Here is a 57,671-nt window from a genome sequence, read left to right on the forward strand (position 1 = left end):
GCGGCGCCACGCACGACGTCCGCGAGCGGCAGCGGCTCGTGCCACTGCTGACCGGGCCATTCGCCACAGAGAGCGGCGAGGGTCTGGGCGTTGCGGGCCTGCTGGGCGGCCGCGTGGTCGATGCGCATGCTGGTGTGGAGGACGTCCGGGTCGGTGGGGTGCGCCTGCACCATCCGGGCCGCTTCCTCCTGGATGCGGTGCGCGGAGGCCTGGACCTTCCGTCCCAGCGCGACGACGGCCGCGGCCACGGCGTCCTGCCTGGCCAGCTGGTCGTCCCGGAGGCGGCCGAAGTGGACGGCCGCCGCGGCGAGCATGTGCGCGGAGACGTCGTCCGCCGTCAGGTCGGGCAACGGCGGCGCGTTCATCCCGTTCACCACGGACGGGAGCTGGTGCTCGACGAGGGTCTCGAGCGCGATGTAACGCGTCTCGGCGAGTGCGGCGAGGTTGTGGTTCTCGTCGTCGAGCCGGTGCAGCTCGTCGATGTGCTCCCGCCCGGCCCGCGCCGTACGAGCGGCCCCGGCGGCCACGACCCCGATCGCGATCGCCCCCACGGCGAGCCACACGACAACCCAGATCGGCGACTCGAGCTCGCGAAAGATCAGCGGCGATACGGCGACGTAACCGGCGACACCGGCGATGCAGGTCCACGGGCCCGCGTATCGCGGCGATGACGACACGGGCGATGAGACTGTCATGATCACCTTATGGTCGAGATTCGGGGGGACCGTGCTGCCCGTTGTCGGCGCTCACCCACAGCACCGCACCGTAAGCAGCGAGACACGAGGCTATCTCAAGGGTCAAGGTCGGACATTCACTGGATAGGCTGAATTCGTTGTGTTAACGGGAAATTATGGTTTCCCTGGTAGAGGTTGTGACCTGCGGTTATCTCTATCGGATGAGGCGGCGTCCGTGTGGGTGACTACGCATTCGGGTGGCGTTGTTCACGTCCCGACCTCGCTGTGTGACGGCGCCTGCGGCCGCTTCCGGCCGTGCCGCATTCGTCTTCTCGTGGTCGTTGTCGTCGCCGGAGGTTCTGCTCGGTGTGGTTTGTCCTCGCCGGACGGGCCTCCTCGCCGGAGGGGCAGCCTCGGGTGGGGTGTGGGGCTGGCGCCCCCGCGCGCCTTCCGCGCCTTTCACGGCCAATCCGGAGCGGGGTGGCTGTCAGGCGCACACCGGCTCGTAGGGCACGCCCGGCAGGTATCGCTCCCACACGTCCTCGGTGATCCGGGGCTGTGCCACCGCGCACACGCGCCGTTCGACCAGGTCCACGCTCACGTCCCACACGTGCAGGGCCCCGTCGGTGCCGGTCACCGCGAACGCGCCGCCGTCCGGGCTGAACGCGACCGCCGCGACCGTCCGGCTGTGCGCGCTGTGCAGGGTCGCGATCTCCTCGGGTTGTCGCGGGTCGGACACGTCCCACAGCTTGGGTGTGGACCCGGTCGCCGTCACCAGGGTCCTGCCGTCGGGGGAGAACGCCGCCGCCTTCGTCAGGCCCGCCGGGAACTTGCCGAGTACCTTCGGTTCCCCCAGGTCGGACACGTCCCACAGCCAGCCGACGCCGTCGCGGGCCAGCGCCGCCAGGACCGTGCCGTCGGGGCTCAGGGCCATCCCCGTCCACATCCGCGACAGCAGCTTCGTCGGTTCCGGGCGGGTGGAGTCGGTGAGGTCCCACAGTGTGAGGTCGTGGCCGAGTGTCGCCAGGACACCGCCGCCGAAGGCCGCCGCCCGGCTGCCGGCCGCCGGTAGTTCTGACAGGGGCGCATCGAGGTCGGTCATCGACCACAGCTTCGGGTAGCCGTTCTCATACAGGGTGACCAGGAACCGCCCGTCGCCGCTCAGTGCCGAACCGGCGGCGACGCCGACGTTCCCGCTCTGACGCGGCTGCCCCGGGTCGCTGACGTCCCACACCGAACCACCCGTCGCGAGGAGGCCGGGGGCCAGCGCCGGTGCCGGCCCGGTGACCGTGCCCGCCGCCCGGGGCGCGTGCCGGTTCCGCATGTCGAACAGCCGGACGGTCCCGTCGCCGCCGGTCGCCAGTACCGGGCCCTGCCACGCGAGCGCACCGCCGCCGTCCCGGCCCGCGGCCACCTCGGCGATGTCGACGAGCCGCACGGTCCCGTCGCGGCTCGACGTGATCAGCGTCCGGCCGTCGGGCGTGAACCGGACGCCGGTGCCCGCGTCGGTGTGCCCGGTCAGCGCCACCACCTGCCGCCGCTCCGACACGTCCCACACCGTCGTCGACTGGTCGTCGCCCGTCGCCGCCAGCAACGCGCTGTCCGGGCTGAACGCGACGTCCCGCACCGCGCCGCGCACCGCCATGCTCGCGACCGGCAGCCGGTCCGCGACCCGCCACACGGTGACCGTCCCGTCCTCGCCCGCCGTCGCGACGAACACGCCGTCGGGGCTGAACGTCGCCGCGAGCACGGGCGTGCGGTCCCCGTCCAGCACCACGGGCGCGTCGTCCGGGGCACCGACCGCCCACAGCCGGACCCGGTGGCCGCCGTTGGTGGTCACCACCGTCGCGCCGTCCGGGCTGAACGCGACCGAGGTCACCGGCTCGGTGCCGCCGCGCAGCGTGCCGAGCCTGCGCGGCGCGGCGCGGTCCGAGATGTCGTACAGGCGCACGTCGTTCTCCTTCGACAGGGCGAGCGTCCTGCCGTCCTGGCTGAGCGCGACGAGCGCCGGTGCGAGCGTGGGGAGGTTGTCCTTGCCGACGGGCGCGATCCGCTTCGGCCGCGGTCGCGCCGTGAGATCCCACAGGTACGCACCGGCCGGGGTGCCGGTCACCGCGACCCTGCCGTCGGCGGACAGCACCGTGGACGTGGCGCTTTCCTGCAGGACGGCCAGGTCACGCGGGTGGGTCGGGTCGCTGATGTCCCACACGCGGGTCGCGTCGTCGCCCGCCGTGGCCAGCACGTCGCCGTTGACCGCGACCGCGTGCACCGCGCCCGTGTGCGCGGTCAGCCTCGCCGCGTACGGCTCCGCGAACAGCTCCAGCACCGCGTTCCTGCTGGCCGCGGTCGGGTCGAGGCGGTGCGCGGCGATCGTGAGCTGCATGGCCAGCGCCGGGTCGGTCGCCAGCAGCCCGGCCGCCTCCCGCAACGCGCTCTGCGCCGCCGCCGCGTCGCGCTGCCGGTCCGCCGTCAGGTCCGACCGCACCGCGTACGCCAGTGCGCCGGTCGCCAGGACCACCAGCACGGACAACAGCGCGAACCCGGCCCGCAGCCGCCGGACCCGGCGCAGCTCACCGGTGCGCGCGGCGACGCTGGCCCGCAAGAAGTCCCGCTCGCCCGCCGTGGTCACGGGGGTGTCGGCGGCCAGTGCCGTGTCGAGCCGGACCCCTCGGTAGAGCGCGCCGGGGTCGCGGCCGAGCGACTCCCACGTGGTCGTGGCCTCGGCCAGCTCCCGGTGCACCCGCAGGCGGTCGCCGTCCTCGGCGAGCCACGCGCAGAGCCTCGGCCAGCGCTCCCGCAGCGACTGGCCCGCGAGCCGCAGGTGGTCCCGGTCGGCGACCACGACCCTGGCCCGCACCAGTGCGTCGAGCACCGCGGCGGCGTCGGCGTCGAGATCGTCGCGGCGCAGCCCCCTGGTCGTCGCCAGCCTCGGCAGCAGGTGCCTGGCGATCCGCTGCCCTTCGGTGTCGAGCGCGGTGAACACGGCTTCCGCCGCCTCCGCGATCAGCCGGGGGATGTCGCCCGCCGCCTCGTAGCTCGCGACGGTGAGCGTGGTGCCCCGGCGCCGTCGCCACGCCTCGAGCAGCGCCTGCTGCAGGAACGGGAGCGTGCCGGGGCCGCCGGTGTCGGCGATCAGCCGGACCAGCAGCGTGGTCTCGACCCGGCAGCCCGCCTCCGCGGCGGGTTCGGTGATCGCCTCCCGCAGCCCGTCCGCGGTCATCGGTCCGACGTGCAGCTGCTCGTCCTGTATCGCCGGGGGGAGACGGTCGGCGAAGTCGGCGCGGACGGCGAGCACGACCCGCACCCGGCTCGTCGCCGTGGTCGCGGCGTGGACGAGCGCCGCGACGAAGTGCTCGGCGCCGTCAGTGATGTCGCCGGCCAGGGCCTCCTCGAACCGGTCGACCACCAGGACCAGGTCGCCGGGCCGGTCGGCAAACGCTTGCCGCACCCGCAGGTGGAGGTTCTCCGGTGCCTCGGTCAGCTCGCGGTACAGCTCGCCGGGCGGCACGCCGACGACGTCCGCGAGCCGGATCGCGCACTCCTCCATCGGCCGCGGTCCTGGCGTCATCACCACGTGGTCGGACAGCGCGGGCAGCAGCCCGGCCCGCAGCAGCGACGACTTGCCGCTGCCCGAGGCGCCCACGACCGCGGTCAGCCGCCGTTCCCGCACCCGCGCGGTCAGCTCGGCGACCAGGTCCGCGCGCCCGGCGAACAGCGCCGGGTCGTCGATCGCGGCGAACCCGGAGTACGGGGCGTCCTCGTCCGGCAGGGCCACCGGCTTCGCCGGGTCCTTGGCCTGCGCGGCGGACACGGCACGCCAGCGCTGCTCCCACACCGCGGTGTCGCCGTCGCACGCGCGGACGTAGGCGAGCGCGACGGGCAGGCTCGGCAGCTTGCGCCCGCTCGCCGCCTCCGACAACGCGGCCGCCGAGTAGTGCGCCCGCGCGCTCAACTGCCGATATGTCGGAGTTCCCGCGTCCTCGCGCAACGTCCGCAGGTCTGCTGCGAAGCGGGTGAGCGCGTCTTCGGCAGGCCCCAACGGGTTCTCACGTCGCGGCACCGCACCACCCCCAAGCGCACCCATTGTTCAGAGTGCGTTGTTCAAAGTCCAACGTCAGGACACTGAACAACCCGGATGCTCTACAAATCCGGGCCAGGGCGTGAATGCCCACCACCGGGGGAAGGGGGAGCGGCGTCCTGCCCGGCTTGGGGGCGGGCAGGACGCCGTCATCCTCGGCGCAGCCGGGCCGACCACCTCGTATAACACTGCGGAAACGCATGCTGGCCGTTCGTGATCATCGGATCTATCGTATGCCGCACTGTCGTCGGTCACGCCAAACAACGAGGTAGGGCCCCTATGTCGTCCGACAAGCCGGGAGGACGGACCACCGGGCTGGTGTTCAGCCCGTGGAACCTGCTGCTCCTGATCCCCTTCATCGTCCTGTTCACCCCGATCTACAACCGCAGGTCGCCCGAGTTGTTCGGGATGCCGTTCTTCTACTGGTTCCAGTTCGCGGTGATCATCGTCGGCGTGCTGTCCACGATCACCGTGTACCGGATGACGAGGAACAAGCCCGTGCGCCCGGCCGCCGGTGCGGCCCCGGACGTCGACCGGCTCGACGAGGGGAGCGCCGAGTAATGCAGTGGACAGAGCTGATCATCTTCGTCCTGTTGTTCGGGCTCGTGACCGTCATGGGCTTCGTCGCCGCCCGCTGGCGCGCGGCCGAGTCGCTCGACCACCTCGACGAGTGGGGCCTCGGCGGCCGCAAGTTCGGGTCGTGGATCACCTGGTTCCTCGTCGGCGGTGACCTCTACACGGCGTACACGTTCGTCGCCGTGCCCGCACTGCTGTTCGGCGCGGGCGCGATGGGCTTCTTCGCCCTGCCGTACACGATCATCGCCTACCCGCTGGTGTTCCTGCCGGTGCTGCGGCTGTGGTCGGTGTCGCGGGCCCGCGGCTACGTGACGCCGGCGGACTTCGTGCGCGGCCGCTACGGCTCGCCGATCCTCGCGCTGCTGGTCGCGATCACCGGCATCGTCGCGACGATGCCCTACATCGCGCTGCAGCTCGTCGGGCTCGAGGCGGTGCTGCGGTCGATGGGCTTCAACGCGGCGGGCTTCCTCGGCCACCTGCCGCTGCTGATCGCGTTCATCATCCTGGCGCTCTACACCTACCAGTCCGGGCTGCGCGCACCCGCGCTGATCGCGTTCGTCAAGGACATCCTGATCTACATCGTGATCCTGGTGGCGGTGATCTACCTGCCGGCCAAGCTGGGCGGCTGGGACGCGATCTTCGGTGCCGCCGAGGACAAGCTGACCGCGGAGAACCCGAAGACGGGCGCGCCGTTCGGCGACATCCTGCTGAACTCCAACAACCAGCTGCAGTACGCGACGCTGGCGCTGGGCTCGGCGATGGCGCTGTTCCTGTACCCGCACTCGGTGACCGGCGTCCTGGCCTCGCGGGGCCGGGACGTGCTGAAGCGCAACATGTCCGCGCTGCCGGCGTACTCGCTGCTGCTCGGTCTGCTCGCGCTGCTGGGCTTCGCCGCGATCGCCGCGGGCGTCACGCCGCTCACGAACAACGCGACCGGCCGCCCGGACACGAACACGATCATCCCGGAGCTGTTCAACACGCAGTTCCCGTCGTGGTTCGCCGGCATCGCGTTCGCCGCGATCGGCATCGGCGCGCTCGTGCCCGCCGCGATCATGTCGATCGCCGCGGCGAACCTGTGGACCCGCAACATCTACAAGGAGTACATCCGCAAGAACGCCACGCCGAAGGACGAGGCCAAGCAGGCCAAGGTCGCGTCCCTGGTGGTCAAGTTCGGCGCCGTCCTGTTCATCGTGGTGATCGACCCGCAGTACGCGATCGACCTCCAGCTGATCGGCGGCGTGATCATCCTGCAGACACTGCCCGCGGTCGCGATCGCCTTGTACACCAAGTGGTTGCACCGCTGGGCGCTCATCGCGGGCTGGGCGGTCGGCATGGGCTGGGGAATGGTGCTGCTGTACCAGATCCCGAACCCGGCGAGCGGCCGCATGCACTTCGGCGGTTCCGCGCTGGCGCTGGACAAGCTGAACATCTTCGGCTGGGTGCCGTTCGACGGCTCGAAGGTCCAGATCTACGTCGGTTTCGTCGCGCTGATCGCGAACCTGCTGGTCGCGGTCATCGTCACGCTGATCATCCGCCGGATGAAGAACGTCTCCAACGGCGACGACGACACCATGGGCGACGACTACCACGTGGACGAGCACGACGAGAACCTCAGGCCGATCGCCGTGCACTGATCCACTGAGCGGTGCATTGATCGACTGAATGGAAAGGCGCTTTCTGAACAGAACTCTGTTCAGAAAGCGCCTTTCCGCTTTTCGTGTTGTTCTCGCAATCTGTGCGCCTTGTGCAGATGCACGTGCAGATGCAGAATCAGAACCCTTCTGGAGTGAAGAAGCCATCTGCGGAAGGGGAGCCCTGCGATGGCAGTTGGGGAGATAGCCGCACCCGCGGTGCGGACGAGAGTCGAACCGGACGGCCCGGCGTGGCTGGAGCTGGGCCCGGACGACCGCGCGGCGAGGTTCATGCGGCTGGTGAGCGACCTGAACCGCGGCTTCGACGACGAGGCCAACGGCAAACGGATCACGACCGGCCACGCGTACTCCGGGGCCGAAACGGCCGTGGCGTGGACGTCTGTCTGCCGGGACCCGTTCTGCGGCGCCCCTCGGCAGAGTGTCGAGTCGTTCGCCCGCCGCTGGCAGGGGCTGCGTGCCAGCATGCCCGACGAGCCGTGCCACTACGTGAGCCTGGGGCCGGGCGACGGCCGCAAGGACGGCGTTCTCCTCGAGGACCTGTCACGTGCGAACGCCGACCTGTGCTACCTGCCGGTGGATGCGAGCGAGGAGCTGCTGCACCTGGCCGTGCGCGGCCTGATCCGCGGGTTGTCGCTGCCGACCGACCGCGTGCTGTCCCTCCCGTGGGACTTCGCGATCACGGAGAACGTGGCATGTCTGCGCCGTCTGCTCGACGAGCTGTTCGGCCCGACCCCGGTGCTGTTCTCCCTGCTGGGCAACACACTGGCCCACTTCGACGACGACGTGGCCGTGCTCCGCCGGTTCGCTCGTGAGCTGCTCCGCCCCGGCGACCGCCTGTTGCTGGAGGCGGAGGTGACCATGGCCCTGGACGACGACCTGGTCGTGAACGCGGTGGCGGAGTACGAACACAGCACGGCGTTCGGCGAGTACGTGGCGGCGGTGCTGCGGACCCACACCGACCTGATGGTGGACCACGACGCGGTGGAGCTGCTGGGTGCCGTGGACGCCGGCCGCGCGCTGGTGGTGAAGACCGCCTACCGCAACCGGACGGGCTCGGACGTGCGGATCGCGCTGCCCAACAACACGGCTGTCTGTTTCGCCCCGGACGACACGATCCGGTTGGCGCTGACACGGAAGTACTCACCGGAAGGTCTGAGTTCCCTGCTCCACGAGGCGGGCCTGACGGTGACGGCGGATTCGTGCACGGGAACAGGCGGCCCGTTCGGGCTCGCGCTGATGATGCTCGCCGTGGCGGACTGCTAGACGCACGACGAGCGGGGGCCGAGGGGGCCCTGCTCCGCGAACCGGGACGCTGCGCGCCCAGCGGTCCGGTGTCATGAAAGGCGCTTTCTGGACGTGGGAGGTCCTGGAAGGCGCCTTTCATGGCGCCTGGCGCCGTCCGCCTCAGTCCAGCGCCAGCCCCTTCAGCAGGGGCAGGTACACGTCGTCCACCATCGACTCGACCATCTCGTCCGGTACCGGTGGGCCGTAGAACACCGCCACCGCGCGCACCAGGTCCAGGGGTAGCCGGAGCACCATCCTGGGCAGCTCGACCGGTCGCAGTTCCCCCCGTGCGACGGCGTTGTCCACGACGTGCCGGATGACGCCCGTCAGCGGCGCCGAGTCGAGGCGGTCCCGGAGCAGCGTCTGCACCTCGGGATGCTTGAAGGCGTCCGCCATGACGCCGGCGATGGTCTCGCTCATCATGCCCGCCATCCGGTCGGCGACGCGGGTGAAGAGCCACACCAGATCAGCCCGTAGCGAACCCAGATCCGGCGTACCGGACTCCTGGGGCTGTTGGCGTACCCACGCGGACACGACGAGGTGCGCTCGGCTCTGCCATCTGCGGTAAATGACGGGTTTGCTCGTCCCCGCCCGTTTTGCCACCGCCTCTATGGTGAGAGCTGTGTAGCCGACCTCGGCCAGCTCGGCCCACGTCGCGTCGAGGATCGCCTGCTCGAGTCGTTCGCCTCGCCTGCGTGTCTTGGTCTCGGTCACCCGACCCCTTTAAGATACGTTGCGTTTCCTATCGAACTGGTCTACTTTCCGCCATGTTAGACACGACCCGTTTCTTCCCAGGGGGGAAGCCTTGCTGAGCCGATTGTTGGTGACCTACCTGCGGCCCTACCGCCGCGAGCTCACCGCGGTACTCGTACTGCAGCTGGTGGGCACGGTCGCCTCGCTCTACCTGCCCAGCCTCAACGCCGACATCATCGACTTCGGTGTCGCCCGGGGGGACACCGGCTACATCGTCGAGACCGGCGGGTGGATGCTCGCCGTCACGCTGGTGCAGATCGTCTGCTCGATCGGCGCGGTCTGGTTCGGTGCGCGCGTCGCGATGGCGTTCGGCCGTGACGTGCGGTCCGGGATCTTCCACCGCGTCGGCGCGTTCTCCGCGCGCGAGGTCGCGACCTTCGGCGCGCCGTCGCTGATCACCCGGACCACCAACGACGTGCAGCAGGTCCAGTTGCTGGTCGTCATGTTCTGCACGATGTTCGTCGCGGCGCCGATCATGTGTGTCGCCGGCGTGATCATGGCGCTCCAGGAGGACGTCGGGCTCTCCTGGCTGCTGCTCGTGTGCGTGCCAGCGCTCGCGATCTCCATCGGGCTGATCGTGGCCAGGATGGTGCCGCAGTTCCGGTTGATGCAGGACCGGATCGACCAGGTGAACCGCGTCCTGCGCGAGCAGCTGTCCGGCATCCGGGTGGTCCGCGCGTTCGTTCGCGAGAAGGCCGAGACCGAGCGCTTCGGCGACGCCAACCGCCACCTCACCGACACCGCGCTCCGGGTCGGGCGGCTGCAGGCGCTGATCTTCCCGACCGTCATGCTGATCCTGAACGTCTCGAGCGTCGCCGTCCTCTGGTTCGGCGCGCACCGCGTGGACACCGGCGAGATGCAGGTCGGCGCGCTGACCGCGTTCCTGTCCTACCTGCTGATGATCCTGATGTCGGTCATGATGGCGACCTTCATCTCGATGATGATCCCGCGCGCGGCGGTCTGCGCGGAACGCATCCAGGAGGTGCTCGAGACCGAGTCGTCGGTGACGGACCCCGACGAACCCGTGACCGAGCTGCCGACCCGCGCCGAGGTCGAGTTCCTGGGCGTCGAGTTCCGGTACCCGGGGGCGGCCGACCCGGTCCTGCGGGACATCTCGTTCCGCGCCGAGGCGGGCAGGACCACCGCGATCATCGGCAGCACCGGCGCCGGCAAGACCACGCTGCTGTCGCTCGTCCCCCGGCTGATCGACGTCACCGGGGGTGTGCTGCGCGTCAACGGCACCGACGTCCGCGACCTGGAACCGGACGTGCTGCGCGGCCGCATCGGGCTGGTGCCCCAGCAGGCCTACCTGTTCACCGGCACCGTCGCGTCCAACCTCCGCTACGGCAACCCGGACGCCACCGACGAGGACCTCTGGCAGGCGCTGGAGATCGCACAGGCCAAGGACTTCGTCGAGGAGATGGGTGGCCTCGAGTCCGCGATCGCGCAGGGCGGCACCAACGTGTCCGGCGGCCAGCGGCAGCGGCTGTCGATCGCGCGTGCGCTCGTGCGGCAGCCGGAGATCTACCTGTTCGACGACGCGTTCTCCGCACTGGACCTCGCGACCGACGCGGCACTGCGCGCCGCGCTGCGGCCGCACACCCAGCGGTCCGCGATCCTCGTGGTCGCGCAGCGCGTCTCCACGATCCTCGACGCCGACCAGATCATCGTGCTCGAGAACGGGGAGATCGTCGGCACCGGCACGCACCGCGAGCTGATGGCCGACTGCCCGACCTACCAGGAAATCGTCGAGTCCCAGCTGACCCCGGAGCAGGCCGCATGAGCACCCCCACCGCAACCCGCAGGCCGATGGCAGGTGGCCCGGTAGGCAGAGGGTTCCCCGGCATGCAGGGGCCCGTCAGCAAGGCCGACGATTTCAAGACCTCCGCCAAACGGCTCGTCTCCCGGATGCGGCCGGAACGCGTGAGCCTCGTGCTGGTGGTCGTGCTCGGCGTGATCAGCGTCGGGTTCTCGGTGGCAGGCCCGAAGATCCTGGGCCACGCCACGGACATCATCTTCGACGGCATCATCGCCCGGTACCGCGGACTGCCCGGTGCCGGCATCGACTTCGCCGCGCTCGGGTCCGTGCTGCGCTGGGTGCTCGCGCTGTACCTGATCTCGTCGATCTTCGGGTGGCTGCAGGGCAGGCTGCTCAACACGGTGGTGCAGCGCGTCGTGTTCGAGCTGCGCGAGGACGTCGAGGCGAAGCTGCACCGGCTGCCGCTGCGGTACTTCGACGGCCAGCCGCGCGGTGAGCTGCTCTCCCGCGTCACCAACGACATCGACAACATCTCGACCACGCTCCAGCAGACGCTGAGCCAGCTCCTCATCTCCGGGCTGACCGTGATCGGCGTGCTGGCCATGATGTTCTCGATCTCGCCGCTGCTGGCGCTGATCGCGCTCGCGGTCATCCCGATCTCGGTGGTGATCACCGGGCAGATCGGCAAGCGGTCGCAGAAGCTGTTCGTCGCGCAGTGGAAGCACACCGGCGCGCTCAACGCGCACATCGAGGAGTCGTTCACCGGCCACCAGCTGGTGAAGGTCTTCGGGCGGCAGAAGGAGTCCGAGGCGGAGTTCCGCAGCCGCAACGAGGAGCTGTACACCGCGTCGTCCGGCGCGCAGTTCGTGTCCGGGCTGATCATGCCCGCGATGATGTTCCTGTCGAACCTGTCCTACGTGATCATCGCGGTGGTCGGCGGACTGCGGATCACCGGCGGCTCGATGACGCTCGGCGAGGTCACGGCGTTCATCCAGTACTCGCGCCAGTTCACGCAGCCGCTGACCCAGGTCGCGTCGATGGCGAACCTCATGCAGTCCGGGGTCGCGTCGGCGGAGCGGGTGTTCGAGCTGCTCGACGCCGAGGAGCAGGAACCGGACCCGGCCGACGCGACACTGCCCGCGACCCGGCGCGGCCGCGTCGAGTTCGAGGGTGTGTCGTTCTCGTACCGCGCCGAGCAGCCGTTGATCGAGGACCTGTCGCTGGTGGCGGAGCCGGGTCAGACGGTGGCGATCGTGGGGCCGACCGGGGCTGGCAAGACCACGCTGGTGAACCTGATCCTGCGGTTCTACGAGCTGGACGCGGGCCGGATCACCCTGGACGGTGTCGACATCACCGCGTTGAAGCGGGAGGACCTGCGCTCGCAGGTCGGCATGGTCCTGCAGGACACGTGGCTGTTCGGCGGCACGATCCGCGACAACATCGCCTACGGCAAGCCGGGCGCGACGGAGGAGGAGATCGTCGCCGCCGCGCAGGCCACGTACGTGGACCGGTTCGTGCGCACGTTGCCGGACGGCTACGACACGGTGATCGACGAGGAGGCGTCGAACGTGTCGGCGGGTGAGAAGCAGCTGCTGACGATCGCGCGGGCGTTCCTGGCGAGCCCGTCGCTGCTGATCCTCGACGAGGCCACGAGCTCGGTGGACACGCGGACGGAGTCGTTGGTGCAGCACGCGATGGCGGCGCTGCGGTCGTCGCGGACGAGTTTCGTGATCGCCCACCGGTTGTCGACGATCCGGGACGCGGACCTGATCCTCGTGATGGAGTCCGGCCGCATCGTCGAGCAGGGAAACCACGAACACCTGCTGGAACAGCGCGGCGCCTACCACCGCCTGTACTCGGCGCAGTTCGCGGCGCCGGTGGAATGACCCGGTGACCGGTACCGCTCTGGTCATGAAGGGGTCCTTCATCACATCGAGCGTTGCGAAGGGGTCCTTCATCACGTTCAGCGCAACGAAGGGGTCCTTCATCACGCCGGTTGTTACGAAGGGCCCCTTCGTGGCATCGCAGCTGTCTCGAAAGCCTCTTTCGGGGCAGGGGCAGCGTTCCGGCCGCAACTTGGCGCAGGACGTGGTGGCGGCCATACGATGGACTGAGGTGAGTGGCGCCGCGTGAGTTCTGGGGAGGCGGCATGGCGGTCACGCAGACAGTGCCCTGCGTTCAGGCGCTTGCCGCGTCGTGGACGGCGGGGAGTTTCACGCTCGAACCGGTCACCGCGGAGATCCGCCCGGGCCGGCTCGTCGCGATCATCGGGGCGAGCGGGGCGGGCAAGACCACGCTGCTCGAACTCCTCGCCGGGGTGCGGGAACCGACGTCCGGGCAGGTCACGCACCCGCCGGACATCGGGTTCGTGCCGCAGGACGACATCGTCCACACCCACCTCCCGCTGGACCGCACCCTGTCCTACGCGGCCCGGCTGCGTGGCGAACCACCCGCTGTCGACGAGGTCCTGGCGACGCTCGGGCTCACCGACCGCGCCCGCGCGACCGTCGCCACGCTCAGCGGCGGCGAGCGCAAACGGGCGAGCATCGCGGTCGAGCTGCTCGGGCAGCCGGACGTGCTGTTCCTCGACGAGCCGACCAGCGGGCTCGACCCGGGCACCGGCAAGGACCTGGTCCGCAACCTCCGGCTGCTGGCCGACGCGGGCCGCACGGTCGTGTACACCACCCACAACCCGCCCGACATCGCGCTGACCGACCAGGTCATCGTGCTCGTCGACGGCCGGCTCACCTACTCCGGACCACCCGATGGCGAGGGCACCGCGGAGGAGATCTACCACCGGCTGGTGGCGGGTGAGGTCGAGTGGTCGCCGTCGCCGGTCGTCTTCGAGCCGCCGGCGGCACCGCCCGCGCCGCGCCGCCGCGTCCCGGCGGTCCGGCAGTGGGCGCTGCTGACCGCGCGGGCGGTGGAACTGCTGGCCCGCAACCGGATCACGCTCGCCATCCTCGTCGGCTCGCCGATCATGATCGCGCTGATGTTCCTGATGCTGTTCCGGCCGGGCGCGTTCGACCCCGGGTCGCCGTCCCCGAACACGACCGTGATGATCCTGTTCTGGATCGCGTTCGGCGGCTTCTTCTTCGGCCTCACCTACGGGCTGTCCCAGATCTGCGACGAGTTCGCCATCCTCCGCCGCGAACGCCGCGCCGGCCTCGGCCTCGGCGCCTACCTGTTGTCCAAAGTGGCCGCTCTGCTCCCGTTGCTGTGCCTGGTGGACGCGCTGCTGCTCGCGTTGCTGTCGGTCACCGACCGGCTGCCGGACCTGGCGTTCGGGGAGAACCTCGCCCTGTTCGTCACGGTCGCGCTGGCGTCGGTGGCCGCGCTGACGCTCGGACTGCTGGCCGCGTCGGCGGTGCACAACCCGTCGCAGGCGGCGCTCACGTTGCCGATGCTGTGCTTCCCGCAGGTGCTGTTCGTCGGCGCGTTCCTGCCGGTCCCGGTGATGGCGGACGTCGGCCGCTGGTTCAGCTACGCGATGAGCAACCGCTGGGCGTTCGAGGCACTGGGCCACACGGCGGGCCTGCCCGCCCTGTGGCGCGACGGCGGTTCCCCGCTCGGCCCGCCGCTGCTGGCGTCCTACGAGGACAGCTTCGACCATCCACTGTGGACTCACTGGTCGCTGCTGGCGGGCTTCACGGTGCTGTTCGCGGCCCTGACGCTGGTGGTGCTGCGCCGCAAGGCGGGACCAGCGCGATGACCGGGGCCACGGCACCGTTCCTCGCGGAGTACCCGGAGTACGCCACGACGTCCCGCCTCGACGAACTGCGCGGCACCGAGTACAGCTACCTCGACGAGCAGGGCCACCTGTACCTGGACTACACGGGCGCGGGCCTGGCGGCCCACGCGCAACACCGCGCACACGCGGACCGCCTGGCGGCGACACTGTTCGGCAACCCGCACTCGGTGAACCCGACGAGCGAGGCGGCCACCGCTCTCGTGGAGGCGGCGCGGCGGCGTGTGCTGGAGCACTTCAACGCCTCCCCGGCCGAGTACACAGCGGTGTTCACCCCGAACGCGACGGGCGCCGCGCGGCTGGTGGGGGAGGCGTACCCGTTCGGCAGGCGCACGAGACTCGTGCTGACGTTCGACAACCACAACTCGGTCAACGGCCTCCGCGAGTTCGCCCGCCGAGCCCACGCCACAACGGTGTACGTGCCGACGAAGGCGCCGGAACTGCGGGTGTCCGCCGACGCGCTGACCTCCGCGCTGAGCCGGGGACGGGGTCTGTTCGCTTATCCGGCGCAGAGCAACTTCAGCGGCGTGCGCCACCCGCTCGACTGGGTCGGCCACGCGCAGGAGCGCGGCTACGAGGTGCTGCTGGACGCGGCCGCGTACCTGCCGACGAGCATGCTGGACCTGAGTGCAGTGCGCCCGGAGTTCGTGCTGGTGAGCTGGTACAAACTGTTCGGCTACCCGACGGGAGTCGGCTGCCTGGTCGCCAGGCGTGACGCGCTGGCACGGCTGCGTCGGCCGTGGTTCTCCGGCGGCACGATCCAGGCGGTCAGCGTGGGCATGCCCTGGCACACGATGGCCCCGGACGAGTCCGCCTTCGAGGACGGCACGCTGAACTTCCTGTCCATTCCGGACGTCCACTTCGGACTGGACTGGCTGTCGGGCATAGGTGTGCCACTGGTGGGAACGCGGGTGGCGTGCCTGACAGGCTGGTTGCTGCGATGCCTGAACGGCCTGAAACACACCGACGGTACCCCGATGGCCCGCGTCTACGGCCCGACGACGGTCGAGGCCAGGGGCGGCACGGTGGCGTTCAACTTCCTGGACGCGACCGGCAAGGTGGTGGACGAACGCCTGGTGGCGGCGGAGACGTCGGCGGCGGGCATCTCGCTGCGCACCGGCTGCTTCTGCAACCCGGGAGTCGGCGAGGACGCGTTCGGCCTGGACCTGGGCGCACTGAAATCCCTGCGCCACGCGAAGACGGACTCACTGGACGAGTACCTGAGGCTGATCGGCCTCCCGTCAGCCGGCGCGATCCGCGTGTCGTTCGGCCTGGTGTCCACGGTGGCGGACGTGGGCCGGTTCGTCGAGTTCGCGGAACGCACGTACCGGGACCGCGTCACCGGCACGGCAGGTCTCCCGCCCCGCGACCGCTGCTGACCGACCTCCCTCACTCCTCCAGCAGATCCGCGGGATCGGCCCGTTGCCCGCCGCCGAACAACGCCCCGGAAGCGGTATCGGCACCAGCGTGCCGCCACCACTCCGCCTCCCGCCTGCTGCGTACGTCGTCCACGGCGACCACCGCCCCGGACTCGTGCACCATCGCGGCGAGGTTGGTCAACGCCTTGCCCACCAACGACTTCCGCGACGCGCCCCGCGCCTGCGACACCAGCCGCGCGGTCAGTGCCACCGCCCGCAACGGGAACCCGCCCAACCGCACCACCTCCGACGGGTCACCGCCGAAGTCGTGCACCGCCATGCCCACCCCGGCCGCCGCGAGCGACGACAGGTTGTCCGCCGACCGGGCCCGGCCCTCGAACACCTCCGATGCGGGCATCGCGAGCTGCAGGCGTGAAGCGGACAGCTCCGTCTCGTCCAGCACAGCCAGCACCGTGTCGACGAGGTCCGGCGCGGCCGACTGGTTCGGCGACAGGCGCACCGACAGCGGCAGGCTCGTCACCCGCCCGCACGCGTCCCGCAGCAGCCACCGCCCGATCCTCGGGCTCTGCCCGGTCTGCTCCAGCACGTCGGCCAGCCCTGGCTCCTCCCACCGGACGAACGCGTCCACGCCAACCGGCTGCTCGTCGGTGAGCCCGACCCGCAGGCGATAGCCGGTCGTGAGCCGCGCACTGTCCAGCGTCGCCGCCGCGCGGAGCAGTCTGCGGTCGTGGGCGTCCTCGTCCGGCATCAGCAACCGCCAGCGGCCGGGCCCTTCCCGCCGTGCGTGCCGCAGCGCGATGTCGCCCGCCTGCAGGAACTCGACCGGGTCGGCCCGGTGCGGTGGGCTCTGCACCACGCCGACGCTCGCGGACGTCCGCAGGCCGAGGTCCGCGATGCGCGTGGTCGCCGAGATCGCGTCGTGGATCGTGGCGACCACGTCGGCCGGGGACGTGGTGCTCTCCTGCAGGACCGTGAACCCGGCCCGGTCGAAGCGCGCCACCATCATGTCCGGCATCGCCGACCGCAGCCGGACGGCGATCGCGGTCATCAGCGTGTCCGTGCGCGGGCCGCCGAGGCCCTCGTTGAACACCGAGAACCCGTTCAGCTCGATCCGGTACAGCGTGGTCGGGCTGCCGGAGTTGAGCACCTCCTCCAACCGGGTGCTGAAGAACTGCCGGTTCGGCAGCCCGGTCAGCGGGTCGTGCAGCAGCTGGTGGCTGAGCTGCCGCCGCAGCAGCGTCAGCTCGGTCGACGTGTCACCGAAGTCGGACTGCCTGTTCTCGGCCGCGTGCATCGCCTTCTTCGCGACCTCCAGCAGCGCGCGGCACATCGCCTCCTGCTGGTCGGTGGTCCGCCGCCGGATGGCCTCGGCGAACCCGGCCGCCAGCGCGCCGAGCAACCGGACCACGTGCTCGGGCGGCCGGCCACGCACGTCGTCGTCGGTCAGCAGTGGCCCGGCCAGCACGTCGATCGTGGTCTGCAGGCTCGACTTGTCGACGCAGTTCAGGGACACGAGCCGCGCACCGGCCCGCTCCGCCGCCTCGAGTCCGAGCGGCTCGGCGGTCAGCGCCGCGAACAGGGCGTGGACCATCTCCAGCAGCGGCTGCTCGAGATCGGTGTGCTCCAACGGCACGTACGCGGTCGAGCTGATCAGGTACGCCCACTTGCGGGCGACCTTGACGCGTGCCTTCTCTCGATCCTTCGCCGATCTCGCCGCGGGGGCGCGTGGCCCGCCGTTTCTCAGGGGCTCGGTCATCGGCGGATCATCCGATCTGCCCATCGCACCACCACATCGTGCAGGTCAGGAGCGTTCGGGGCGTAGTTGAGCGCGTGGCCGTAGCCCGGTAGGACATAGGCCTGCAGTCGCGCGGCGGGGCCGTAGAACGGGGCCTCCGCCCGCAGCAGCGCCGCCGACGACGAGCAGTCGGTGGCGAGCAGCCCGCAGAAGGTCGGGTCCGCGCCCGCCATCACGGTGAGGACCGGGACGCCGACCTTCCTGGTGTACGGGGTGACGGTGCCGAGAAGTGCCGCGTCGACGAGTTCGGTCGGCGCGACGACGTCCTTGGCCGCCTCGTCGAGCGCGTCGATCGCCGCGTCGTACGGACCCGGCGCGTGCAGGGACCGCCAGCGCGTGCCGGACATGGTGGTCAGGTAGCCGAGGTCGAGCGGCCTGCCCGAGAACGCCGGGTCCAGTACGGCGGGCACGAACGTGGCGGCGATCGGCGCGAGACCGAGCACGTTGAGGTGGTGGCCCATGCCGGTGACCAGCACGCCGTCCACGTCGCGGTACCTGGCCGCCTCGATGATCGAGATGGCGGAGCCGAGCGAGTGGCCGCCGAGGAAGACCTTGTCGAAGCGCTGCCGCAGCACCTGCACGACCTGGTGCACCGCGTCCGCCTGCGTGATCGCGGTGAGCAGGACGCTCGGCGGGACCGAGCTCGCGCCGGTGCCGAGGCGGTCGACGGTCAGCGTCGCGTACCCGCCCTCGTTCATGGCGCGGCGGAACGAGTGCGTGGCCGGGTCGACGGGGATGTCCCAGTAGCCGCGGTTGTAGAAACCGCCGGGCACCAGCACCTGCACGGCGGACGTGCCACCGGCCGGCACGCACAGCGTCGCGGCCATCGTCTGCGCGAGGCCCGCGATGGTGACCGGGTACCGCGCGGGTGTGCACGTCGGCTCGGCGGCGTTCGCCGGGGGTGCGGACAGCAGGAACGCGAGTGCGGTTGCGGCGAGCGCCATGGCGAGCCGCCGCGAGGGTCGGGGGAGCAACGGGAACCTTTCAGCGGGGAACGGCCGTCATCGACAGCCGTGCGGGATAGGCGGTTGAGGTGAACGTGACCTTCAGCGGCCGTTCCGGGACGGGCACGAGCCGCCAGCGGCTCGCGATCGTCGCCACCGTCACGACCATCTCGGTCAGGGCGAACGCGTTCCCGACGCACATCCGGTTGCCCGCGCCGAACGGGATGAACGCACCGCGTGGCACCTCCTTGGCGCGGTCCGGCGTCCACCGGTCCGGGTCGAAGCGCCGCGGGTCGGGGAAGCAGCGCGGGTCGTGGTGCAGTGCGTGCGGGCTGATGGTGACCTCAGTGCCCGCAGGCAGGGCGACGCCGCCGAGCCGGACGGGGCGCAGCGTGCGGCGCATCAGGATCCAGACGGGGTACATCCGCAGGGTTTCGTTGACGACCTGCTGGAGGTAGGTCAGCTTCGGCACGTCATCGGCGGTGACGCGGCGGCCCGAGAGGACCTGGTCGATCTCCTCGTGCACCCGGCGCTCCACCTCGGGGTGCCGCGCGATCTCGTGGAACAGCCAGGCCAGCGCGAGCGCGCTGGTCTCGATGCCTGCCGACAGCAGCGTGACGACCTCGTCGTAGGCCTGCTGGTCGGTCATCGGCTCGCCGTCCTCGTCGCGCGCCATGAGCAGCATGGACAGCAGGTCGCCTCGGTCGGCGCCGGTGGCGCGCCAGTCGGTGATGACCTTGCCGACCACCGCGCGCATCCGGCGCACCGCGCGGTCGAACTGGCGGTTGCCGCGCACGAGCAGCGGGCCGACGAACGCCGGGGACAGCGCACGGACCATGCCGTGCCGGATGACGATCGGGATCGAGTAGCGGGCTTCCCCGATGGCCGTGCGGCCGAACTCGGTGCCGAACAGCGCCTCGCCGACGATGGTCACGGCGAGTGCCTGCATGTCCTCGTTGATCTCCCGTTGTTCGCCCGGCCGCCACGATTCGCTCAAACGGGAAACAGCGATTTCCATTTTTTCGGCATAACGCGCGATGCGTTCGTGGTGGAACGCGGGCTGAACCAATCTGCGTTGTCGCAGGTGAAAGGGACCGCCGGAATTCACGAGACCATTGCCGACGAATGGCCGGAACTTGTCGAACATGGCACCTTTTCCGAAACTCGCCGAGTCCGCGACGAGCACGCGGTGTGTCAGCTCCGGCGTGGTCACGAAGTACATCGGCAGCATGCCGAGGTACACGCGCACGACGTCGCCATGCGCGCGAAGACCTTCCGTGAAGCCGAATCTGCGCTTCAGCAGCGCGGGGGTGTGGCCGAGTACCAGCCATCGGCCGGGTGCCACCGGAACGGACATCCGCAACTCCTCGCCTCGCGAGACGGATTACAGTAAGGGCCCTGCGGTGGTCTCCGACAGCGCCCGATCGGGTGCTATCCCGAGATTTGCCCCGACTTCTCCGCGAAATAGAGGTGTGCTGTGACACAGCAGGACTGGGTTCCGGGAATGATCGACACGTCCGCGCCCAGCGGTGCGCGCACATATGACTATCTGCTCGGCGGCGGCCACAACTTCGAGGCCGACCGCACCATGGCTGACCAGGTCGAACGAGCGGTGCCCGGGATCAGGGCCGCGGCGCGGCTCAACCGCGCGTTCCTCGCCCGCGCGGTCCGGTTCATGGTCGGCGAGGGGATCCGTCAGTTCCTCGACATCGGCTCCGGCATCCCGACGGTCGGCAACGTGCACGAGATCGCGCAGAAGGAGGACCCGGAGTGCCGGATCGTGTACGTCGACCGCGACCCGATCGCGGTGGCGCACAGCGAGCTGATGCTGTCCGGCAACGACCGCGCGGGGATGGTCGAGGCCGACATGCGCGACCCGGAGGCGATCCTCACGCACCCGACGACCCGGACCCTGATCGACTTCGACGAGCCCGTCGGCCTGCTGTTCCTGCTGGTGCTGCACTGGATCCCGGACGAGTCCGCCCCGGCGGCGCTGGTGGCGCGGTACCGGAACGCGCTGGTGCCCGGCAGCCAGCTCGCGATCACGCACATGACCGACGACATCCAGGAGGACAAGATCTCCGCGGTGGCGGACGTCGTGCGCGGGAACCGGGGCGCGGGCCAGGTGTTCCCCCGTACCCGCGAGGAGATCTCCGCGCTGTTCGGTGACTTCTCGCTGGTCTCACCGGGTCTGGTGCCCACGGGCACGTGGCGCCCCGGCGGGGCCGGTGACATCGCGGACGACCCGGAGATGAACGAGCTGTCGTTCGCGGGGGTCGCCAGGAAGGGGTAGTCCGGGTGGTTGGGAGTACGCCGGATGGGGTAGGACTGGTACGACTGAATCGGACATAACGTCGATCGAAGGGATCCACCCCGTGGCACACGACCCCACTCGCCGCTCGCTCCGCATGCTCGCCGTGATCGGCGCGCTGGCGGCGCTGCCGCTGCTCGCCGCGTGCAACGACAGCGAGGAGGACGATGACGACGACAACGACGACGACAGCATGGGCCGTCCCGCCGCCGTGCTGGTCGTGACCCAGTAGCCGACCGGGTCAGTGCTGCATGGTGGGGTCTCCCTCGAGGAGACTGCCCCCCAGCTCGCTGTGTAGCCGCTCCATGTCGGCGACCTCGAGGCTGGTGAGCGCCCACCGATCGCCGACGAGGTAGGTGGCGCCGTAGAGACGGGCCGTGTCGAGCCAGGCCTGTTTCTTCTCGTCGGTGGTGAAGTCGAGAAGCATGTATCGGGTGGCGTCGGTGGCACAGGCGGCCTGGCGGAAGTCGCTGGTCTTGCCCTGGAACTCTGGCGTACACCCGACCTTCTCGGCCAGTTCCTCTACGGTGTACGCCCGGTCGGGCGGCGGTGGTGGCGCTTCCCGCGCACACGCCGCGAGCCCCCAGCAGAGGGCGACCAGAACCACGCTCAGAACCCGGGCCATACCCTTATGAACGGTCGGCGGCCTGCCCCGGTTCAAAAAGCTCAGCGGCGGGTCAGGCCGCGCAGGAAGTCGGTGTTCGTCTCGGACTTGCGCAGGCCTTCCAGCAGGATGTCGATGGCCTGGTGGTTGTCGCGGGTGTCGAGGGCGTGCCGGAGCGCGCGGGTCGCGGCCAGCTCACCGGCGGTGAGCAGCAGTTCTTCCTTGCGGGTGCCGGACTGGCGCACGTCGACGGCGGGGAACACGCGCCGCTCGGCGATCCGCCGGTCGAGGCGCAGCTCCGCGTTGCTGGTGCCCTTGAACTCCTCGAAGATCAGCGAGTCACCGGCGGAGCCGGTCTCGACGAGCGCCGTCGCGAAGATCGTCAGCGAGCCGCCGCCGTCGACGTTGCGGGCCGCGCCGAGGAAGCGCTTCGGCGGGGTGAGCGCGCCGACGTCGACACCACCGGACAGGGTGCGGCCGGAGCTGGGGGCGGAGAGGTTGTAGGCGCGGCCGAGCCGGGTGAGCGAGTCGAGCAGCACGACGACGTCGCGCCCCTGCTCGACGAGCCGCTTGGCCCGCTCGATGGCGAGCTCCGCGAGCGCCGTGTGGTCCTTCGGCGGCTGGTCGAACGTCGCCGCCACCACCTCGGCGGGCACACCGCGGGCGAGGTCGGTGACTTCTTCCGGCCGCTCGCCGACGAGCACCAGCATCAGGTGGCACTCGGGGTGGTTCTTGGCGATGCCGTGCGCGATCGCCTGCAGCACAGTGGTCTTACCGGCTTTCGGCGGTGCGACGATCAACGCGCGCTGTCCTTTGCCCACGGGCATGACGAGGTCGCTCACCCGCGCGGTGAGCGCGTGCGACTCGGTTTCGAGGCGGAGTCTTTCGTTGGGGTAAAGGGGAGTCAGGTCGGTGAACGCGGGACGCGCGTACTTCGGCCGCTGCCCGTTCACACTGTCGACGGTCGCGAGCTTGCCGGACCGGGTGTCCCCGGTGACGGTGTCACCGCGCCGCAAGTCGTTGGCACGCACCAGTCCCATAGGGACGGACGTGTCGTCGGGGGTGGGCAGGTATCCGTCGGCGCGCACGAACGCGCGATCACCGACGACGTCGAGTATTCCGTTGACAGACATGGGAAATCCTTAGAAGAAGCAGTCGCATGAGGACTGAGAGGAGAAAGAAGAAGGCTCAGTGGGGGAGAGATCCGCATCCACGAGCGGTGACCCGAGGCTACCTCCCCGACCGCACGGTGCGCAACCGTCTATGGTTCGACCGTCAGTCCCCACCGTTGAAGGAGAGCACCAAAGTGGCCGTTTCCGCTGACCTGGCGAAGCAGCTCGACAAGGCGTACGAGGACCGGAGCGTCACCGAGATCCTGGACGCGCCGGTGGCCGCCATCTCGGGCGTGAGCGAGGGCGACGCCGAGAAGCTGGCCGCCGCGTTCAACATCAAGACCGTGCGCGACCTCGGCACCAGCAAGTACTTCCGCCTGGCCGCCGCACTGGCCGAGCTGGAGACCCTCTCCAAGTGACACAACGCGGCGGGTGACCGGGTTGTTCCCGCCTGTCGTGGCCGGTCACCCGCCGCGGGCCCTTTCTGGGCCCGGTCGCCTTGGGCCGGTACGCGACCCTGTCCGGCTGCCTCGGCAAAGTCGTGCGGTTCTCGGCGGCCGGTGTTGCCCTCCGGGGCTGCCCTCCGGGGGCTCCTCGCCGGAGGGGCAGGTCTCTGGGATGGCTCCTCGGTTTCGTTGTTTGGCTGCGGTTGGGTGCGGGTCTGCCTGCCATCCCGTCGACCTCCCTACGGGCTATCACACCGGCTCAAGGGGGCGGTTTTTCGACTTTGCTGCCGGTTCCGTTGGTGGTGCCCCCTTGAGCCGGTGTGATCGGGCTTCGCCAGGTCGACGGGATGGCAGGGAGCCCCTGTGTGGCGGGCTTCCGCCTTTGCTCGGTTGGCCTTCGTGCCGTGAAAGGCGCTTTCAGGGCGTGGCCCGATGTCATGAAGGGGCCCTTCATCACACCGGGCGCAATGAGGGGGCCCTTCATCACGGTGAGCGCAACGAAGGGGTCCTTCATCACGCCGGAAGTTATGAAGGGGTCCTTCATCGCATCGAGCGTTGGGAAGGGTCCTTTCGAGGCATCGGTGATGCCGTCAACGCGCCTTTCGCGGCAATCGCACACAGCCCGGTCCCGCGCAGTCGCCGGTGCCCAACCCCCACCCTGTCCCGGGGGCGTCCCGCCTTGCCAGCTTACCGGTTGGCGCGGCAGAAATCAGGCGAAAGGGCCCACCTGTGGACAACTCGCCCTGCTGTGGACAACCGGGGTTGCCGATCCCGCGCAGGCGGAGAACCATGAGGCGCGAGGACGACGTGGGAGCGGGCCATGACCGCGCTGAAACCAGTCCCGATACGCGTACATGCCGGCGCCGCCGTGCGGGGCCCGAAAGGCGCTGTCCTCCTGGGGCTCCTGCGGACCACGGACCCGAAGCAGATCGGCGTCCTCTACCTCGTCACCTCGTTCGGTTTCTTCATGACCGGCGGTGTGATGGCGCTGCTGATGCGCGCCGAGCTGGGCTCGCCGGGCCTGCAGTTCCTGTCACAGGAGCAGTACAACCAGCTGTTCACCATGCACGGCACGATCATGCTGCTCCTCTACGCGACCCCCATCCTGTTCGGTTTCGCGAACTTCGTCCTGCCGCTGCAGATCGGGTCGCCCGACGTGGCGTTCCCCCGGCTGAACGCGCTCTCCTACTGGCTGTTCCTCTTCGGCGGGCTGATCGTGCTCGGCTCGTTCCTCACCCCGGCGGGCGCGCCCGACTTCGGGTGGACCGCCTACACGCCGCTGTCCGACGTCACGCGCAGCCCCGGCGTCGGCGGCAACCTGTGGATCGTCGGGCTCGTGCTGTCCGGGCTGGGGACGATCCTCGGCGGCGTCAACATGCTGACCACCGTCATCTGCCTGCGTGCGCCCGGGATGACGATGTTCCGGCTGCCGATCTTCACGTGGAACATCCTGATCACCACGATCCTGATCCTCATCGCGTTCCCGATCCTCACCGCCGCGCTCATGGGGCTGCTCGCCGACCGGCTCATCGGTGCGCACGTGTTCGACCCCGCGAACGGCGGCGCGATCATGTGGCAGCACCTGTTCTGGTTCTTCGGCCACCCCGAGGTGTACATCGTCGCGTTGCCGTTCTTCGGGATCATCACCGAGGTCATCCCCGTCTTCAGCCGCAAACCGCTGTTCGGCTACCGCGGCATGGTGTACGCGACGATCGCCATCGCCGGGCTTTCCGTTGTGGTGTGGGCACACCACATGTTCGCGACCGGCGCGGTGCTGCTGCCGTTCTTCTCGATGGCGACGTTCCTGATCGCCGTGCCGACCGGCATCAAGTTCTTCAACTGGGTCGGCACGATGTGGAAGGGGCAGCTGACGTTCGAGTCGCCGATGCTCTTCGCGATCGGTTTCCTCGTCACGTTCCTGCTCGGCGGCCTCACCGGCGTGCTGCTGGCGTCACCGCCGATCGACTTCCACGTCACCGACACGTACTTCGTCGTGGCGCACTTCCACTACGTGCTGTTCGGCACGATCGTGTTCGCCACCTACGCGGGCATCTACTTCTGGTTCCCCAAGATCACCGGCCGGTACCTCGACGAACCGCTCGGCAAACTGCACTTCTGGACCACGTTCCTCGGCTTCCACGCGACGTTCCTCGTGCAGCACTGGCTCGGCGACGAGGGCATGCCGCGCCGCTACGCCGACTACCTCGCCTCCGACGGGTTCACCGTGCTCAACACGATCTCCACGATCGGCGCGTTCGTGCTCGGCGCCTCGGTACTCCCGTTCGTGTGGAACGTCTTCCGCAGCTACCGCTACGGCGAACCGGCCACGATGGACGATCCGTGGGGCTACGGCAACTCCCTCGAATGGGCCACGTCGTCACCGCCGCCGCGGCACAACTTCACCGAGCTGCCCAGGATCCGCACCGAGCGCCCGGCGTTCGACCTGCGCTACCCACATGCGATCGACGACGCCCGGCGACACAAGTACGTCGGCCCGTGGGGCGGGCACGCCGACGAGCAACCGCGGGCACCATCGGAGAAACTGGGCGACGCGATGCAGTCGGAATGACCGCTCAGCGCTTTGTGGTGACCAGTTCGAACGCGTGCCGCCGGTGTGCGGCGAAGAGCCGGAGCGCGGTTTCGGTGTCCCGGGACCGCAGCGCCGCGACCAGGTCACGGTGTTCCCCGGGGATGTGCGACAGGTAGTCCTCGGTGCTGACCCCGACCCGGGTGAGCAGGAACAGGTGGACCTGCGAGCGGATCGCCTGCCAGGCCTCGAACAGGCGCCGATGCCCGGCGGCGGCGTACACGGCGTCGTGGAACTCGATGTCGGCGCGGACCATGGCGTGCGCGTCCTCGGCGCGCGACATGCGCGCCGCGGCCTGCTCGATGGCATCGAGGCCGCTGGCGTCGGCGGTGCCTTCGGTGTCCGAGGCCTGCGCGACGACCAGTTCGACCGCGAGTCGCTCCAGCGCGCCACGCAGGCTGTCCAGCTCGGCGATGTCCTCGGGCGAGAGGGTCATGACGGTGGCGCCGCGGTGCCAGGCGCTGCGGACCAGGCCCTCGCGTTCCAGCCGCAACAGCGCCTCCCGGACCGGCCCCCGGCTCACCTCGAGCGCGGCGGCCAGCTCGACCTCGCGAAGCTGTGCGCCCAGCTCGTAGGCACCGCTGAAGATCGCGTCGCGGATGCTGTCCGCGACCTCGTCGGCCAGGCCCCGGCGTCGCGCGGGAGCCACCCGTGTCGTCATGTCTGAATGTTAACATTACGACATGACCGATATTCCACGCTTCCACCTGGCCATGCCCGTCGACGACCTGACCGCCGCGCGCCGCTTCTACGGCGAGGTCCTCGGGCTGGCGCAGGGCCGGAGCTCGGACACGTGGGTGGACTGGAACCTGCACGGCCACCAGTTCGTCACGCACCTCGCCCCGGCCCGCCCCCAGCGCGTCCACAACCCGGTCGACGGGCACGACGTCCCGGTGCCGCACTTCGGCCTGATCCTGACGGTCCCGGACTTCCAGGAACTGGCGGACCGCCTCCGCGCGGCGGGGACGGAGTTCGTCATCGAGCCGTACGTCCGCTTCAAGGGCGAGACCGGCGAACAGTGGACGATGTTCCTCCTGGACCCGGCCGGGAACGCCCTGGAGTTCAAAGCCTTCGCCGACGACTCGCAGGTCTTCGCGGCCTAACGCTGTGTCACCACGTGTGCCGGGCTCCCGGCACCACCAGACCCCCGAAAGTCCAGCGAGGAGGCCCGTCCGGCGAGGACAAGACCCCCGCTCGTCGACCCGGCCCCTGGACGACGTTCGGTTGTCCTACGAGCACAGCGCCGTGTCGAGGGCGGCTTCGATGGACCGCCCGGCGGGCAGGGTCGTCGGGTTCGCGGTGACCGCGACCGTCGCCACGCGGCCGTCGTCGGTCACCGCGTTGCGGGTGACGTAGCCAGGGGCGTCGCCGCCGTGGGTCCACGCCCGGCCGCCGCAACTGAGGCGGAACGTCCCCAGCCCGAGGCCGTACGTCGCGTCGCCCGTCAGGTCGAAGTCCGGTGCGGGCACCGTCTTCTTCATCTCCGCCAGCTGCGCCGGGTCGAGCAGTTCGCCGTCCAGCAGCGCGGTCATGAACCTGTTGAGGTCGCGTGGCGTCCCGATGAGCTGCCCCGCGGCCCACCCCATCGACGGGTCCATCTCCGTCACGTCGAAACGCGAGCCGTCGGCGGCCGGGAAGTACCCGTGCGGGTGGCGCCCCCGGATCGTCTGGTCGCCCAGCTCCGGCCAGTACGTGTCCCGCAGCCCGAGCCGCTTGATGACCCGCTTCGTGATCTCCTCGCCGACGGGCCTGCCGGTGACCTTCTGCACGATCAACCCGGCCAGCACGTAGTTGGCGTTGCTGTAGCTGAACCGAGTGCCGGGCGGGAACAGCAGGTCCTCGGTGAGCACCACGTCCACCAGCTCACGCGGCTCGAAGTGCACGTGCCGCACGGCCGCGTAGTCGTCGATCAGCTTGTCGTCGTAGTCGACCAGACCGCTCGTGTGCTGCAGGACGTGCCGCACGGTGATGCCGTCCGGAACCAGGTTCGGCAGGTACTTCGCGACCGGCGCGTCGAGGTCGATCCTGCCCTCGCCGACGAGCTGCAGCACGACCGTGGCCGTGAACGTCTTGGTGTTGCTGGCAATCCGGACCCGTCCGTTGACCGGCATCCGCGCACCGGTCCGCGTGTCGGCGACACCCGCCGTGTAGTCGCGCGTCCTGCCCTCGCTGCCGCGCACCGCCGCGAGCGCACCTGGGAAGTCGTCGGTCAACGCGTTCAGGCTCTGCTGCACGGGATCGGCGCGCGGTGCGGCCGCCGCCTCGTCGAACGGTGCGCAGGCAACGGCGAGGCAGGCGACCGCGGTGAGTGCGATGCCGCGAAAAGTGTTGGTCATGCCGGAAATGCTGGTCTGCCGGCGACCTTGTGACGATCCCGTGCGCTGCACGACCCGTGGTACAGCAGGCACTACCGCCCGTTCGAGTCCTCCAGGAAACGCAGCACCGCGGTGACGCGGCGGTCGGCGCGGTCGTCCGGCGCGAGGTCGAGCTTCGCGAAGATGTTGCGGATGTGCTTGTGCACGGCGCCGTCCGTGACCACGAGCCGTTCCGCGATCGCGCTGTTGCCGAGCCCTTCCGCCATCAGCGCCAGCACGTCCCGCTCCCGTGGCGACAGGCGTTCGAGCTTCGTGTCGCGCCGCGTCCTGGCCAGCAGCTGCGCGACGACGTCCGGGTCGATGGCCGTGCCGCCGTTCCGGACGCGCCGCAGCGCGTCCAGGAACTCCTCGACCCGCCCGACCCGTTCCTTCAGCAGGTAGCCCAGCCGCGCGCCGCCACCGGCGAGCAGCTCCGTGGCGAACGCCTGCTCCACGTACGCCGACAGCACGAGCACCGCCAGCTCCGGCTTGCGCCGCCGCGCCTCGACCGCCGCGACGATGCCCTCGTCGGTGTGGGTCGGCGGCATCCGAACGTCCACAATGGCCACATCGGGGTCGTGTTCGTCGACTGCGGCGAGGAAGTCGTCCGGGTTGCCGGTCGTGGCGACGACGTCGAGGGACTCCGCGCGCAGCAGCATCGCGAGCCCTTCGCGCAGCAGGGCGTCATCCTCGGCGATCACAATCCGCATGGCAGTCTCGCAGTCAAGGTGGTCGGTCCGCCGGAAGGGCTTGTCAGCGCGAAGGTACCGCCGACGGCCTCGACCCTCCCCCGGACCCCGTCGAGGCCCGCGCCGGGCCGCGCGCCGCCGCGGCCGTCGTCGGTGACCGCCACGTGCAACAGGTCGTCGCGGTGGCGCAGCGCCACGGTCGCGTGCCGGGCGTTGCTGTGCCCCGCGACGTTCGCGAGCGCCTCCGCCACCACGAAGTACGCCGTCGCCTCCACCTCCTCGGCACACCGGCCGGGCAGTTCGGCGTCGACGCGGCACGCCACCGGACTCGCCGCCGCCAGCGCGGACAGCGCGCCGGGCAGCCCCCGGCCGGCGAGCACCGGTGGCTGGAAGCTCCGCACCACCGCACGGAGTTCGGCCAGAGCCGCCTCGGTGGCGTCCTGTGCGCGGCCGAGCATCGCGTCGGCCGCGCCCGGGTCACGGTTCAGCGCGCGCCGCGCCCCGCCGAGCAGCACGGTCACGGCGGCGAGCCGGTTCTGCGTGCCGTCGTGCAGCCGCCGCTCGATGCGCCCCAGCTCGGTGGCGTACAGCGCGGGCCAGACGGTCGGGTGTTGGTCGCGGCTCGGCACGGCACCTCCTTGGCACCGCGACGATAGGCCGCCGCAACCCCGTGCCGCAGTACAGCAGGCTGTACTCCTACGGGACCAGCATCGGCCGGAACGCTCCCTGCACGTCGGTGACCGACGCGGCGACGTACACCTGCGACGGCGGCCCGAAGTCCACATAGGAGGACGACCGGTACTCGAGGACGGCCGGGCAGCTGGCGCCGCCGATCTCCAGCTTGAACGACGCGACGAGCTTCCCGGTCCGCACCTCGAACACCCGCAGCGGGATCGCGATCTTGTGGAACGTGACGTCCGTGTACCCGAGGATGCTGTCGGCCGCCTCGTACGGGCAGGTCTGCACGGGTGTCCCGTACTCGGTCTCACCGGCGCAGACCACGATGACCGCGTCGGCGGCGTCCGTGGCCTTCCAGCCCGGCGGGATCTTGCCGGTGTGCGCGTCGTTGCCGAACACCAGCGCCCGGTTGGGCCGGTTGGGCACGTAGGGCTTGGCGCCGCTGTAGGGCGCGGGCTTGTCGCAGTACGCGGGTGTCGAGCCGGCGGCCGGGGTGAGCAGGGTGCGCACGTTGTTCAGCTCGATGGCCTGCGTGGCCTTCGTGACGCCCGCCTGCGCCTTCGGTGCCAGCTCGTGGTCGGGGTACTGGTCGAGGAGCTGCTGGTAGCGCTGTCGCGCGGGCTGCCAGTCGCTCTTCTCCATGAAGAAGTCCGCGCAGCCGACGATGGCGTCGGGCGCGATCCTCGGCACGACCTCGGTGGCGTCCGCCAGCGTCCCGCCCGGCTTCTCCTTGCCGAGCCAGTCGGTGACGGCCTTGGTGTCACAGGGGTCGTCGACGGGCAGCGCGCCGAGGAACCGGTCCATGGTGGTGCGGACCATCTCCTCGTGCCCGGGCAGGTCGCGCAGCACGCCCTGGAGGTCGCCGAACCCGGCGGCGAGCGCGGTGGTGTTCCCGCCGAGTGCCGTGTCCAGCTCCCGGCCCGCGGTGCGCAGCTGGTCACAGGCCCGGACGGTGTCGTCGGCCCGCACGGTCAGCGGCGCGTTGGCCAGCTCGTGCCCGAACCAGAGCGTGCCGGTGGCCTCGAGCGCGGCGCCACAGTCCCCGTCGGCCCGCGCGTCGGCGGTGTCCTGCTCGATCCCCGCGGCGTCGAACCGCAGCAGCCCGAACGCGAGCAGCACGGGAATCGCCGCTCCCAGCGCCACGAACCGCTGCGTGCGGACCGGGTTGGGCCGCGGCCGCGGCCGGGCGAGCGCCCACCCGTGCACGATGACCGCCACCCACCAGGCCACGACCACGAACTCGAACCAGAGGGTGGGTGTCGTGGTGACGAGCAGGAAGAGCAGCGCGACCGTGACCAGCGCCGCGGTGACGGCGAGGACTTTCCGGCCGAGGAGGACGTAGCCGATGCCGAGGAGGGACGCGTTGCCGAGTGCCACGGCGAGCGGGTCGGCGGGCTTCGGCGGCTTGGGGATGCGGGTGCCGTAGGTGGGGGTGGCGTCGGGGTCGTAGAACGCCGGACGCGGGTCGCTGACCCGGAAGTTCCACTGTGGCTGGACGCCGGGCAGGGGCGGCGGCGGCCCGGCCAGGTGGGGGATGGTGAGCTGCTCGGTGTCGGGGGCGGTCTGAGCCGCCGCCTGCTGGACGGGGATGAACGGCTCGGGCGCCACCAGGGCGGGCTCGGGTGCTGCGGGGGTGCCGAGGGCGGCGGGGAGCGTGACTGCCGCCGCGGCGGCGGCGGGAGACTGGGCAGGGTCGGAGGGTTCCGCCGCTGCTGGGGTGGGCTCGGGTGCCGGCGCTGCCGCCGCGGGCTCGGCTGCGGCGGGTGGCGGTGAGTCAGGTCCCGCAGCGGGTGCACTGGCGGCCGTTTCCGGCGTGGTCGTCTGCGCTTCCCTGGGCAGCCCGGGCTCCGCCGACGGCGTGGGCGGCGGGGTGGGGACAGGCTCAGGCTGCTGCGGGCGGTCCATCGGTGGTTCCTTCCCGGGAACTGGCGGGATGCCGAAAGAATTGTCGCTCGTGAAGCCCGGGAGGGGGCCCGGAATGATCCGGTTGCCAGGTATTGCGTCCGCTTCTTGCCACGTCCTGTGTGGACGGTCAGCGGCACGGCCGAGATCACGGCACGGCAACGATGGAGACACAAAACCGCGGGCCGGTGATGAACACCGACCCGCGGTCCTGATGTACGCCGCCAGGGACTCGAACCCCGAACCCGCTGGTTAAGAGCCAGCTGCTCTGCCAGTTGAGCTAGCGGCGCGCGTGTCGCAGGGGATCTCTCCGCCGCGACGTGAGGAACCGTATCACGTGCCCCTGAGGCCCCAGAAATCGGATTCCTCATCCGGGTGGATGGCCTGCTCCAGGGCGTTGGACGCATCCGGCACACTGTGTCTGACGATCACGGGCAGATGGGGCGGTTGTGTGATGGCTTGGGGTGGCCCGCGGCGGGGCCTGCTTGTCGGCGGGGTGTTGGGCCTCGCCGTGTTGATGATCACTTCATGTACCAGCGGCGAGGCGGAGACGGCGCCGAAGGACGACGCGAGCAGGTCGACGTCGAGCGCGAAGCCCGCGCCGCCGAAGAAGCCGGTGAAGATCACGATCACGCCTGGTGACAAGGCCGTGGACGTGGTCCCGGGCGGCCCGGTGACCATCGCGGCGGTGGACGGCAAGGTCACGCAGGTCACGCTGGTCAACGAGGCCGGTGAGCCGGTGGCGGGGCAGCTGTCCCCGGACGGCACCACCTGGCAGACCACCGAGCCCCTCGGGTTCGGCAAGACCTACACGGCGACGGCGACCGGTGCGGGCACGGACGGCAAGCCGGCCACGGTGACCTCGGTCTTCTCGACGGCGACACCGCGCGTGAAGGCCGATGTCTCCATGAACCCGCTGGACGGCCAGACCGTGGGTGTCGGTCAGCCGCTGGCGTTCTACTTCGACGTCAACATCGAGAACAAGGCCGCGGTGGAGCAGGCGATCCAGATCGGGACGACGCCGCACACCGAGGGCGCCTTCTACTGGTACGACGACAGCGAGGTCCACTGGCGACCGAAGGAGTACTGGGCCGCCGGCACGAAGATCACGGTGAACGCCGCGATCTACGGCAAGGACTTCGGCAACGGCGTGTTCGGCAACGACAGCCGCCTGGCGAACATCACGGTCGGCGACGCGATCGTCGCGACGGCCGACGGTGCCACCCACCAGATGACGGTGACCATCAACGGCGCGGTCGCGCGGACGATCCCGATCTCGATGGGCAAGCCGGGGCACGAAACGCCGGTCGGCACGTACGTGGTCATGAGCGAGCACACGAACTACACGATGGACTCCAGCACCTACGGCGTGCCGACGGACGCGGCGGAGGGCTACCGGACCCACGTGGACGTGGCGAGCCGCATGTCGAACAGCGGCATCTTCTACCACTCGGCTCCGTGGTCGGTCGGCGACCAGGGCCACCGCAACGTGAGCCACGGCTGCATCAACATGACCACGGAGAACGCCCGCTGGCTGCAAGAGATCAGCCAGAAAGGCGACGTGATCACCGTCCAGAACAGCGGCGGCCCGGTCCTCGAGTCGTGGGACGGCCTCGGCGACTGGCAGATCCCGTGGGACCAGTGGGTCGTAGGCGGCAAACGCTGACCTCGCGGAAGAGCCCGGAAGCCCTGTGCTTCCGGGCTCTTCTTTTTGGGATGCCGCAGTGTGGTTTTGTCCTCGCCGGACGGGCTTTGCCTCCGGCGACTCCTCGCCGGAGGGGCAGGTCTCCGGGATGGCAGGGGGCTGGCAACGGGGCTGGTTTGGCAGGGACTCTGTGAGGTGGTCTGCCTGCCATCCCGTCGACCTCACTACGTGCTATCACACCGCGCCGAGGGGGCCGTTCCAGCGTTTGCTGCCGGTTTGGATGTTGGTGCCCCCTCGACGCGGTGTGATCGGGCTTCGCCAGGTCGACGGGATGGCAGGCAGCACACGTGTTGCATAGGCAAGCGCCCGACCGAAGCAGCCCGAAGGGAGACGCACAGAGAGGCCGGAACCCACCAAGGCGAACGCCAATGGCGAACCCCCGAGGAGAAGATGCCGATGCCGAAGGCGAAGGCGAAGGCGAAGGCGCCGAGGGGAAGATGCCGAAGGCGAACCCCCGAGGGAAGGTGCCAGAAGCGAAGGCGCCCACGCAGTCAGGGCGACAAAAACGCACCGTGGGGGGTTTGGGGGGCTCGACCCCCCAGCATGATGACGAACCCAAGGGGGAAGGTGGCCCCGAAGGGCCACCGAACACAACTACCCCGGGTGAGTGACGGGACTTGAACCCGCGACATCCTGGACCACAACCAGGTGCTCTACCAGCTGAGCTACACCCACCATCGCTGCGTGAAGCGTGCAGCGGGCATATCGTAACGTGCCCGTCTGGTGGGTTGGCAAACGGTTAGGGTTTGGGGTTCATCAGGGCCTCTGCCACGGCCTTTGCCTGGTCGCTCGTCGGGCCGGGGGCGGGGACGAAGGCGGTGCCACGGTAGTACTCGAGTTCGCGGATGGACTCCCTGATGTCCGCGAGCGCGCGGTGGGTGAGTCCTTTGTCGGGCTGTGCGTAGTAGATCCTCGGGTACCAGCGCCTGCTCAGCTCCTTGATGGACGACACGTCGATCATCCGGTAGTGGAGGTGGGCGTCGAGGGCGGGCATGTCGCGGGCGATGAAGCCTCGATCGGTGGCGATGGAGTTGCCGCAGAGGGGCGCCGTGCGGGCGTCGGGGATGTGTTTGCGCACGTAGTCGAGTACCTGGGCCTCGGCTTCCGCGATGGTCACGGTCGACTGGCGGACCAGCGGGGTGAGGCCGGACGCGGCGTGCATGTCGCGGACGACGTCCGGCATGGCGTCGAGGGCCGCGTCGTCGGCGTGGATGACTATGTCGACGCCGTCGTCGATGATGTTGAGTTCGGAGTCGGTCACGAGAACCGCGATCTCGATCAGTGCGTCTTTACTCAAGTCGAGACCGGTCATCTCGCAGTCGATCCACACCAGGTTGTCCGTCACCCGACGGAGCTTATCCCGGTACCCTGGTTTGATCTCGCAGGTTGCGGGGGTAAAGGCTTGGCGCGAGGCTTCCCGGTACGCGATTCACCTAGTGGGGCGATGCGGATGGGCAAGGATGTCGAGCGGACCGAGTTCACCCGCGCCGACCGGCAACGGTTCCGGGAGAAGGTCCGGCAGTGTCTGGACGTGTTCGCGCAGATGCTCAAGCAGTCTGCGTTCGACACCGACCGGCCGATGTCGGGGCTGGAGGTCGAGCTGAACCTGGTGGACGCCGCCGGGGACCCGGCGATGAAGAACGAGGACGTCCTTGCCGCGATCGCGGACCCGGACTTCCAGACCGAGCTGGGCCAGTTCAACATCGAGATCAACCTGGCGCCGCGTGTGCTGGGGCCGGACGGGCTGTCCGGGTTCGAGGAGAGCCTCCGCGCGTCGCTGAACGCGGCGGAGGAGCACGCGCGGACGGTCGACGCGAACATCGTGATGATCGGCATACTGCCGACGCTCCAGCACGAGCACATGAACGCCGAGACCCTGTCGTCGAACCAGCGCTACAAGCTGCTCGACCAGCAGATCTTCGCCGCCCGCGGGGAGGATCTGGAGATCAACATCGCGGGTGAGGAGCGGCTGGTCACCCAGGCCGACACGATCGCGCCCGAGTCGGCGTGCACCAGCGTGCAGTACCACCTGCAGGTCGCGCCGGAGCGGTTCGCGGACTTCTGGAACGCGAGCCAGGTCGTCGCGGGCATCCAGGTCGCGCTGGGCGCCAACTCGCCGTACCTGTTCGGCAAACAGCTGTGGGCGGAGAGCCGCATCGCGTTGTTCGAGCAGTCGACCGACACGCGGCCGGACGAGTTGAAGGCGCAGGGCGTGCGGCCGAGGGTGTGGTTCGGCGACCGGTGGATCACGTCGATCTTCGACCTGTTCGAGGAGAACGTCCGGTACTACTCGGCGCTGCTGCCGCTGTGCGACGAGGAGGACCCGTCGCAGGTGCTGGCGGACGGCGGCACGCCGCAGCTGAGTGAGCTTCGGCTGCACAACGGCACGATCTACCGCTGGAACCGGCCGATCTACGACGTGGTCGACGGCCGTCCCCACCTGCGGGTGGAGAACCGGGTGCTGCCCGCGGGCCCGACGGTCGTGGACGTGATGGCCAACGCGGCGCTCTACTTCGGCCTGGTTCGCGCGCTCGCGGAGCAAGAGCGTCCACTGTGGACCCAGATGAGCTTCTCGGCGGCGGAGGAGAACTTCCACGCCGCGGCCAAGGGCGGGATCGGGGCGCGGGTGTACTGGCCGGGGATCGGCGACGTGCCGGTCACCGAGCTGGTGCTGCGCAGGCTGCTGCCGCTCGCGCACACGGGCCTCGACCTGTGGGGTGTCGCGCCCGAGCAGCGGGACCGGCTGCTGGGCGTGATCGAGAAGCGGTGCATCTCCGGGCGCAACGGCTCGACGTGGCAGGTCGACACCGTGCGCGCGCTGGAGGAGACCCGATCGGTGACACGTGAGCAGGCGCTGCGGGAGATGACCCGCCGCTACGCCACCCACATGCACACCAACGAGCCCGTGCACTCCTGGCCAGGGGTGTAGTGGAGTTGTCAGGTCTCCTGCGTCTTGGACGCGTCGACCACGGCGTCGCGGAGCACGGCCCGCAGCCGCCCGACGTCGAGCGGGTTGAGCACGGCCGTCTCACCCGGTGGCGCCACCAGCACGACCCTGCCCTGCCGCACGAACACGGTCAGGTCACGTCGGCGGCCTGCGATGTCGCGACACGTGATCGACCACTCCTTATGGTTGGTCACATTCCCATCCTCTGGCCGTCGGTTTGTACGCGGCTCGATTATTCGTTCGTCACAGAGACGTCGCGACGATGGGGTCGTGACGCGCGTTCTCCATCTCTCCACGAAAGGCATGACCGACCATGGCTGAACCACGCCGCATCGTGATCGTGGGCACCGGGCTCGCCGGCGCCTCGGCGGCAGGTGCGTTGCGTGAGCAGGGCTTCGACGGGGAGGTGCTGCTCGTTGGCGAGCAGCGGTACCGGCCCTACGAGCTGCCCGCGCTGTCCAAGGGCATCCTTCTCGGCGACACCGACGACCCGGACTGGGTGCACGACGAGTCGTTCTACGCCGAGAAGAACATCGAGCTGCGGCTGCACACCCGCGCGACCGCGTTCCACCTCGGCGACCGGACCATCGACGTCGGCGGTGCGACCGAGTCGTGGGACCGGCTGGTGCTCGCCACCGGCTCGACCCCGCGCCGCCTGCGTGTCCCGGGCTCGGACTTCGACAACATCCGCCGGCTTCGCCGCCTCGACGACGCCCGTGACCTGCGCAAGGAGTTCACCGAGGGCAGGCGCGTGGTGATCATCGGCGCTGGCTGGATCGGCTGCGAGGCCGCGGCCGCGGCGCGCAAGCACGGTGCGGACGTCACTGTGATCGACCCGCTGCCGCTGCCGCTGCACCGCGTCCTCGGCGACACCGTGGGCGGCGTGTTCCGCCGCATGCACGAAACCGAGGGCGTCACGTTCCGCCTCGGGATCGGGGTCGCCGAGTACGTCGGCGACGGCGGGCAGGCCACCGGCGTCCGCCTCGACGACGGCACCGAGGTGGCCGGCGACGTGTTCCTGCTCGCGGTCGGCGCGCGGCCGAGGACCGAGCTCGCGCAGAAGGCCGGGCTGGAGCTGTCCGAGGGCAACGGCGTGGACGTCGACGCGACCCTGCGGACCTCGGCACCGGACGTGTACGCGGCAGGGGACATCGCCGCGCAGCTCCATCCGCGCTACGGGCAGCGGGTGCGGGTCGAGCACTGGGCCAACGCGAAGGACCAGGGCGCGCACGTGGCGAAGAACCTGCTCGGCGCGGCCGAGCCGTACACCGCGAGCCCGTACTTCTTCTCCGACCAGTACGACCTCGGCATGGAGTTCCGCGGCCTCGCGGACCCGGTCACCGACGAGCTGGTCGTGCGCGGTGACCTGGAAGGACGCGAGTTCATCGCGTTCTGGCTGCGGGACGGCGCGGTGCGGGCGGCGATGAACGTCAACATGTGGGACGACGGCGACGCGCTGGGTGCCATCGTGGACGCGCAGGCCAGGATCGAGCCCGCGAAGCTGGTCGACGCCGATCTGGCGGGGCTGGCGGGGTAGCCACCGGGGGAGGTCGGATGGCGGAGGGGTCGATCGAGGCGGTCTTCGTGCGGGCGGCGCGACTGGTCGACGAGGGACGGCCGAGGGCGGCGATCGCCGTGTTGGAGTCCGTCCTGGAGGTCTACCCCGACAACGCGGCGGCCTGGTGCCGCCTGTCCGCCGCGTACCTCGAGGTCGGCGAGCCGAGCGAGGCGCTGACCGCCGCCAAGCGCGCCATGACGCTCGGCCAGCCCGCGTGGGCGCACCGGCTCGCGAGTCTCGCGCTCGTCGAGCTGGACCGCCACGACGAGGCCGTGGTGTCCGCGGGCGAGGCCGTGCGCCGCGAGCCGGACGACTGGCGTGGGCTGGTCACGCTGTCCGAGGCGCTCGCGCACAGCGAACCGGAGCAGGCCGTGCGCGCCGCGCGGGCGGCGGTGGCGCTGACGCCCGGCGAAGCCCGCACCCACGAGGTGCTCGGCGACGCCGCCATGCTCGCCCACGACTGGATGCTCGCCGAACAGTCCTACCGCGAGGCGCTGCGCCTCGATCCGGCGAACACGGACGTCGCGGACAAGGTGGCGCGGCTGGAGCACCGGCCGTCGGACGACGCGCGGCGGAAGAGGAAACCGGTCCGCACCCGGGGTGAGCCGGGTTTCGAGCGGGTGCAGCGGATCGCGTGGTACCTGGCGGTGCGGCGGGCCGCGGTGTGGCAGGCGGTGCTGGTGGTCGTGCTGGTGTTCGCGTCGCTGGCGTGGGTGGGGCTGGGGGCGCTGCTGTTCGTCGGGGTGCTGGCGTGGCGGGGGTTCGCGGGGCTGCCGCCCGGGGCGCGGCGGCCGCTGCCCGCGTTGTGGGCGCGGGCGCGGCTGGTGGTCGTCAGCGGGGCGGCGTGCGCGGGTTCGTACGTGGCGCTGCTGGTGTGGACAGTCGTCACGGCACGCGGCGGAGTGTTCGTTTCCTTACTGGTAGTGGCATTTTGCCTGGCTGTGGTCGCAGTTGCGAACAGTTGGTTCGGTCTGTGGCGGATGTGGTCACGCGCTCGTTAGTGTTCGCCCAACTCATTCCGGACTTGGGGGCGGACATGCTTCGTTTTGGTGCTGTGCTGGCCCTTTTCGGGTTCGGGTCGGCGGTGCTGCACTTCACGGACATCCAGTTCAGGCTGCTCATCTGGGCGGAGAAGTGGCAGCCCGCGCTCGGTCTGGTCGTCGGCGGCGTCGGCGCGGTGTTCCTGTTGATCGGGACGCTGCGGAGCAACGACGACGCGGCCGGGCAGCCGGTCCAGCCCGGTCCCGCCCCACAGGCCGCGTTCGGGCAGCCGGAGTGGGCGCCGCCGGGTTCCGGCTACGGGCCGCCCAATCCCGGCTACCCCGGTGGACAGCAGGGTGGTTACCCGCCGCCGCCCGGAGCTGGTCCCGGCCCTGGGTTCGGCCCCGGTCCCGGTCAGCCGCCGATTCCGCAGCAGGGCCCGCAGTACGGTCCCCGGCCCCCGCAGGGGCCGCCGCAGCCGCGCGGTCCGGTGCAGGACTTCGGTCCGCAGGGTGGGCCGCCGTCCGGTCCGTACGGCCGGTAGCTGTTGAATGGCACGGTGGAACTGACGCGCAGGTTCACCGCAGAGCAGTTCGAAAGCGGGCTCGGGTCGTGGGAGTGGCTCGGGCTCGACGGCAGGACACCCGTGTTCGCCTCCCCGTTCGGCGATGTGTTCTTCGAGTCGGGCGACGGCATCTGGTTGCTGGACACCATTGAGGGCTCGCTGTCCTGTCGCTGGCCGGACCCGGCCGCACTGGAGGCAGACCTCCGCACAGACGACGGCCAGGACCAGTTCCTGCTGGCCGGACTCGCACTCGCGGCCGAGAAGCGCGGGCTCGTACCCGCGGAGACGCAGGTGTACGGCTTCACGTCGCCTCCTGTTCTCGGCGGCGCGCTGGACGTGGACAACGTCGAGGTGATCGACTTCGTGGTGTCGCTGAACACCGCCGGGCAGATCCACGAACAGGTCCGCGACCTCCCGCCCGGCACCCCGATCCGGATTTCCTAGGAGCAGCAGCGTGGCTGGTCAGTACGGCGCCTACCAGAACGAGATCTACCTGCAGGGGCTTGGCGAACAGGTGCCCCCGTTCACCACCGACCCGACCCGGTTCGAGGCGGCCGCGCGGGAGAAGCTCGACGACGGTCCCTACGGGTACGTCGCGGGTGGGGCCGGTTCCGGCGCGACGATGCGTGCGAACCGTGCGGCGTTCGACGGGTGGCGGATCGTGCCGCGCATGCTCACCGATGCCACACAGCGTGATCTGGCCACGACCGTGCTCGGTACCGAGTTGCCGTCGCCGGTTCTGTTGGCACCCGTGGGGGTGCAGTCGATCGTGCACCCGGACGGCGAACTGGCCACCGCGCGGGCGGCCGCCGCGCTCGGGGTGCCGATGGTGCTGTCGACGGCGTCGTCGAACACGATCGAGGACGTCGCGGCGGCCAACGGTGCCGGGACGCGCTGGTTCCAGCTGTACTGGCCGAACGACAACGAGGTGACGATCAGCATCCTGCAGCGCGCCAAGGCCGCGGGCTTCTCGACGCTGGTGCTCACGCTCGACACGTGGACGCTCGCGTGGCGGCCCAACGATCTCGACCAGGCGTACCTGCCGTTCATCCGCGGCATCGGCACCGCGATCCCCTTCTCCGACCCGGCTTTCCGCGCGAAGCTCGCGAAGTCGCCGGAGGAGGACCCGACCTCGGCGATCCTGCAGTGGATCCCGATGTTCACCGGCACCGACCACCACTGGGACCAGCTGCCGTTCCTCCGCGAACACTGGGACGGCCCGATCGTGCTGAAGGGCATCCAGCACGTCGACGACGCCCGCCGTGCCGCCGAGGCCGGGATGGACGGCATCGTGGTGTCCAACCACGGTGGACGGCAGGTGGACGGTGCGGTCGCCGCGCTGGACGTGCTCCCGGAGATCGCGGCCGCCGTCGGTGACCGGCTGGACGTGCTGTTCGACTCCGGGGTGCGGACGGGCGCGGACGTGCTGAAGGCCCTCGCTCTCGGCGCGAAGGCGGTGTTGCTGGGGCGGCCCTACGTGTACGGGCTCGCGCTGGGTGGGGAGGACGGGGTTCGCCACGCGGTGCGCGGGATCCTCGCGGACCTGGACCTCACGCTCGGGTTGTCCGGGAACCGCACGCTCGCCGACCTGTCGCCGGACACGCTGCGCAGGATGTAGCTACTTCGCGTCCGCGTAGCAGTCCACCACCGTCGCTTCCAACGGGAAGTGGACCGGGGTGTCGCCGAAGACCAGTTGTGACGCGGACAGTGCGGCCGACCGCACCGCGTCCGCGACCTGGTCGGCGATGGCCGTCGGGCAGTGGACCATCACCTCGTCGTGCTGGAAGAAGACCAGTTGGGCTTCCGTCCCGGCGATGCGCCTGCGGAGCATGGCCAGCAGCGTCAGAGCCCAGTCCGCCGCGCTTGCCTGCACGACGAAGTTCCTGGTGAACCTGCCCCAGTCGCGGGCCGCCTGGCGGGAGCGGCGTTCGTCGGCGTCGGGGGAACCCATCAGTGCTCGCCACTTCTCGCTCGGGGGTGGGGACGTCCGGCCCAGGCGGGAGCGCACCACCTGGCCCTCCTCGCCTGCGCGGGCCGCCGCCTCCACGTACTCCACCGCCTGCGGGAAGCGCTTGCGCAGCTTCGCCAGCAGCGGGCCCGCGCCGCCGCTGGTGCCGCCGTACATGGCGGACAGCATCGCGATCTTCGCGTGTCCCCGGTCGCCGTCGAAGACCTCCTCAGCCAGGCCCGCGTACAGGTCCACGCCGCGGGAGACGTCCGCGAGCTTGCGGTCGCCCGCCAGTGCGGCGAGGACCCGGGGCTCGAGCTGGGCCGCGTCCGCCACCACCAGCGACCAGCCGTCGTCCGCGCGGACCGCCGTGCGCAGTTGTTTCGGCAGCTGCAGCGCGGCGCCACCACGCGTCGCCCACCGCCCCGAGACCACACCGCCCACCACGTACTCCGGGCGGAACCGGCCGCCGGCCACCCAGGTGTCCAGCCACGACCAGCCGTGCGCCACCCACAGCCGAGCCAGTTCCTTGTAGCGCAACAGCGGGGCCACCGCAGGGTGCTCGACCTCCTTGAGCACGTGCGCCCTGCTCGACGGCACGTCGATGCCCGCGCGCGCGAACGCCCGGACCACGCTCGCCGGGTTGTCCGGGTTGACCTGCCGCGCCTCGGGCGCGCCCACCAGCCCGAACGCCGCGGTGATCTCCTCGGCCAGCTCCGCGAGGACCTTCGGGCGCGCACCCGTCGCCGGTTTCGGGCCCAGCAGGTCCGTGAGCAGGTCCGTGTGCACGTCCGCACGCCACGGCAGCCCGTGGTCGGTCATCTCCGCGGCCGCCAGCGCGCCCGCGGACTCAGCCGCCACCAGCAGGCGTAATCGGTCCGGCTGCGCGGTCGCCGCGATGCGCCGCTGCTGGTCGTCGTACACGGCGGCGGCCGCCGTGAGCGGGTCGGTGCCCGCCGGGGCCGGTTCCCGTTCCGCCTCGAACAGGGCGGGCTGCTCGACGCGTGCGGCGGGGCGCGGATCGTCCGGTTCCGGCAGGTCACGCATGCGTGCCCACGCGGCGGCCAGGTTGCGCGGACGGCCGGGGCGCTCCTCGAACGCCAGCAGGATGCCCTCGGTGAGCGCCAGGTCGTGACAGCGGTCCAGGCGCACGCCCGCGCGCAGCAGGTCGGGGTAGAGCGCCTCGACCGAGGGCAGCACCCAGCGCGCGTCCCGCCCGGCCATCCATCCGGCCAGGTCACCGACGCGTTCCGGCACGCCGGAAGCGCCGAGCACCCGCCCGGCGCCGTCCGCTTCCGGCACGACCACGACCCGCATGCCCGCATTGTGCGCCGGGGCACCGACATTTTGTGGTGGGCCGCCTGTGGACCGTTAGTTAACTAGCCAGTAGGTTCGAGGGAAGGGACGTGACGAGGAGGTCAGCGAGTGTTCAGGGCGCTCTCCCAGGTACCGGCCGCGATCCGCGGGTTCGACGTGCTCAGGCGCGCCGGGCTGGCCCCGGTGGCCCGTCCCGACCAGGCACTTCGGTCCCTGCTGACGCTGAGAAGGCTCGGCCCGATCGCAGGCGCCGCGCAGGTCGCGGCCGACCGGGACGACACGGCCGTCGCGATCGTCGACGAGCAGGGGTCGCTCACCTACCACCAGCTGGGCCTCCGGGCGAACGCGCTGGCCAGGGCGTTCGCCGACCGCGGCCTCGGGCCCACGTCGGTCATCGCGCTGCTGGCCCGCGACCACCGCGGCGCGGTCGACACGATGATCGCGGCCGGGAAGCTCGGCGCCCGCATCCTGCTCATGAACACCGGCTTCGCGAAGCCGCAGCTCGTGGACGTCGCCCGCCGGGAGAGGGTCGAGGCGGTCGTCTACGACCAGGAGTTCACCTCATTGGTGGCCGCGCTCGACAACGACGTCCAGCGCGTCCTCGCGTGGGTCGACGATGGCGAGCCCGACGTCGCCACCCTCGAGGAGCTGATCGCCGCCACCGACGACCGGCCCATGCCGAAGCCACCGAACCCCGGCGGTCTCGTGCTCCTGACCAGCGGCACCACCGGCACTCCGAAGGGCGCGCCGCGCACGGTCCGCTCGCCGCTCGCCGCCGCCCAGTTCCTCGACCGCATCCCGCTGCGCACCGGCGAGTGCACCGTCATGGCCGCGCCGCTGTTCCACGGGACCGGTCTGTCGCAGTTCTTGCTGTCGCTCTCGCTCGGCTCGACCGTGGTGCTGCGCCGCAAGTTCGATCCCGAGGCGACGGTCAGCGCCGTCCAGGACAACAGGGCGACCGCGCTCGTGCTGGTGCCGACCATGCTGCGGCGCATCCTCGACCTCGGCGACGACGTGCTGGCGAAGTACGACACGTCGTCGCTGCGCATCATCTTCTGCGCCGGTTCCGCGCTGCCGCCCGAGCTGGGCAACCGCGCGACCGAGGCGTTCGGCGACGTCGTGCACAACCTGTACGGGTCGACCGAGGTCGCGGTGGCGACGGTCGCGACACCGGCCGACTGGCGCAGGGCACCGGGCACGGTCGGCCGCGCGCCGGTCGGCTGCCGGGTCGCGCTCTACGACGAGGACGGCGGGAAGGTCACCGCGCCGCACGTCGTCGGCCGCGTGTTCGTCGGCAGCATGCTGTCGTTCGAGGGCTACACCGACGGCAGGCACAAGGAGATCATCGACGGTCTGCTGTCCAGTGGGGACGTCGGTCACTACGACGACGACGGCCTGCTGTTCATCGACGGCCGCGACGACGACATGATCGTGTCCGGCGGCGAGAACGTGTTCCCCGGCGAGATCGAGAACCTGCTGCTGGAACACGACGCCGTCGCCGAGGCCGCGGTGGCCGGCATGGCCGACGAGGAATACGGGCAGCGGCTCGCCGCGTACGTGGTGCGCAGGCCGGACGTGGACGTCGATGGCGAGGAGCTGAAGGCGTACGTGAAGGCCAATCTCGCCCGGTTCAAGGTGCCGCGCGACATCGTGTTCGTCGACGAGCTGCCGCGCAACGCGACCGGCAAACTCCTGCGCAACAAACTCGGCTGAGTTATCACATCGAGAATTCGAACGCAACCGCAGATCGTCGTGAATTCTGTCCCAGAATGCGGGCAAATTACGGCCGGGTAATTCCAGACGATCGTCGGGTCGGCACACTTCGCCAGGTCAGCGTGTTGCCAGTAGTCCATTTGGGCTAGAACTGGTAACGGTCAGTCATTGCCCCGAGTCCTGGCTCGGAGGTTGCATGGCCATTAGGCAGCCACGCCAAACGTTTTAGGGGCACCAATTGCAACTGGTGTGGTTTGCCCGTTTATCAGTCGGGGACTGGAAGGTTGAGCAATGAAACTCACGGGTCGGGGCCGGCTTATCGCCGGCGCGGGAGTCGCGGGAGCGGTGGCGGTCGCCACCGCGTTCGCGGCGGTGCCCGCACAGGCAGCCGAGGGGCAGATTCTGCTGGCCGGGAGCGAGAACTCGGTCGCGGACAGCTACATCGTCGTGCTGAAGGACAACATCCGGAGCGCGTCCGTCGCGGCCGAGGCGTCGAGCCTGTCGGCCAAGTACGGCGCGGAGGTCAGCCGCACGTACTCGAGCGCGCTGAACGGGTTCGCCATCCACGCGACCGAGGCGGAGGCGAAGCAGCTCGCCGCCGACGGCGCGGTCGAGTTCGTGCAGCAGAACCAGACGTTCACCATCAACGACACGCAGGAGAACCCACCGTCGTGGGGGCTTGACCGACTCGACCAGCGCGACCTGCCGCTGGACAGCTCGTACACGTACGAGAGCAAGGGTGACGGCGTCACCGCGTACGTGATCGACACCGGTGTCATGGTCGACCACCCGACGTTCGAGGGCCGGGCGACCGGCGGCTTCGACGCGATCGACGGCGACGACGACCCGGCCGACGGGCACGGCCACGGCACGCACGTGGCGGGCACGATCGGTGGCGCCGAGTACGGCGTGGCGAAGGGCGTCGGCATCGTCGGCGTCCGGGTGCTGGACGACAGCGGCTCGGGCACGACCGAGCAGGTCGTCGCGGGCATCGACTGGGTGGCGCAGAACGCCAGCGGCCCGTCGGTGGCGAACATGAGCCTCGGCGGCGGTGTCGACGAGGCCCTGGACGAGGCCGTGCGCGGTGCCATCACCGCCGGTGTGACCTTCGCGATCGCGGCGGGCAACTCGTCGGCCGACGCGGCCGACTTCTCGCCTGCCCGCGTGACCGAGGCCATCACGGTCGCCGCGTCCGACGACGCGGACGGCCAGGCGTCGTTCTCCAACTTCGGCGAGCTCGTCGACATCTACGCCCCGGGCGTGGACATCACGTCCTCGTGGAACGACGGTGCCACCAACACGATCAGCGGCACCTCGATGGCCACCCCGCACGTCGCGGGCGCGGCCGCGCTGTTCCTGTCCGCCAACCCGGACGCCACCCCGGCGGACGTGGCGACGGGCCTGACCGGCGCCGCGACCCCGGACAAGATCACCAACGCCAGCCCGGGCACGCCGAACCTGCTCCTGTACACGGGCGCGTGATCGGTTCGCCATAGCTCGCTGAGTTCGGAGGAGCCGTCTTCGGGGCGATCACGCCCTGGGGACGGCTCCTCGTTTTCTCGTGGCGGGCTGGTGAATCCGGTCCGCGGGGCGACAGGCGCGTGCCGGTGCCCGTCGGTAGACTGACGGCGCGGGAAGCCCCCTGGATCGGGTGGGGGTTGAGAGGTCCGCGCACGAGGCGATGGTGCGTTGTCTGGTGCCTGTCGGGCCTCGGGGTTTGGCGGAGCGCTCGGCCGGTTTGCGGCCGGGCGCTCCGTTTTTGCTCTGGGTGGCCGGTGGGGTCCACAAAGGATCACTTCGCCGGGAGACCGAGGTGCTCCCGCACTTCCGGGGCGTCTTCGTGGACGTGCCACTCCGTGACCTGGTCACCGATGACGGTAGCCGTCCACAGGGCCGGGCCTGCCAGCGCCGGTTCCGAGCACTCCGAACGACCCACGATCATGACCACGTCACCCCGAGTGAAGAACGCCGTGAACACGTTCTGGTAGTCAGGGAACGACTCGAAGAAACCCCGCCACGCGGCCAGGCACGCCGGTTTCCCCGACACGACGTTCGACGCCGCGTCCACGAACCGGTGGTCGTCGGACATCAATACCGCCAACCCCGCCAGGTCGCCGGCGTTGATTGCGTCGTTGAACTGGGTGGCCACCTCGGCCGGCTCCGGAGGCATGTCCGCAGGATAGGCGCGCTGACCACATGATGTTGTGCAGTGACGCAGGTCTCAGGCGAATCGAGACGGGTCTGCATCGATGAACTCGGTTTTTCGCGGCTAGGGTGCTTTTCGTGGACTTCTCGCACTCGGCCACGGCGGCCGACTACCTGGGCCGGGTGTCCGACTTCGTGCGGACCGAGATCGAGCCGGTGGAGCCCGAGTACCACCGGGCCCTCCACGCGAGCGCCGACCCCTGGACGGTCCTGCCCGTCATCGGGGAGCTCAAGGCGAAAGCACAGGACCAGGGGCTCTGGAACCTGTTCCTCCCGGACACGGAACGCGGCGCGGGCCTCTCGAACGTCGAGTACGCGCCCCTCGCCGAGCAGATGGGGCGGTCGTTCATCGCGCCCGAGGTCTTCAACTGCAACGCGCCCGACACCGGCAACATGGAGGTCCTCCTCCAGTACGGCAGCCCTGAGCAGCAGGAACAGTGGCTCGCGCCGCTCCTGCGCGGTGAGATCCGCTCCGCCTTCTGCATGACAGAACCCGCCGTCGCCTCCTCCGACGCCACCAACATGGCGGCCACCGCGGTGGTCAAGAGCGATGAGATCGTGATCAACGGGCGGAAGTGGTGGAGCACGGGCGTCGGCCACCCGAACTGCAAGTTCGTGATCTTCATGGGGCTCACCGACCCGGAGGCGGACCGGCATCGGCGTCACTCGATGGTGCTGGTGCCGATCGACACCGAAGGGGTGAAGGTTGAGCGCATGCTGTCCGTGTTCGGGCACCGGGATGAGCCCTACGGGCACGGCGAGGTCAGTTTCACCGACGTTCGGGTGCCGCTGAGCAACGTGATCGCGGGACCCGGGCGCGGGTTCGAGATCGCCCAGGGGCGGCTCGGGCCGGGCCGCATCCACCACTGCATGCGGCTCATCGGGCTCGCCGAGCGGTCACTCGGGCTGGCCTGTGCGCGGGCCAGCCAGCGGGAGGCGTTCGGCAAGCCGCTCGCCAACCTCGGCGGCAACCGGGAGCGCATCGCCAAGGCGCGGATCGCCATCAACCAGGCGCGACTCCTCGTGTTGCACACCGCGTGGCTGCTCGACACCGAGGGCCTCGCCGGGGCGCGCAGTGAGGTGTCGCAGATCAAGGTCGCCGTGCCGAACATGGCGCTCGAGGTGATCGACATGGCCATCCAGCTGCACGGCGCCGCAGGCCTGTCCGAGGACTTCCCGCTCGCCGCCGCCTACTCCGGCGCACGATCGCTGCGGCTCGCCGACGGACCCGACGAGGTCCACATGGGACTGGTCGCGCGACACGAACTGGCCGCATACAAGAATGGCTGACCGGGTCCTCGTCACCGGTGGCGCGTCCGGGCTCGGGCGGGCGATCGCCGCCCGGTTCCACGCCGAGGGCAGGCGGGTCCTGCTGTCCGATGTGGACGGTGCGGCCGCCGCACTGGCGGCGGAGGAGATCGGCACGTCGGCGCTCCCGCTCGACGTCACCTCCGGCGAGGACTGGGCGAAGGCCCGCGACTGGTGCGAGCGCGAGTGGGGCGGGCTCGACGTGCTCGTCAACAACGCGGGTGTCGGCGCGGGCGGCCGCTTCGAGAAGATCGGCATGGCCGACTGGGACTGGATCTGGGAGATCAACGTCAGGGGCGTCGTACTCGGGTGCCGGGCCTTCGTGCCGGACTTCAAGGCGCGCGGCGCCGGGCACCTGGTGAACGTCGCCTCGCTCGCCGGGATCATGAACCTGCCCGCGATGAGTTCCTACAACGTCACCAAGGCCGCGGTGATCTCGCTGTCCGACACGCTGCGCCTCGAACTCGAACCGTACGGCGTGCACACGACCGTCGTCTGCCCCGCGTTCGTGCGCACCAACCTCGGTGACCGGCTGCGCAGCCCCGACCCGGCGACGGCGCGGCTGGTGGACAAGCTGATGACGTCGTCGACCATCACCGCCGAGGACGTCGCGGACCAGGTCTTCGACGCCGTGGCACGTAAGAAGTTCCTCCTGCTCACCCACCCGGACGGGCGCCGGTCCGCGTTCCTCAAGCGGCTCGGCCTCACCGACGGGCAGGTGCGCAAGTACTGGGCGCGGCTGCGGAGCCGCGTCGAGAACACAGTCGAGAAAGGTGACCGGTGACAGCCTTGCGGGACGAGCCCGGCGCGCTGCGGGACGAGGACGCGTTCGACACGGCGGCCGTGCACGGGTGGCTGTCGTCCAGAGTGGACGGACTGGCCGAGCCGCCGAAGGTGCGGCAGTACCCGGGTGGCGCCTCGAACCTGACCTACCTGCTGTCCTATCCGGACCGTGAGCTGATCCTGCGCCGCCCGCCCGCCGGGCACAAGGCCGCGTCCGCGCACGACATGCGCCGCGAGTACACCGTGCAGGACAAGCTCAAGCCGGTCTACCCGTACGTCCCGAACGTGCTCGCCCTGTGCACCGACCACGACGTGCTCGGCTCGGACTTCTACGTCATGGACCGCATCGACGGCATCATCCTGCGCGGCGACCTGCCGGCGGGGCTGACGCTGTCGCCGCACGAGGCGTCCTCGCTCGCGTACCGCACGTTCGACCGGCTCATCGAGCTGCACGAGGTTGACCCGGACGCGGCAGGCCTTTCGGATCTCGGCAAGGGCGCCGGATATGTCGCCCGCCAGGTGCGTGGCTGGTCCGACCGCTACCGCAAGGCCCGCACGCCGGACTCGCCCGACGGCGAGACCGTGATGAACTGGCTGGCTGACCACCAGCCCGGCGATGTCCGAACCTGTGTGATCCACAACGACTTCCGGTTCGACAACGTGGTCCTCGATGACGACCTCGACGTCGTCGGTGTCCTCGACTGGGAGATGGCCACGCTCGGCGACCCGCTCATGGACCTCGCGGGCTGCATGGCGTACTGGATCCAGGCCGACGACGACGAGATCGCGCAGCTGTCCCGGCGCCAGCCATCGCACCTGCCCGGCATGCCCAAGCGCGCGGAACTGGTCGCCTACTACTGCGACCGCATGGGCCTCTCCGCCGACAACTGGGTGTTCTACGAGGTGTTCGGCTGGTTCCGGCTGCAGGTGATCATGCAGCAGATCTACTACCGCTACCACAGTGGACAGACGCACAACGAGGCGTTCGCCGGGTTCCCGCGGTTCGTGGCGTACCTCGACGAGCGGTGCGGGCGGGCGATCGCGTGACCGCGCTCTACCTGCTGCGGCACGGGCAGGCGTCGTTCGGCGGCGCCGACTACGACGTGCTGTCCGCGACCGGCAAGCAGCAGGCCGTGGTGCTCGGCACCGAGCTGCGGCGCAGGGAGCTGACCGTGGCTTCGGTGTGGAGCGGCACGCTGCGCCGCCAGCTCGACACCGCGTCGGCCTGCCTCGCCGAGGCAGGCATCGAGCTGCCGGTCCGCGAGGACGCGCGGTGGAACGAGTACGACCACCTGGGGCTCGTGCCGTCCGGGCAGCCGGTCGCCGAGCTGGAGGACGCCACCCGCGAGTTCCAGCGCCTGCTCGACCAGGCCATCGAGGCGTGGATCACCGGAGGGCACGCGGCGGGCTCGACCGGCACGTGGACCCAGTTCACCGACGGCGTCCGCGCCGCGCTCGGCGAGGTGTTCGCCGAGCTGCCACGCGGCACGGCGGCGCTCGTGTTCACCTCCGCCGGCGTGATCAGCGCGGTGTGCTCGGTGTTGCTGTCCGCGCCCGCCGCGGGTTACCTGGCACTCAACCGCACGATGGCGAACGCCAGCATCACGAAGCTGGTGCGGGGGCGGTCCGGGGTGAGCCTGGTGTCGGTCAACGAGCACGGCCACTTCGACGGACCCCACCGCGACCTGCTCACCTACCGGTAGGAGGACGCATGGCCCGCCCGAAGATCTCACCCAAGGTGTGGCGCCCGCCGACGGCGCAGAAGCCGCACCCCGACCCGCTGCCGAAGCTGACCGTCGTGCAGGTCAACGGGTTCGGCGCCGAGGACGTGCTGGTCGAGAAGGGCCACGTGTTCACCGGCGTCGAGGACGGCCGGATCCTGCGGCTCACCCCCGACGGCCGCAGGCTCGACATGGTCGCCGACACCCGGGGCCGCCCGCTCGGCCTCGAGCTGTACCCGGACGGGCGCCTCCTGGTGTGCGACTCGAAACGCGGGCTCCTGCTGGTGGACCGGCAGTCCGGCGACCTCGAGGTGCTGGTGCCGCGCGGCCCGGACCTGCGGGTGTGCAACAACGCGGCGGTCGCGGCCGACGGGACCGTGTACTTCACCGACTCGACCTCCCGGTTCGACCTCGACCACTGGAAGGCCGACCTGCTGGAGCACAGCGGCACCGGCCGCCTGCTGCGCCGCACCCCGGACGGGCAGGTCGACGTGCTGCTGTCCGGCCTGCAGTTCGCGAACGGCGTGGCACTCGCACCCGACGAGTCGTGGGTGGTCGTCGCCAGCACCGGGTCCTACCGGCTCGACCGCGTCGAGCTGCCGTCCGGCAAGCACAGCACGCTGGTCGAGGCCCTGCCCGCGTTCCCGGACAACATCGCGACCGGCTCGGACGGTCTCGTGTGGGTCGCCATGGCGTCACCGAGGATCGCGGCGCTCGACCTCGCGCACCGGCTGCACCCCGCCATCCGCAAGGCGGTGTGGGCGCTGCCGGAACCGTTGCAGGTCAAGGAGAAGCGGGTCGTGTGGGTCCGTGCGGTGGACGGCGCGACCGGCAAGGTCGTCCACGACTTCCGTTCCGTGCACCCGGATTACCACATGGTGACGGGTGTCCGCGAGGACGGCGGTGTCGTGTACCTGGGCAGTCTCAACGAGCGCGCGATCGCCTACTTCTCGCTGCCCTGACCCCGCTCCGGTCCAGGTGCACGGCGTAGGTGGCGCCTTCCTCGGTCACGCGCGGCACCGCCCACCGGTCCGCGGGCGGCCACTCGTCGACGGGTGCGGGACGCGCTCTGACAGTATCGGCGCGGTGACCGACGAATTCGGGATCGAGCCGCGTGGCCGCCGCCGCGTCCTGTGGTGGGTCGCCGCGGTGGGGATCCTCGTCGCCGTCGTGGTCGTGTCGTTGGTGCGCGACGGGGACCCGGACGACGCGCTGCTCACGGCTGAGGACTTCGGCGGCGGGTACGACGTCGCGGCCATGACGGCCGCCGAGTTCGCCCAGTCCGGCGCCACCGACCTCCCCGAGGACATCGAGCCGCCCGAGTGCGCCGAACTGCTGCGCTCACGGCCGGAACCTGCCAATCCTGAACTCGCCGCCGGCGTGTCGGCACGGGGTGCGCGCACCGCCTACCTGGAGGTGGTCCTGCCTGCCGACGACGTGTCCGAATGGGACACCGACAGGCTGGACGAGGTGGTCGGCACCTGCGGGACCACCACCTTCGACGACGGGGACACCACCGGCACGGTCGAGTTCAGCCACCTCGACGTGCCGGTCGAGGACGGGTTCGCCCTCGCGGCACGGGTTTCGGGCAGCGACGGGGTGGTGACGCTCGGTGTCGCCGTCTCGCGGATCGGGGAGCACGTGGTGGTGCTGACCGGGGTCGCGCAGGGAGACCTCGACGAACGCGAGTTCTCCCGGCTGGTGCGGGCCGCGGGTGAACGGGTGTCAGCTCACCTCTGACCAGGCCTCGTCGACGAGCTTCGCCACGTCCTCGGGCTGCTGGCCGAGGTCGCCGGTGGCACGGGTGATCGTCACCGTCAGGTCGCCCGCGGTGCGCAGACACGCCATGACGATCGGTGGCTGGCCGGGGCTGTTGCGCACCGCGCACGCCACGGACCCGTACCGCAGGATCTCCTCGACCGGCTTGTCGGTGCCGAGGTCCTCGGGGTCGGTGAACGGCACGTACGGCGGGAACGGGCTCGGCGCGCGGACGACCTCGAGGGTGAACATCGTGTCGAGGCCTTCGGTCGAGTACCGCCGCACCACCGCACCCGCACCGTCGTGAGCTGCCGAAAGGCGGGCCGAGCTCTCCTCGTCGTAGCGCTCGTAGCGGTCGACGACCTGCTGGTGCCCGCCCTCCGAGCCGGGGTCGGGCGTCTTGTCGAAGCGGTAGTACTCGCCGATCCGTTCCGGCGCGGAGACGTCCGCCGAGGAACCGCGTTCGTTGCCGAATAGCAACCAAAATCCGGACGTCAGCGCGGCGCCGACGATCAGGCCCGCCACACCCGTGAAGACTGCGATCGCACGAGGATTCGCGCGGCCATTCGGCGGTGCCGGTACCGGCATCCGGGTGCCTTGTGCTGGTGTCGGGAACTCTTCGAACCGCTCACCGGACTGGGGGTTCATCGACGTCCGATCTCCCGTTCTCTCCATAACAATTCCGGGGTTGACACTCGCGCGGGCACTGGTCCACAGTTGGCCGCCGTTAACCGATCAAGTTGGCGAGTAGTGTGCCAGCCCTAGCTGGTCACAGTCAGGTCCGGTCCGAAATGGACCGGCGAAGAGGAGTCGAGGATGACTCGGGACACGAGCCGCGTTATCGGCTTGGCCTACGCGCTCCCGTGCCGCCGTGTCCCCATCGGGTCCGCTCACCACTTTCCGGTATACCGTGTGCCGCCCAGTACCTACATGGCCCAAGGTGCTGGTGCGGTTCTGGTTCCATTTTGATCGACAGGAGAGAACGAGATGAGTGGTAAAGCAAGGGTGCGCGGTGCCGCCTTGCTTGCCGTCGCGGCGGTCGTGCTGGCCGGTTGTGGCGATAGCGGTTCCGACGGCGGGGGCGAGAACGCGGCGAGCGGTGCGCTCGAAGGTCGCGGCCCGATCAAGTTCGCGACCGGCAAGGACACTTCTGGCAACATGCAGAAGCTGGTCGACGAGTGGAACGGCGAGCACCCGGACGAGAAGGTCGAGATCGTCGAGCTTCCCGAGGCCGCTGACGAGCAGCGCAATCAGATGATCCAGAACGCGCAGGCGCAGTCCAAGGAATTCACGATCCTCAACCTGGACGTGGTGTGGACCGCGGAGTTCGCCGCGAACCGGTGGGTCATGCAACTCCCCGAGGACCAGTTCGACCTCGAGAACTTCCTCGAGCCCGCCGTGAACACCGGCAAGTACCGCGACAACCTGTACGCGGTCCCGGTGTACTCCGACGGCGGCCTGCTCTACTACCGCAAGGACCTGCTCGACGCCGCGGGCGTGACCGCGCCGCCGAAGACGTGGGCCGAGCTGAAGGACGCCTGCGCCAAGGTGAAGGCGACCCCCGCCAACGCGGGCCTTGGCTGCTACGCGGGCCAGTTCGACAAGTACGAGGGCCTCACGGTGAACTTCTCCGAGGCCGTGCAGTCCGCCGGTGGCTCGATCCTCGACGAGTCCGGCAAGCCGACCGTCAACACCCAGGAGGCCAAGGACGGCCTGAACTTCCTGGTTGACGGCGTGAAGACCAAGGAGATCCCGGACGCCGCGATCACCTACAAGGAGGAGGACGGCCGCCGCGCGTTCCAGGACGGGCAGCTGATCTTCCACCGCCAGTGGCCGTACCAGTACGCGCAGGCCAACGCGACCGACGGTTCGTCCAAGGTGGCGGGCAAGTTCCAGGTCGCGCCGCTGCCCGGCAAGGACGGCCCCGGTGTGTCCACCCTTGGCGGTCACAACTTCGCGATCTCGGCGTTCGCCGACAACAAGGCGACCGCGCTGGACTTCATCAAGTTCTTCACCAGCGAGGAAGCCCAGAAGTCGAACCTGCTCGCCACGTCCCAGGCACCGACCAGGGCAAGCCTGTACGACGACCCCGACATGATCAAGCAGTTCCCGTACCTGACCACGCTGAAGGAGTCGATCCTCAACGCGGTGCCCCGGCCGCAGGCCGTGAAGTACGGCGACGTCACGGCGGCCATGCAGGAGGCCGCGTACAGCGCGATGACCGGTGAGGCCAGCACCGACGACGCGCTGGCCGAACTGCAGACGAAGCTCGAGTCGCTGACCGCGCAGTAGCTCCGGACAAGCCGGCCGGGCAGGCCCATTTCAGGACTTGCCCGGCCGGTTTCCCTGTTTCTCACCTCTGGAGTGCTGACGTGACAGCGACTGACGCGCCGCCGCAGGCCGCGGCAGGCGCCCCCAAGAAACAACCATCCACCGCGAAGAGCGACCCGCAGAAGCACGGCCGCCTCGCACTGCTCCTCCTCACCCCCACCTTCCTCGTGCTGGCGCTCGTGATCGGCTACCCGCTGATCGCGGCGATCCGCGAGTCGCTGTACCAGAAGGCGGAGGGGGTCGACGAGTCCGGCTTCGTCCTCGAGGGCGAACGGTTCGTCGGTATCGACAACTACTCCGCGATCTTCACCGGCGAGTCGGCCGAGCGGTTCTGGAACGCGTTCTTCAACACCACGTTCTTCACCGTCACCACGTTGATCCTCGAGATCGTCATCGGCGTCACCATGGCGCTCGTGATGCACCACGCGCTGCGTGGCAAGGGCCTCGTCCGGGCCAGCATCCTCGTGCCGTGGGCGATCCCGACCGCCGTGTCCGCGATCATGTGGCAGTTCATCTTCACGGCCGACGGTGTCGCCAACGAGGTGCTGAACTCGCAGATCCTCTGGACCACGGAGGGTTTCCAGGCCAAGATCGCGGTCATCATCGCGGACGTGTGGAAGACCGCGCCGTTCGTCGGCCTGCTCGTGCTCGCTGGCCTGCAGATCATCCCGAACGACGTCTACGAGGCGGCCAGGGTCGACGGCGCGTCCGCGTGGAAGCAGTTCTGGCGGATCACGCTGCCGCTCGTGAAGCCCGCGCTGCTGGTGGCGATCCTGTTCCGGGGGCTCGACGCACTGCGCATGTTCGACCTGCCGTTCGTGATGATCGGACAGCGAAAACAGTCGGTGGAGACGTTGTCGATGCTCGCCCAGGAGGAAGCGTCGCAGCTGAGAATCGGACCCGCCGCGGCCTATGCGGTGGTGCTGTTCGTCTACGTGTCCCTGATCGCCTACGCGTTCGTCAAACTGCTCGGCGCCGACGTGATCGGTGAGGCACGCGCGCGTGCCAAGGAGACCAAGCAGCGCAAGGCGAAGGCGGTGACGGCGTGAGTGACATCAAGGCCCCCGGCGGGCGTCGGTGGCTGTTCAACATCGGCATCGCGGTCATCGTGCTCTACTGCCTGGTGCCGTTCTACTGGATGGTGGTCTCGGCGTTCCGGCGCACGAGCGACATCGGTGACAACTCGCCGCTGCCCAGCCCGTTCTCGCTCGACAACTTCGAGGCGGTGTTCTCACCTGCCGTCGGGTTCTGGCGGTCGCTGGGCAACAGCCTGGTCGTCGCGGGCACGACCACGATCGTCACGCTGATCGTCGGCACGTTCGCGGCGTACACCATCGCGCGGCTGGACTTCCGGTTCAAGAACATCGCCGCCGGGATCATCATCGCGACGTCGATGTTCCCCGGTGTGTCGCTGATCGTGCCGCTGCTGAAGCTGTTCACCGACATCGGCTGGATCAACACCTACCAGTCGATGATCCTGCCGAGCCTCTCGTTCGCGCTGCCGCTCGCGGTGTGGACGCTCGCCACGTTCTTCCGGCAGATGCCGAAGGAGCTGGAGGAGGCGGCGATGGTGGACGGACTGACGCGTGGGCAGGCGTTCCGCAAGGTGATCCTGCCGCTGGCGGCGCCGGGCATGTTCACCACCGCGATCATCACGTTCATCGCGGCGTGGAACGAGTTCATCATCGCGCTGTCCATGGTGAACCAGAAGGAGATGAAGACCGCGACGGTCGCCATCTCCCAGTTCACCGGTGCCTACGGATATGACAGTCCATTCGGGACGAAGATGGCCGCGGGGGTGATCGTGACGGTGCCACTGGTGGTCGTGGTGCTGATCTTCCAGCGACGCATCATCGCCGGTCTCACCGCAGGAGGCGTCAAGTAATGAGGAAACGGCCGGTCTTACTCGGCTCCGTGTTGGCACTCGTCGCAACCGCGCTGGCGGTACCGGCCAGCGCGGAGGCAAGACCGGCGGTCGGTTTGGCAGGTGGTGCGTTCGAAGCGCGCCACCTGACCGAACTGTCCGAGACGACGAGACTGGCCGACCGGCGGGCCCTCGTCACGGGGGACCGCGTCATCGCGATGGGCGACGCCGACGGGTTGTACCCGGCGAGCGGCTGGCACATCCGCGGTGAGATGGGTGGCGTGTGGACACCGCCCGTGAAGCTGCTCGACGGCATCTGGTTCGCCGTCGACGGCGCGTGGCTCGGGGCGGACACCCCGGCCGCCGAGTACACGACCGGGTGGGGCTACCACCGGTTCGCGTACCAGCAGACCGGGGTGTCCGTCGACCGCGTCGACTTCGCACCCGACGGGGTGCGCGCCAACGTGATCGGCCTGACGCTCCGCAGCGACTCGCGGCGGACCGTCGACCTCGCGATGGACGCGCACTCCGAGCTGATGTCCGCCTACCCGTGGGGCTGGACCACCCCGGGCGCGGCGGAGAAGAACCTGCCCGACACCGGTTCCTACGCCGACGGGACGCTGCGCTTCCGCGAGGAAGGCGACGGCCACGACTACGCGGCGGTCGTCGGTTCCTCTGCGCGGCCGGTGAGCCACGAACTGGGCCAGGACCACCGCGGCCCGCAGGACCCGGCCGTGGTCTGCCCCGCTGACGGCACCGCGCCGCCGCGCTGCGACGACTCGGCGTTCGGCAAGGGCACCGGCGGGCGGCTGAACTACTCGGTCGACCTGAAGCCCGGCAAGGCCACCACCGTGTGGTTCACCGTCGCGGGTTCCGACCAGGGCCCTTCCTCGGCACGGTCGGAGTACGCGAAGGCGTCGCGCGACCCGGTCGCCGCACTGCGGTCCAAGGTGGACAGTCGCCTTTCCGTGGCGCGCAACACGGTGGTCGACCTGCCGGGGAACCGCGCGCTGCAGCAGAGCGTCGAGTGGAGCAAGCAGAACCTGGCCGACTCGGTGCAGGAGTCGCACGACCTGGCGCTGCGGGACACCGACGAGGGCAAGGCGTACCCCGACCCGGCCGGCACGCTGGACGAGGCGCGCTGGTTCGGCGCCGGCTTCCCGGACTACCCGTGGCTCTTCGGCACCGACGGCGAGTACACCGCGTTCGCGGCCGTCGCCGCCGGGCAGTTCGAGCCGATCAAGGCGCACCTGCGCGCGTTGCGGGACGTCAGCGAGGTGATCAACGCCGGCAGCGGCAAGCTGGTCCACGAGGTCGTCTCCACCGGCGACGTCTACTTCGGCGCGAACGACGACGCCGGCAACACCGACGAGACCGTGAAGTTCCCGAGCGCGGTCGCGCTGGTGTGGCGGTGGACGGGCGACAACGCCTTCCGCGACGACCTGTACGACTTCACGGTCCGCAACCTGCGGTACGTCGACGCGAACCTCGACGAGGACGGCGACGGCTGGCTGGAGGGCCTCGGCAACGTCGAGCGGTCCGGCATGGGCGTGGAGAAGCTCGACAGCACCGCGTACTACATCCGCGGCCTGCTCGACCTCGCCGACATGGCCACGTCGAAGGGCGACACGGCGACGGCCGA

General features: G+C 70.0%; 49 protein-coding genes, 2 tRNA genes and 1 pseudogene (2 of these 52 cut by a window edge). 31 read left to right on the top strand and 21 right to left on the bottom strand.

Annotated features, from left to right (window positions below):
• Positions 1-695, bottom strand: partial view of an ATP-binding protein gene (locus tag FHR82_RS03070; RefSeq protein ID WP_184808666.1) — the beginning only. Its footprint begins 859 nt before the window's first position; only the first 695 of its 1,554 coding nucleotides appear in the window; its start codon is at positions 693-695; the stop codon falls past the left edge of the window.
• A gap of 466 nt (positions 696-1,161) precedes the next feature.
• Positions 1,162-4,734: an nSTAND1 domain-containing NTPase gene (locus FHR82_RS03075; protein ID WP_184808667.1), complete on the bottom strand. Its 3,573-nt coding sequence runs from the start codon at positions 4,732-4,734 to the stop codon at positions 1,162-1,164.
• 297 nt (positions 4,735-5,031) lie between these two features.
• On the opposite strand from FHR82_RS03075, the gene FHR82_RS03080 reads away from it, so the two are divergent.
• The 3 genes from FHR82_RS03080 to FHR82_RS03090 all read left to right on the top strand — a co-directional run bounded on the left by FHR82_RS03080 (position 5,032) and on the right by FHR82_RS03090 (position 8,243).
• The gene (locus FHR82_RS03080; protein WP_184808668.1) at positions 5,032-5,313 is read left to right on the top strand and encodes a DUF3311 domain-containing protein; all 282 of its coding nucleotides are present in this window, start codon (positions 5,032-5,034) and stop codon (positions 5,311-5,313) included.
• On the top strand, positions 5,313-6,962 hold the full coding sequence (gene mctP, locus FHR82_RS03085; RefSeq protein WP_184808669.1) for a monocarboxylate uptake permease MctP: 1,650 nt from the start codon (positions 5,313-5,315) through the stop codon (positions 6,960-6,962). Before FHR82_RS03080 ends, mctP begins: the two co-directional genes overlap by 1 nt.
• A 186-nt stretch (positions 6,963-7,148) precedes the next feature.
• The gene (locus FHR82_RS03090) at positions 7,149-8,243 is read left to right on the top strand and encodes an L-histidine N(alpha)-methyltransferase (RefSeq protein WP_184808670.1); all 1,095 of its coding nucleotides are present in this window, start codon (positions 7,149-7,151) and stop codon (positions 8,241-8,243) included.
• A gap of 141 nt (positions 8,244-8,384) precedes the next feature.
• Here the strand turns inward: FHR82_RS03090 and FHR82_RS47230 are convergent, their stop codons facing one another.
• Positions 8,385-8,978, bottom strand: coding sequence for a TetR/AcrR family transcriptional regulator (locus FHR82_RS47230; protein ID WP_184808671.1), 594 nt, complete (start codon positions 8,976-8,978; stop codon positions 8,385-8,387).
• Between the two features lie 91 nt (positions 8,979-9,069).
• Here FHR82_RS47230 and FHR82_RS03100 point away from each other — a divergent pair, with 91 nt between their 5' ends.
• The 4 genes from FHR82_RS03100 (at position 9,070) to FHR82_RS03115 (ending at position 15,903) form a co-directional block, all read left to right on the top strand.
• Positions 9,070-10,800: an ABC transporter ATP-binding protein gene (locus FHR82_RS03100; RefSeq protein ID WP_184808672.1), complete on the top strand. Its 1,731-nt coding sequence runs from the start codon at positions 9,070-9,072 to the stop codon at positions 10,798-10,800.
• On the top strand, positions 10,797-12,662 hold the full coding sequence (locus FHR82_RS03105; RefSeq protein WP_184808673.1) for an ABC transporter ATP-binding protein: 1,866 nt from the start codon (positions 10,797-10,799) through the stop codon (positions 12,660-12,662). Before FHR82_RS03100 ends, FHR82_RS03105 begins: the two co-directional genes overlap by 4 nt.
• A 263-nt stretch (positions 12,663-12,925) precedes the next feature.
• Positions 12,926-14,488: an ABC transporter ATP-binding protein/permease gene (locus tag FHR82_RS03110; protein ID WP_184808674.1), complete on the top strand. Its 1,563-nt coding sequence runs from the start codon at positions 12,926-12,928 to the stop codon at positions 14,486-14,488.
• Entirely contained in the window at positions 14,485-15,903 is a 1,419-nt protein-coding gene (locus tag FHR82_RS03115) for an aminotransferase class V-fold PLP-dependent enzyme (RefSeq protein WP_184808675.1), read from the top strand. The genes FHR82_RS03110 and FHR82_RS03115 overlap by 4 nt, the downstream gene beginning before the upstream one ends.
• Positions 15,904-15,913: 10 nt before the next feature.
• On the opposite strand, the gene FHR82_RS03120 is transcribed toward FHR82_RS03115, so the two are convergent.
• The 3 genes from FHR82_RS03120 to FHR82_RS03130 are packed head-to-tail and all read right to left on the bottom strand — an operon-like array spanning position 15,914 to position 19,999.
• Positions 15,914-17,659 carry an EAL domain-containing protein gene (locus FHR82_RS03120; RefSeq protein WP_184808676.1) on the bottom strand — a complete coding sequence of 582 codons (1,746 nt, stop codon included), beginning with the start codon at positions 17,657-17,659 and terminating at the stop codon, positions 15,914-15,916.
• On the bottom strand, positions 17,656-18,672 hold the full coding sequence (locus tag FHR82_RS03125; RefSeq protein ID WP_225943963.1) for an alpha/beta hydrolase: 1,017 nt from the start codon (positions 18,670-18,672) through the stop codon (positions 17,656-17,658). The genes FHR82_RS03120 and FHR82_RS03125 overlap by 4 nt, the downstream gene beginning before the upstream one ends.
• 10 nt (positions 18,673-18,682) lie before the next feature.
• A complete protein-coding gene (locus tag FHR82_RS03130) occupies positions 18,683-19,999 on the bottom strand; it encodes a cytochrome P450 (RefSeq protein ID WP_184808677.1) in 1,317 nt (438 codons plus the stop codon).
• A gap of 147 nt (positions 20,000-20,146) precedes the next feature.
• Here FHR82_RS03130 and FHR82_RS03135 point away from each other — a divergent pair, with 147 nt between their 5' ends.
• Both FHR82_RS03135 and FHR82_RS03140 read left to right on the top strand, forming a co-directional pair.
• Positions 20,147-20,935: an SAM-dependent methyltransferase gene (locus FHR82_RS03135; protein WP_184808678.1), complete on the top strand. Its 789-nt coding sequence runs from the start codon at positions 20,147-20,149 to the stop codon at positions 20,933-20,935.
• A gap of 82 nt (positions 20,936-21,017) precedes the next feature.
• On the top strand, positions 21,018-21,185 hold the full coding sequence (locus tag FHR82_RS03140; RefSeq protein WP_184808679.1) for a hypothetical protein: 168 nt from the start codon (positions 21,018-21,020) through the stop codon (positions 21,183-21,185).
• Between the two features lie 9 nt (positions 21,186-21,194).
• On the opposite strand, the gene FHR82_RS03145 is transcribed toward FHR82_RS03140, so the two are convergent.
• A complete protein-coding gene (locus FHR82_RS03145) occupies positions 21,195-21,560 on the bottom strand; it encodes a hypothetical protein (RefSeq protein ID WP_184808680.1) in 366 nt (121 codons plus the stop codon).
• Between the two features lie 59 nt (positions 21,561-21,619).
• Positions 21,620-22,690 (bottom strand): annotated as a pseudogene (locus FHR82_RS03150) (transcription termination factor Rho, short form); the annotation flags it as partial.
• Positions 22,691-22,863: 173 nt separating this feature from the next.
• On the opposite strand from FHR82_RS03150, the gene FHR82_RS03155 reads away from it, so the two are divergent.
• Both FHR82_RS03155 and ctaD read left to right on the top strand, forming a co-directional pair.
• Positions 22,864-23,088 carry a hypothetical protein gene (locus FHR82_RS03155; RefSeq protein ID WP_184808682.1) on the top strand — a complete coding sequence of 75 codons (225 nt, stop codon included), beginning with the start codon at positions 22,864-22,866 and terminating at the stop codon, positions 23,086-23,088.
• Between the two features lie 847 nt (positions 23,089-23,935).
• Positions 23,936-25,684 carry an aa3-type cytochrome oxidase subunit I gene (gene ctaD, locus FHR82_RS03160; RefSeq protein ID WP_184808683.1) on the top strand — a complete coding sequence of 583 codons (1,749 nt, stop codon included), beginning with the start codon at positions 23,936-23,938 and terminating at the stop codon, positions 25,682-25,684.
• Between the two features lie 4 nt (positions 25,685-25,688).
• Here the strand turns inward: ctaD and FHR82_RS03165 are convergent, their stop codons facing one another.
• Positions 25,689-26,363, bottom strand: coding sequence for a GntR family transcriptional regulator (locus tag FHR82_RS03165; protein WP_184808684.1), 675 nt, complete (start codon positions 26,361-26,363; stop codon positions 25,689-25,691).
• A gap of 22 nt (positions 26,364-26,385) precedes the next feature.
• Between FHR82_RS03165 and FHR82_RS03170 the strand changes: the two genes are divergently transcribed.
• On the top strand, positions 26,386-26,805 hold the full coding sequence (locus FHR82_RS03170) for a VOC family protein (protein ID WP_184808685.1): 420 nt from the start codon (positions 26,386-26,388) through the stop codon (positions 26,803-26,805).
• Between the two features lie 126 nt (positions 26,806-26,931).
• Here FHR82_RS03170 and FHR82_RS03175 read toward each other — a convergent pair whose 3' ends face one another.
• The 6 genes from FHR82_RS03175 to FHR82_RS03200 form a co-directional block, all read right to left on the bottom strand.
• Positions 26,932-28,038 (bottom strand): serine hydrolase domain-containing protein, encoded by a 1,107-nt coding sequence (locus tag FHR82_RS03175; protein WP_184808686.1) that lies wholly within the window; start codon positions 28,036-28,038, stop codon positions 26,932-26,934.
• A 71-nt stretch (positions 28,039-28,109) separates the two neighbouring features.
• On the bottom strand, positions 28,110-28,766 hold the full coding sequence (locus FHR82_RS03180) for a response regulator transcription factor (protein WP_184808687.1): 657 nt from the start codon (positions 28,764-28,766) through the stop codon (positions 28,110-28,112).
• A complete protein-coding gene (locus FHR82_RS03185; protein ID WP_311770842.1) occupies positions 28,754-29,374 on the bottom strand; it encodes a sensor histidine kinase in 621 nt (206 codons plus the stop codon). Before FHR82_RS03185 ends, FHR82_RS03180 begins: the two co-directional genes overlap by 13 nt.
• A 67-nt stretch (positions 29,375-29,441) precedes the next feature.
• Positions 29,442-31,328, bottom strand: coding sequence for a tetratricopeptide repeat protein (locus FHR82_RS03190; protein ID WP_184808689.1), 1,887 nt, complete (start codon positions 31,326-31,328; stop codon positions 29,442-29,444).
• A 214-nt stretch (positions 31,329-31,542) separates the two neighbouring features.
• A tRNA-Lys gene (locus tag FHR82_RS03195) sits at positions 31,543-31,615 on the bottom strand.
• Positions 31,616-31,658: 43 nt separating this feature from the next.
• Positions 31,659-31,958: a hypothetical protein gene (locus FHR82_RS03200; protein WP_184809350.1), complete on the bottom strand. Its 300-nt coding sequence runs from the start codon at positions 31,956-31,958 to the stop codon at positions 31,659-31,661.
• Between FHR82_RS03200 and FHR82_RS03205 the strand changes: the two genes are divergently transcribed.
• Positions 31,942-32,991 carry a L,D-transpeptidase gene (locus FHR82_RS03205; RefSeq protein WP_311770843.1) on the top strand — a complete coding sequence of 350 codons (1,050 nt, stop codon included), beginning with the start codon at positions 31,942-31,944 and terminating at the stop codon, positions 32,989-32,991. The two genes, FHR82_RS03200 and FHR82_RS03205, sit on opposite strands and share 17 nt — an antisense overlap.
• 641 nt (positions 32,992-33,632) lie before the next feature.
• Here the strand turns inward: FHR82_RS03205 and FHR82_RS03210 are convergent.
• Positions 33,633-33,705 (bottom strand) — tRNA-His (locus tag FHR82_RS03210).
• Between the two features lie 64 nt (positions 33,706-33,769).
• A complete protein-coding gene (gene orn, locus FHR82_RS03215) occupies positions 33,770-34,375 on the bottom strand; it encodes an oligoribonuclease (protein WP_184808691.1) in 606 nt (201 codons plus the stop codon).
• 105 nt (positions 34,376-34,480) lie between these two features.
• On the opposite strand from orn, the gene FHR82_RS03220 reads away from it, so the two are divergent.
• Positions 34,481-35,959 (top strand): glutamate-cysteine ligase family protein, encoded by a 1,479-nt coding sequence (locus FHR82_RS03220; RefSeq protein WP_184808692.1) that lies wholly within the window; start codon positions 34,481-34,483, stop codon positions 35,957-35,959.
• An 8-nt stretch (positions 35,960-35,967) separates the two neighbouring features.
• On the opposite strand, the gene FHR82_RS03225 is transcribed toward FHR82_RS03220, so the two are convergent.
• Positions 35,968-36,171 carry a hypothetical protein gene (locus tag FHR82_RS03225; protein ID WP_184808693.1) on the bottom strand — a complete coding sequence of 68 codons (204 nt, stop codon included), beginning with the start codon at positions 36,169-36,171 and terminating at the stop codon, positions 35,968-35,970.
• A gap of 119 nt (positions 36,172-36,290) precedes the next feature.
• Here FHR82_RS03225 and FHR82_RS03230 point away from each other — a divergent pair, with 119 nt between their 5' ends.
• Genes FHR82_RS03230 through FHR82_RS03250 form a run of 5 tightly spaced genes read left to right on the top strand, consistent with a single transcriptional unit; the run spans position 36,291 to position 40,699 of the window.
• On the top strand, positions 36,291-37,514 hold the full coding sequence (locus tag FHR82_RS03230; protein WP_184808694.1) for an NAD(P)/FAD-dependent oxidoreductase: 1,224 nt from the start codon (positions 36,291-36,293) through the stop codon (positions 37,512-37,514).
• Between the two features lie 17 nt (positions 37,515-37,531).
• Positions 37,532-38,536, top strand: a complete 1,005-nt coding sequence (locus tag FHR82_RS03235; RefSeq protein ID WP_184808695.1) for a tetratricopeptide repeat protein — start codon at positions 37,532-37,534, stop codon at positions 38,534-38,536.
• 53 nt (positions 38,537-38,589) lie between these two features.
• On the top strand, positions 38,590-39,060 hold the full coding sequence (locus FHR82_RS03240) for a hypothetical protein (protein ID WP_184808696.1): 471 nt from the start codon (positions 38,590-38,592) through the stop codon (positions 39,058-39,060).
• 15 nt (positions 39,061-39,075) lie between these two features.
• Positions 39,076-39,525: a T6SS immunity protein Tdi1 domain-containing protein gene (locus FHR82_RS03245; protein WP_184808697.1), complete on the top strand. Its 450-nt coding sequence runs from the start codon at positions 39,076-39,078 to the stop codon at positions 39,523-39,525.
• A 10-nt stretch (positions 39,526-39,535) separates the two neighbouring features.
• Positions 39,536-40,699, top strand: a complete 1,164-nt coding sequence (locus FHR82_RS03250) for a lactate 2-monooxygenase (protein ID WP_184808698.1) — start codon at positions 39,536-39,538, stop codon at positions 40,697-40,699.
• Here FHR82_RS03250 and FHR82_RS03255 read toward each other — a convergent pair whose 3' ends face one another.
• On the bottom strand, positions 40,700-42,346 hold the full coding sequence (locus FHR82_RS03255) for a bifunctional 3'-5' exonuclease/DNA polymerase (protein WP_184808699.1): 1,647 nt from the start codon (positions 42,344-42,346) through the stop codon (positions 40,700-40,702). It lies immediately after the preceding gene.
• Positions 42,347-42,454: 108 nt separating this feature from the next.
• On the opposite strand from FHR82_RS03255, the gene FHR82_RS03260 reads away from it, so the two are divergent.
• Together FHR82_RS03260 and FHR82_RS03265 are read left to right on the top strand one after the other, a co-directional pair.
• Complete coding sequence (locus FHR82_RS03260) at positions 42,455-44,059, top strand: acyl-CoA synthetase (protein WP_184808700.1); 1,605 nt, start codon at positions 42,455-42,457, stop codon at positions 44,057-44,059.
• A gap of 291 nt (positions 44,060-44,350) precedes the next feature.
• Positions 44,351-45,541, top strand: coding sequence for a S8 family peptidase (locus FHR82_RS03265; protein WP_184808701.1), 1,191 nt, complete (start codon positions 44,351-44,353; stop codon positions 45,539-45,541).
• A gap of 310 nt (positions 45,542-45,851) precedes the next feature.
• Here FHR82_RS03265 and FHR82_RS03270 read toward each other — a convergent pair whose 3' ends face one another.
• Positions 45,852-46,229 (bottom strand): nuclear transport factor 2 family protein, encoded by a 378-nt coding sequence (locus tag FHR82_RS03270; protein ID WP_184808702.1) that lies wholly within the window; start codon positions 46,227-46,229, stop codon positions 45,852-45,854.
• A 113-nt stretch (positions 46,230-46,342) separates the two neighbouring features.
• Here FHR82_RS03270 and FHR82_RS03275 point away from each other — a divergent pair, with 113 nt between their 5' ends.
• From FHR82_RS03275 to FHR82_RS03300, 6 genes are all read left to right on the top strand, one after another.
• The gene (locus FHR82_RS03275) at positions 46,343-47,554 is read left to right on the top strand and encodes an acyl-CoA dehydrogenase family protein (RefSeq protein WP_184808703.1); all 1,212 of its coding nucleotides are present in this window, start codon (positions 46,343-46,345) and stop codon (positions 47,552-47,554) included.
• Positions 47,547-48,356 carry an SDR family NAD(P)-dependent oxidoreductase gene (locus FHR82_RS03280; RefSeq protein WP_184808704.1) on the top strand — a complete coding sequence of 270 codons (810 nt, stop codon included), beginning with the start codon at positions 47,547-47,549 and terminating at the stop codon, positions 48,354-48,356. The genes FHR82_RS03275 and FHR82_RS03280 overlap by 8 nt, the downstream gene beginning before the upstream one ends.
• Entirely contained in the window at positions 48,353-49,402 is a 1,050-nt protein-coding gene (locus tag FHR82_RS03285) for a phosphotransferase family protein (RefSeq protein ID WP_184808705.1), read from the top strand. The genes FHR82_RS03280 and FHR82_RS03285 overlap by 4 nt, the downstream gene beginning before the upstream one ends.
• Positions 49,399-50,058, top strand: a complete 660-nt coding sequence (locus FHR82_RS03290) for a histidine phosphatase family protein (protein WP_184808706.1) — start codon at positions 49,399-49,401, stop codon at positions 50,056-50,058. The genes FHR82_RS03285 and FHR82_RS03290 overlap by 4 nt, the downstream gene beginning before the upstream one ends.
• An 8-nt stretch (positions 50,059-50,066) precedes the next feature.
• On the top strand, positions 50,067-51,038 hold the full coding sequence (locus FHR82_RS03295) for an SMP-30/gluconolactonase/LRE family protein (protein ID WP_184808707.1): 972 nt from the start codon (positions 50,067-50,069) through the stop codon (positions 51,036-51,038).
• A gap of 124 nt (positions 51,039-51,162) precedes the next feature.
• On the top strand, positions 51,163-51,816 hold the full coding sequence (locus tag FHR82_RS03300) for a DUF5642 family protein (protein ID WP_184808708.1): 654 nt from the start codon (positions 51,163-51,165) through the stop codon (positions 51,814-51,816).
• Here the strand turns inward: FHR82_RS03300 and FHR82_RS03305 are convergent.
• Positions 51,802-52,359: a hypothetical protein gene (locus FHR82_RS03305; protein WP_184808709.1), complete on the bottom strand. Its 558-nt coding sequence runs from the start codon at positions 52,357-52,359 to the stop codon at positions 51,802-51,804. The two genes, FHR82_RS03300 and FHR82_RS03305, sit on opposite strands and share 15 nt — an antisense overlap.
• A 462-nt stretch (positions 52,360-52,821) precedes the next feature.
• Between FHR82_RS03305 and FHR82_RS03310 the strand changes: the two genes are divergently transcribed.
• The 4 genes from FHR82_RS03310 to FHR82_RS03325 form a co-directional block, all read left to right on the top strand.
• On the top strand, positions 52,822-54,126 hold the full coding sequence (locus FHR82_RS03310; RefSeq protein ID WP_184808710.1) for an ABC transporter substrate-binding protein: 1,305 nt from the start codon (positions 52,822-52,824) through the stop codon (positions 54,124-54,126).
• Between the two features lie 80 nt (positions 54,127-54,206).
• A complete protein-coding gene (locus tag FHR82_RS03315) occupies positions 54,207-55,214 on the top strand; it encodes a carbohydrate ABC transporter permease (protein ID WP_184808711.1) in 1,008 nt (335 codons plus the stop codon).
• Positions 55,211-56,050, top strand: coding sequence for a carbohydrate ABC transporter permease (locus FHR82_RS03320; protein ID WP_311770844.1), 840 nt, complete (start codon positions 55,211-55,213; stop codon positions 56,048-56,050). Before FHR82_RS03315 ends, FHR82_RS03320 begins: the two co-directional genes overlap by 4 nt.
• Positions 56,051-56,079: 29 nt before the next feature.
• Positions 56,080-57,671, top strand: the 5' portion of a protein-coding gene (locus tag FHR82_RS03325) for a glucosidase family protein (protein ID WP_221463271.1). 952 nt of this gene lie beyond the right edge of the window; the window shows 1,592 of its 2,544 coding nt (coding positions 1-1,592); its start codon is at positions 56,080-56,082; its stop codon lies off the right edge, out of view.

This window comes from Actinophytocola algeriensis, from assembly GCF_014203735.1.
Classification (GTDB): Bacteria; Actinomycetota; Actinomycetes; order Mycobacteriales; family Pseudonocardiaceae; genus Actinophytocola; species Actinophytocola algeriensis.

Bases quoted from the DNA above. Each gene is read 5' to 3' on its own strand.
- FHR82_RS03295 (WP_184808707.1), top strand. From the start codon at position 50,067: ATGGCCCGCCCGAAGATCTCACCCAAGGTGTGGCGCCCGCCGACGGCG.
- FHR82_RS03265 (WP_184808701.1), top strand. From the start codon at position 44,351: ATGAAACTCACGGGTCGGGGCCGGCTTATCGCCGGCGCGGGAGTCGCG.
- FHR82_RS03310 (WP_184808710.1), top strand. From the start codon at position 52,822: ATGAGTGGTAAAGCAAGGGTGCGCGGTGCCGCCTTGCTTGCCGTCGCG.
- FHR82_RS03080 (WP_184808668.1), top strand. From the start codon at position 5,032: ATGTCGTCCGACAAGCCGGGAGGACGGACCACCGGGCTGGTGTTCAGC.
- FHR82_RS03280 (WP_184808704.1), top strand. From the start codon at position 47,547: ATGGCTGACCGGGTCCTCGTCACCGGTGGCGCGTCCGGGCTCGGGCGG.
- FHR82_RS03190 (WP_184808689.1), bottom strand. From the start codon at position 31,328: ATGGACCGCCCGCAGCAGCCTGAGCCTGTCCCCACCCCGCCGCCCACG.
- FHR82_RS03165 (WP_184808684.1), bottom strand. From the start codon at position 26,363: ATGACGACACGGGTGGCTCCCGCGCGACGCCGGGGCCTGGCCGACGAG.
- FHR82_RS03270 (WP_184808702.1), bottom strand. From the start codon at position 46,229: ATGCCTCCGGAGCCGGCCGAGGTGGCCACCCAGTTCAACGACGCAATC.
- FHR82_RS03255 (WP_184808699.1), bottom strand. From the start codon at position 42,346: ATGCGGGTCGTGGTCGTGCCGGAAGCGGACGGCGCCGGGCGGGTGCTC.
- FHR82_RS03120 (WP_184808676.1), bottom strand. From the start codon at position 17,659: ATGACCGAGCCCCTGAGAAACGGCGGGCCACGCGCCCCCGCGGCGAGA.
- ctaD (WP_184808683.1), top strand. From the start codon at position 23,936: ATGACCGCGCTGAAACCAGTCCCGATACGCGTACATGCCGGCGCCGCC.
- FHR82_RS03130 (WP_184808677.1), bottom strand. From the start codon at position 19,999: ATGTCCGTTCCGGTGGCACCCGGCCGATGGCTGGTACTCGGCCACACC.
- FHR82_RS03170 (WP_184808685.1), top strand. From the start codon at position 26,386: ATGACCGATATTCCACGCTTCCACCTGGCCATGCCCGTCGACGACCTG.
- FHR82_RS03135 (WP_184808678.1), top strand. From the start codon at position 20,147: ATGATCGACACGTCCGCGCCCAGCGGTGCGCGCACATATGACTATCTG.
- FHR82_RS03090 (WP_184808670.1), top strand. From the start codon at position 7,149: ATGGCAGTTGGGGAGATAGCCGCACCCGCGGTGCGGACGAGAGTCGAA.
- mctP (WP_184808669.1), top strand. From the start codon at position 5,313: ATGCAGTGGACAGAGCTGATCATCTTCGTCCTGTTGTTCGGGCTCGTG.
- FHR82_RS03230 (WP_184808694.1), top strand. From the start codon at position 36,291: ATGGCTGAACCACGCCGCATCGTGATCGTGGGCACCGGGCTCGCCGGC.
- FHR82_RS03175 (WP_184808686.1), bottom strand. From the start codon at position 28,038: ATGACCAACACTTTTCGCGGCATCGCACTCACCGCGGTCGCCTGCCTC.
- FHR82_RS03180 (WP_184808687.1), bottom strand. From the start codon at position 28,766: ATGCGGATTGTGATCGCCGAGGATGACGCCCTGCTGCGCGAAGGGCTC.
- FHR82_RS03235 (WP_184808695.1), top strand. From the start codon at position 37,532: ATGGCGGAGGGGTCGATCGAGGCGGTCTTCGTGCGGGCGGCGCGACTG.
- FHR82_RS03110 (WP_184808674.1), top strand. From the start codon at position 12,926: ATGGCGGTCACGCAGACAGTGCCCTGCGTTCAGGCGCTTGCCGCGTCG.
- FHR82_RS03220 (WP_184808692.1), top strand. From the start codon at position 34,481: ATGGGCAAGGATGTCGAGCGGACCGAGTTCACCCGCGCCGACCGGCAA.
- FHR82_RS03105 (WP_184808673.1), top strand. From the start codon at position 10,797: ATGAGCACCCCCACCGCAACCCGCAGGCCGATGGCAGGTGGCCCGGTA.
- FHR82_RS03115 (WP_184808675.1), top strand. From the start codon at position 14,485: ATGACCGGGGCCACGGCACCGTTCCTCGCGGAGTACCCGGAGTACGCC.